Annotated in this window: 51 protein-coding genes and 5 tRNA genes (1 of these 56 running past the window's edge); 14 read left to right on the top strand and 42 right to left on the bottom strand. The window is 40.0% G+C overall.

The genetic code is table 11. The annotated features are described in order from the left end of the window. From galU to J8M01_RS23970, 7 genes are all read right to left on the bottom strand, one after another. Nucleotides 1-624, bottom strand: the 5' portion of a protein-coding gene (gene galU / locus J8M01_RS12325; RefSeq protein ID WP_211058162.1) for a UTP--glucose-1-phosphate uridylyltransferase GalU. 255 nt of this gene lie to the left of the window's left edge; only the first 624 of its 879 coding nucleotides appear in the window; the start codon lies at nucleotides 622-624; the stop codon falls past the left edge of the window. A gap of 8 nt (nucleotides 625-632) precedes the next feature. Beyond that, nucleotides 633-1,466: a thymidylate synthase gene (locus J8M01_RS12320; protein ID WP_211058161.1), complete on the bottom strand. Its 834-nt coding sequence runs from the start codon at nucleotides 1,464-1,466 to the stop codon at nucleotides 633-635. 13 nt (nucleotides 1,467-1,479) lie between these two features. After that, nucleotides 1,480-2,286 (bottom strand): prolipoprotein diacylglyceryl transferase, encoded by an 807-nt coding sequence (gene lgt / locus J8M01_RS12315; RefSeq protein WP_211058160.1) that lies wholly within the window; start codon nucleotides 2,284-2,286, stop codon nucleotides 1,480-1,482. Between the two features lie 9 nt (nucleotides 2,287-2,295). Then, nucleotides 2,296-3,105 carry a sulfite exporter TauE/SafE family protein gene (locus J8M01_RS12310; protein ID WP_211058159.1) on the bottom strand — a complete coding sequence of 270 codons (810 nt, stop codon included), beginning with the start codon at nucleotides 3,103-3,105 and terminating at the stop codon, nucleotides 2,296-2,298. 70 nt (nucleotides 3,106-3,175) lie between these two features. Next, a complete protein-coding gene (gene ptsP, locus J8M01_RS12305) occupies nucleotides 3,176-5,446 on the bottom strand; it encodes a phosphoenolpyruvate--protein phosphotransferase (RefSeq protein ID WP_211047570.1) in 2,271 nt (756 codons plus the stop codon). 13 nt (nucleotides 5,447-5,459) lie between these two features. Further along, complete coding sequence (gene rppH / locus J8M01_RS12300) at nucleotides 5,460-5,984, bottom strand: RNA pyrophosphohydrolase (protein ID WP_192506789.1); 525 nt, start codon at nucleotides 5,982-5,984, stop codon at nucleotides 5,460-5,462. Nucleotides 5,985-6,715: 731 nt separating this feature from the next. Continuing rightward, a complete protein-coding gene (locus J8M01_RS23970; protein ID WP_348772751.1) occupies nucleotides 6,716-7,486 on the bottom strand; it encodes a serine hydrolase domain-containing protein in 771 nt (256 codons plus the stop codon). 407 nt (nucleotides 7,487-7,893) lie between these two features. Between J8M01_RS23970 and mutH the strand changes: the two genes are divergently transcribed. Next, nucleotides 7,894-8,568 carry a DNA mismatch repair endonuclease MutH gene (gene mutH / locus J8M01_RS12290; RefSeq protein ID WP_211058158.1) on the top strand — a complete coding sequence of 225 codons (675 nt, stop codon included), beginning with the start codon at nucleotides 7,894-7,896 and terminating at the stop codon, nucleotides 8,566-8,568. 82 nt (nucleotides 8,569-8,650) lie between these two features. Here mutH and eno read toward each other — a convergent pair whose 3' ends face one another. The 5 genes from eno to rlmD form a co-directional block, all read right to left on the bottom strand. Beyond that, nucleotides 8,651-9,943, bottom strand: a complete 1,293-nt coding sequence (gene eno, locus J8M01_RS12285; protein ID WP_192506786.1) for a phosphopyruvate hydratase — start codon at nucleotides 9,941-9,943, stop codon at nucleotides 8,651-8,653. A 159-nt stretch (nucleotides 9,944-10,102) separates the two neighbouring features. Further along, nucleotides 10,103-11,737: a CTP synthase gene (locus J8M01_RS12280; protein ID WP_211058157.1), complete on the bottom strand. Its 1,635-nt coding sequence runs from the start codon at nucleotides 11,735-11,737 to the stop codon at nucleotides 10,103-10,105. Nucleotides 11,738-11,859: 122 nt separating this feature from the next. Then, nucleotides 11,860-12,657, bottom strand: coding sequence for a nucleoside triphosphate pyrophosphohydrolase (mazG, locus tag J8M01_RS12275; protein WP_211058156.1), 798 nt, complete (start codon nucleotides 12,655-12,657; stop codon nucleotides 11,860-11,862). 11 nt (nucleotides 12,658-12,668) lie between these two features. Continuing rightward, complete coding sequence (relA, locus tag J8M01_RS12270) at nucleotides 12,669-14,825, bottom strand: GTP diphosphokinase (RefSeq protein ID WP_192506783.1); 2,157 nt, start codon at nucleotides 14,823-14,825, stop codon at nucleotides 12,669-12,671. Nucleotides 14,826-14,830: 5 nt separating this feature from the next. Then, nucleotides 14,831-16,144: a 23S rRNA (uracil(1939)-C(5))-methyltransferase RlmD gene (gene rlmD / locus J8M01_RS12265; RefSeq protein WP_211058155.1), complete on the bottom strand. Its 1,314-nt coding sequence runs from the start codon at nucleotides 16,142-16,144 to the stop codon at nucleotides 14,831-14,833. Nucleotides 16,145-16,226: 82 nt separating this feature from the next. On the opposite strand from rlmD, the gene barA reads away from it, so the two are divergent. Together barA and J8M01_RS12255 are read left to right on the top strand one after the other, a co-directional pair. Next, the gene (gene barA / locus J8M01_RS12260) at nucleotides 16,227-19,001 is read left to right on the top strand and encodes a two-component sensor histidine kinase BarA (RefSeq protein ID WP_211058154.1); all 2,775 of its coding nucleotides are present in this window, start codon (nucleotides 16,227-16,229) and stop codon (nucleotides 18,999-19,001) included. Nucleotides 19,002-19,169: 168 nt separating this feature from the next. Next, nucleotides 19,170-20,006: a mechanosensitive ion channel domain-containing protein gene (locus J8M01_RS12255; RefSeq protein WP_211058153.1), complete on the top strand. Its 837-nt coding sequence runs from the start codon at nucleotides 19,170-19,172 to the stop codon at nucleotides 20,004-20,006. A gap of 381 nt (nucleotides 20,007-20,387) precedes the next feature. Here the strand turns inward: J8M01_RS12255 and J8M01_RS12250 are convergent, their stop codons facing one another. The 12 genes from J8M01_RS12250 to J8M01_RS12195 all read right to left on the bottom strand — a co-directional run bounded on the left by J8M01_RS12250 (nucleotide 20,388) and on the right by J8M01_RS12195 (nucleotide 30,427). Then, on the bottom strand, nucleotides 20,388-20,936 hold the full coding sequence (locus J8M01_RS12250; RefSeq protein ID WP_192506779.1) for a YkvA family protein: 549 nt from the start codon (nucleotides 20,934-20,936) through the stop codon (nucleotides 20,388-20,390). 173 nt (nucleotides 20,937-21,109) lie between these two features. After that, nucleotides 21,110-23,020 (bottom strand): SurA N-terminal domain-containing protein, encoded by a 1,911-nt coding sequence (locus J8M01_RS12245; protein WP_211058152.1) that lies wholly within the window; start codon nucleotides 23,018-23,020, stop codon nucleotides 21,110-21,112. Between the two features lie 167 nt (nucleotides 23,021-23,187). Beyond that, the gene (gene hupB / locus J8M01_RS12240; RefSeq protein ID WP_010371157.1) at nucleotides 23,188-23,460 is read right to left on the bottom strand and encodes a nucleoid-associated protein HU-beta; all 273 of its coding nucleotides are present in this window, start codon (nucleotides 23,458-23,460) and stop codon (nucleotides 23,188-23,190) included. Nucleotides 23,461-23,672: 212 nt separating this feature from the next. Next, nucleotides 23,673-26,030 carry an endopeptidase La gene (gene lon, locus J8M01_RS12235; protein WP_192506777.1) on the bottom strand — a complete coding sequence of 786 codons (2,358 nt, stop codon included), beginning with the start codon at nucleotides 26,028-26,030 and terminating at the stop codon, nucleotides 23,673-23,675. 121 nt (nucleotides 26,031-26,151) lie between these two features. Then, nucleotides 26,152-27,441, bottom strand: a complete 1,290-nt coding sequence (clpX, locus tag J8M01_RS12230) for an ATP-dependent protease ATP-binding subunit ClpX (RefSeq protein ID WP_192506776.1) — start codon at nucleotides 27,439-27,441, stop codon at nucleotides 26,152-26,154. Nucleotides 27,442-27,562: 121 nt separating this feature from the next. After that, nucleotides 27,563-28,180, bottom strand: a complete 618-nt coding sequence (gene clpP / locus J8M01_RS12225; RefSeq protein ID WP_192506775.1) for an ATP-dependent Clp endopeptidase proteolytic subunit ClpP — start codon at nucleotides 28,178-28,180, stop codon at nucleotides 27,563-27,565. 152 nt (nucleotides 28,181-28,332) lie between these two features. Continuing rightward, nucleotides 28,333-29,637 carry a trigger factor gene (gene tig / locus J8M01_RS12220; protein WP_192506774.1) on the bottom strand — a complete coding sequence of 435 codons (1,305 nt, stop codon included), beginning with the start codon at nucleotides 29,635-29,637 and terminating at the stop codon, nucleotides 28,333-28,335. 273 nt (nucleotides 29,638-29,910) lie between these two features. Then, nucleotides 29,911-29,987, bottom strand: a tRNA-Pro gene (locus tag J8M01_RS12215). Between the two features lie 30 nt (nucleotides 29,988-30,017). Beyond that, nucleotides 30,018-30,094 (bottom strand) — tRNA-Pro (locus J8M01_RS12210). Between the two features lie 21 nt (nucleotides 30,095-30,115). Then, nucleotides 30,116-30,191, bottom strand: a tRNA-His gene (locus J8M01_RS12205). A gap of 29 nt (nucleotides 30,192-30,220) precedes the next feature. After that, nucleotides 30,221-30,297 (bottom strand) — tRNA-Arg (locus J8M01_RS12200). Nucleotides 30,298-30,350: 53 nt separating this feature from the next. Beyond that, nucleotides 30,351-30,427 (bottom strand) — tRNA-Pro (locus J8M01_RS12195). A gap of 343 nt (nucleotides 30,428-30,770) precedes the next feature. Between J8M01_RS12195 and folD the strand changes: the two genes are divergently transcribed. Next, on the top strand, nucleotides 30,771-31,625 hold the full coding sequence (gene folD / locus J8M01_RS12190) for a bifunctional methylenetetrahydrofolate dehydrogenase/methenyltetrahydrofolate cyclohydrolase FolD (protein ID WP_192506773.1): 855 nt from the start codon (nucleotides 30,771-30,773) through the stop codon (nucleotides 31,623-31,625). Nucleotides 31,626-31,792: 167 nt separating this feature from the next. Here the strand turns inward: folD and J8M01_RS12185 are convergent, their stop codons facing one another. The 3 genes from J8M01_RS12185 to prmB all read right to left on the bottom strand — a co-directional run bounded on the left by J8M01_RS12185 (nucleotide 31,793) and on the right by prmB (nucleotide 34,394). Further along, nucleotides 31,793-32,233, bottom strand: coding sequence for a hypothetical protein (locus tag J8M01_RS12185; protein ID WP_192506772.1), 441 nt, complete (start codon nucleotides 32,231-32,233; stop codon nucleotides 31,793-31,795). A gap of 71 nt (nucleotides 32,234-32,304) precedes the next feature. After that, on the bottom strand, nucleotides 32,305-33,405 hold the full coding sequence (aroC, locus tag J8M01_RS12180; protein ID WP_211058151.1) for a chorismate synthase: 1,101 nt from the start codon (nucleotides 33,403-33,405) through the stop codon (nucleotides 32,305-32,307). Nucleotides 33,406-33,458: 53 nt separating this feature from the next. Then, nucleotides 33,459-34,394: a 50S ribosomal protein L3 N(5)-glutamine methyltransferase gene (gene prmB, locus J8M01_RS12175; RefSeq protein ID WP_192506770.1), complete on the bottom strand. Its 936-nt coding sequence runs from the start codon at nucleotides 34,392-34,394 to the stop codon at nucleotides 33,459-33,461. Nucleotides 34,395-34,488: 94 nt separating this feature from the next. Between prmB and smrB the strand changes: the two genes are divergently transcribed. The 3 genes from smrB to J8M01_RS12160 all read left to right on the top strand — a co-directional run bounded on the left by smrB (nucleotide 34,489) and on the right by J8M01_RS12160 (nucleotide 36,399). After that, nucleotides 34,489-35,040, top strand: coding sequence for an endonuclease SmrB (smrB, locus tag J8M01_RS12170; protein ID WP_211058150.1), 552 nt, complete (start codon nucleotides 34,489-34,491; stop codon nucleotides 35,038-35,040). A gap of 123 nt (nucleotides 35,041-35,163) precedes the next feature. Beyond that, complete coding sequence (locus J8M01_RS12165; RefSeq protein WP_192506768.1) at nucleotides 35,164-35,964, top strand: response regulator; 801 nt, start codon at nucleotides 35,164-35,166, stop codon at nucleotides 35,962-35,964. A gap of 183 nt (nucleotides 35,965-36,147) precedes the next feature. After that, nucleotides 36,148-36,399: a hypothetical protein gene (locus J8M01_RS12160; protein ID WP_192506767.1), complete on the top strand. Its 252-nt coding sequence runs from the start codon at nucleotides 36,148-36,150 to the stop codon at nucleotides 36,397-36,399. 191 nt (nucleotides 36,400-36,590) lie between these two features. Here J8M01_RS12160 and J8M01_RS12155 read toward each other — a convergent pair whose 3' ends face one another. Together J8M01_RS12155 and fadR are read right to left on the bottom strand one after the other, a co-directional pair. After that, complete coding sequence (locus J8M01_RS12155) at nucleotides 36,591-37,196, bottom strand: peroxiredoxin C (RefSeq protein ID WP_010362234.1); 606 nt, start codon at nucleotides 37,194-37,196, stop codon at nucleotides 36,591-36,593. Between the two features lie 267 nt (nucleotides 37,197-37,463). After that, complete coding sequence (gene fadR / locus J8M01_RS12150) at nucleotides 37,464-38,177, bottom strand: fatty acid metabolism transcriptional regulator FadR (RefSeq protein WP_192506766.1); 714 nt, start codon at nucleotides 38,175-38,177, stop codon at nucleotides 37,464-37,466. Nucleotides 38,178-38,357: 180 nt separating this feature from the next. Between fadR and dsbB the strand changes: the two genes are divergently transcribed. After that, nucleotides 38,358-38,879: a disulfide bond formation protein DsbB gene (gene dsbB, locus J8M01_RS12145; protein ID WP_192506765.1), complete on the top strand. Its 522-nt coding sequence runs from the start codon at nucleotides 38,358-38,360 to the stop codon at nucleotides 38,877-38,879. Further along, nucleotides 38,879-39,193, top strand: a complete 315-nt coding sequence (locus J8M01_RS12140; RefSeq protein WP_210996121.1) for a DUF6170 family protein — start codon at nucleotides 38,879-38,881, stop codon at nucleotides 39,191-39,193. Before dsbB ends, J8M01_RS12140 begins: the two co-directional genes overlap by 1 nt. Nucleotides 39,194-39,287: 94 nt before the next feature. Here the strand turns inward: J8M01_RS12140 and J8M01_RS12135 are convergent, their stop codons facing one another. Next, nucleotides 39,288-39,527, bottom strand: a complete 240-nt coding sequence (locus J8M01_RS12135) for a helix-hairpin-helix domain-containing protein (RefSeq protein ID WP_211058149.1) — start codon at nucleotides 39,525-39,527, stop codon at nucleotides 39,288-39,290. 279 nt (nucleotides 39,528-39,806) lie between these two features. Between J8M01_RS12135 and J8M01_RS12130 the strand changes: the two genes are divergently transcribed. After that, the gene (locus tag J8M01_RS12130; RefSeq protein ID WP_211058148.1) at nucleotides 39,807-40,112 is read left to right on the top strand and encodes a YebG family protein; all 306 of its coding nucleotides are present in this window, start codon (nucleotides 39,807-39,809) and stop codon (nucleotides 40,110-40,112) included. Between the two features lie 45 nt (nucleotides 40,113-40,157). Here the strand turns inward: J8M01_RS12130 and J8M01_RS12125 are convergent, their stop codons facing one another. The 4 genes from J8M01_RS12125 to J8M01_RS12110 form a co-directional block, all read right to left on the bottom strand. Then, the gene (locus tag J8M01_RS12125) at nucleotides 40,158-41,348 is read right to left on the bottom strand and encodes an amino acid aminotransferase (RefSeq protein WP_211058147.1); all 1,191 of its coding nucleotides are present in this window, start codon (nucleotides 41,346-41,348) and stop codon (nucleotides 40,158-40,160) included. Nucleotides 41,349-41,477: 129 nt separating this feature from the next. Beyond that, entirely contained in the window at nucleotides 41,478-42,140 is a 663-nt protein-coding gene (locus tag J8M01_RS12120; protein WP_211058146.1) for a GAF domain-containing protein, read from the bottom strand. Between the two features lie 191 nt (nucleotides 42,141-42,331). Then, nucleotides 42,332-43,978, bottom strand: a complete 1,647-nt coding sequence (locus J8M01_RS12115; protein ID WP_211058145.1) for a fused response regulator/phosphatase — start codon at nucleotides 43,976-43,978, stop codon at nucleotides 42,332-42,334. Nucleotides 43,979-44,001: 23 nt separating this feature from the next. Next, nucleotides 44,002-44,307, bottom strand: coding sequence for an STAS domain-containing protein (locus J8M01_RS12110; protein WP_192506758.1), 306 nt, complete (start codon nucleotides 44,305-44,307; stop codon nucleotides 44,002-44,004). A gap of 216 nt (nucleotides 44,308-44,523) precedes the next feature. Between J8M01_RS12110 and J8M01_RS12105 the strand changes: the two genes are divergently transcribed. Continuing rightward, nucleotides 44,524-44,853, top strand: a complete 330-nt coding sequence (locus J8M01_RS12105) for a stress response translation initiation inhibitor YciH (RefSeq protein WP_192506757.1) — start codon at nucleotides 44,524-44,526, stop codon at nucleotides 44,851-44,853. Here the strand turns inward: J8M01_RS12105 and J8M01_RS12100 are convergent. Next, nucleotides 44,850-47,834 (bottom strand): EAL domain-containing protein, encoded by a 2,985-nt coding sequence (locus J8M01_RS12100; RefSeq protein ID WP_211047587.1) that lies wholly within the window; start codon nucleotides 47,832-47,834, stop codon nucleotides 44,850-44,852. The two genes, J8M01_RS12105 and J8M01_RS12100, sit on opposite strands and share 4 nt — an antisense overlap. 346 nt (nucleotides 47,835-48,180) lie before the next feature. Here J8M01_RS12100 and J8M01_RS12095 point away from each other — a divergent pair, with 346 nt between their 5' ends. Further along, nucleotides 48,181-49,335, top strand: a complete 1,155-nt coding sequence (locus J8M01_RS12095; RefSeq protein WP_192506755.1) for a chorismate mutase — start codon at nucleotides 48,181-48,183, stop codon at nucleotides 49,333-49,335. 49 nt (nucleotides 49,336-49,384) lie between these two features. On the opposite strand, the gene tyrA is transcribed toward J8M01_RS12095, so the two are convergent. The 6 genes from tyrA to ffh form a co-directional block, all read right to left on the bottom strand. Beyond that, nucleotides 49,385-50,518, bottom strand: a complete 1,134-nt coding sequence (tyrA, locus tag J8M01_RS12090) for a bifunctional chorismate mutase/prephenate dehydrogenase (protein ID WP_211047589.1) — start codon at nucleotides 50,516-50,518, stop codon at nucleotides 49,385-49,387. Between the two features lie 165 nt (nucleotides 50,519-50,683). Continuing rightward, nucleotides 50,684-51,043 carry a 50S ribosomal protein L19 gene (rplS, locus tag J8M01_RS12085; protein ID WP_010362248.1) on the bottom strand — a complete coding sequence of 120 codons (360 nt, stop codon included), beginning with the start codon at nucleotides 51,041-51,043 and terminating at the stop codon, nucleotides 50,684-50,686. 33 nt (nucleotides 51,044-51,076) lie between these two features. Next, complete coding sequence (gene trmD, locus J8M01_RS12080; RefSeq protein WP_192506753.1) at nucleotides 51,077-51,844, bottom strand: tRNA (guanosine(37)-N1)-methyltransferase TrmD; 768 nt, start codon at nucleotides 51,842-51,844, stop codon at nucleotides 51,077-51,079. Then, nucleotides 51,845-52,378: a ribosome maturation factor RimM gene (rimM, locus tag J8M01_RS12075; RefSeq protein ID WP_192506752.1), complete on the bottom strand. Its 534-nt coding sequence runs from the start codon at nucleotides 52,376-52,378 to the stop codon at nucleotides 51,845-51,847. 17 nt (nucleotides 52,379-52,395) lie between these two features. Further along, nucleotides 52,396-52,644: a 30S ribosomal protein S16 gene (rpsP, locus tag J8M01_RS12070; RefSeq protein ID WP_138589647.1), complete on the bottom strand. Its 249-nt coding sequence runs from the start codon at nucleotides 52,642-52,644 to the stop codon at nucleotides 52,396-52,398. A 246-nt stretch (nucleotides 52,645-52,890) separates the two neighbouring features. Then, nucleotides 52,891-54,270, bottom strand: coding sequence for a signal recognition particle protein (ffh, locus tag J8M01_RS12065; protein ID WP_192506751.1), 1,380 nt, complete (start codon nucleotides 54,268-54,270; stop codon nucleotides 52,891-52,893). A 165-nt stretch (nucleotides 54,271-54,435) separates the two neighbouring features. Between ffh and ccsA the strand changes: the two genes are divergently transcribed. Continuing rightward, nucleotides 54,436-55,242 (top strand): cytochrome c biogenesis protein CcsA, encoded by an 807-nt coding sequence (gene ccsA / locus J8M01_RS12060; protein WP_210996111.1) that lies wholly within the window; start codon nucleotides 54,436-54,438, stop codon nucleotides 55,240-55,242. Between the two features lie 61 nt (nucleotides 55,243-55,303). Beyond that, the gene (locus tag J8M01_RS12055) at nucleotides 55,304-56,578 is read left to right on the top strand and encodes a CNNM domain-containing protein (RefSeq protein WP_192506749.1); all 1,275 of its coding nucleotides are present in this window, start codon (nucleotides 55,304-55,306) and stop codon (nucleotides 56,576-56,578) included. Between the two features lie 67 nt (nucleotides 56,579-56,645). Here the strand turns inward: J8M01_RS12055 and J8M01_RS12050 are convergent, their stop codons facing one another. Next, nucleotides 56,646-57,254, bottom strand: a complete 609-nt coding sequence (locus tag J8M01_RS12050; RefSeq protein WP_192506748.1) for a transglycosylase SLT domain-containing protein — start codon at nucleotides 57,252-57,254, stop codon at nucleotides 56,646-56,648. Nucleotides 57,255-57,671 lie beyond the last annotated feature (417 nt).

Here is a 57,671-nt window from a genome sequence, read left to right as displayed (position 1 = left end):
CACAGCCAAATTTGAAGGAGCATCTTCAATGCTTGGCTTTTCTACTAATAGATTTAAGTCACAACTAGCGCCCGCATCAAGTACAACATCGCCAATATCTGCGATGCCAAACTTATCAACACTCTCATGCGCGACAGGCTCTACCATTATCTGGCTTTTCCCTGTTTCTTTAAATCGACTCAGCATTTCTGCTAAGTTATCCTTCGTTAAATCACTCGACGCATCGTCTATAAGCACATCTGGTAACATCACCACAAAAGGGGAGTCTCCAATAATCGGGGCTGCACAGTTAATGGCGTGACCTAGACCTTTAGCCTCACCTTGTCTTACGTGAATAATTGTTACATCTTTCGGGCATATTAACTGTATTTCGGCGAGCAACTGTCGCTTAACTCGTTTCTCTAATGTTGCTTCAAGTTCAAAACTCGTATCAAAGTGATTCTCAATCGAGTTTTTACTAGAGTGAGTAACAAGTACAATCTCTTTAATGCCAGAGGACACCGCTTCACTAACAACATATTGAATAAGCGGCCTATCAACAATGGGTAGCATTTCTTTTGGGATTGCTTTCGTTGCTGGCAACATGCGAGTACCAAGTCCCGCAACAGGAATAACGGCTTTCATTTTTTCTCCTAAATAGCCACAGGTGCTTTAATATGTGGGTGAGCCTGGTAGTTCTCCAGCTCAAAATCTTCATATTTAAAAGCAAAAATATCTTTTACTTCTGTGTTAATTTTCATTGTGGGTTTTGCATACGGAACTCTAGATAATTGTTCGTCCACTTGCTCCATATGATTAGAGTATAAATGCGCATCACCGAACGTATGAATAAAATCTCCAAGCTGTAAATCGCATACTTGAGCAATCATCATCGTTAATAATGCATAACTTGCAATGTTAAATGGTACACCTAAGAAAATATCGGCACTTCGCTGATAAAGCTGACAAGAAAGCTTCCCATCTAATACATAAAACTGGAATAAAGTATGACACGGAGGGAGTGCTTGCTTTCCCATTTGCGCATTTTCTTTTGGCGAATAATTTGTATCCGGCAATAATGCAGGATTCCAAGCGCTCACTATAAGTCTGCGCGAGTCTGGGTTGTTTTGAATTTGTTCAATAATATCTTGAATTTGATCTACAACTTCACCATTGGGACCACTCCATGAGCGCCACTGCTTACCGTACACAGGCCCTAACTCACCATCATTAGTTGCCCAGCCATCCCAAATACTCACGCCATTCTCTTTTAAATAGGCAATGTTAGTTTCGCCCTTTAAAAACCATAACAATTCGTGAATAATTGAGCGCATATGGCATTTTTTAGTCGTAACTAAAGGGAAACCTTCCTGCAAATTAAAGCGCATTTGGTATCCAAAAACACTAACGGTCCCTGTACCAGTTCGGTCTTCTTTTTTTGTGCCCTGCTCTTTTACATGGCGCATTAACTCTAAATATTGCTTCATAACTTAACTTAATTTAACTATTTGATTGCGACTGTTCTAAAGACTGTCTCTTATACGCCCAAGCCATGAGTACTGCACCGGCAATAACCATTGGCAATGATAAAATCTGCCCTTGTGATATCACACCACCATACAATCCAATATGTGCATCTGGTTCTCTGAAGTATTCAATACAAAACCTAAATATACCGTAGCCTAACAAAAATAAACCAGCAACACTGCCCGCTGGTCTTGGTCGCTTTGCAAACCAAATCAGCATAATAAATAAAACTAACCCTTCAAATAAGGCTTCATATAACTGTGAAGGGTGCCTTGGCAAAGGTCCACCAGTAGGAAATACAAAAGCCCAAGGAACATCTGTAGTTCGCCCCCAGAGCTCGCCATTGATAAAATTACCAACTCGCCCGGCTAATAACCCGACTGGGACCAATGGCACAACAAAATCTCCCACACAGAGAATCGATTTATTAGTACGAATAGCAAAAATAACAATCGCCGCAATAACGCCTAAAGCCCCACCATGAAAAGACATACCACCTTGATCAATTCTTAATAGGTATAGCGGGTTTTCTAAAAAATGGGAGAATTGATAAAATAATACATAGCCAATCCGGCCTCCAAGTATAACCCCCAACATACCATAAAACAGCATGTCACTCACTTGCTCTTTCGTCCATCCTGAGTTTGGCTTCTCTGCTTGCCGATTCGCTAGCCACATAGCAAATGTAAAACCAATTAAGTACATTACGCCATACCAACGTACGCTCAATGGTCCAATTGAAAAAATAATTGGGTCTATTTCAGGAAACTGTAAAGCCATAGCCGTCCTTTAGTTCATTATCATACTTACAGCAATAAAAAGTAATAAAGCTGCAAATATCTTTTTAATCATTGAAGTGGGTAAATACTGCGTTGCTTTAGCACCAATAGGGGCCGTAAACCAAGACGTCAGAACAATACCAAAAAGTGCTGGCAAATATACAAAACCAGCAAAACCTTGTGCCCATGTGTGATGAATGCTACCCGAAGTTACGTACCCCACAGAGCCAAAAAGCGCGATGACAATACCACTTGTAGAAGCACAACCAATCGCTTTTTTCATGTCAACAGCAAAATAAGTCAAAAGTGGAACTAGCAACGCCCCACCTCCAATACCAATCATTGCTGATAGCCCTCCCATCATAGCGGTTAAACCACTTAAAACAAGATGATTTGGTAAAGCCCGTTTTTTTTGCTGAACTTTTGTACTGCTATACAGCATTTTTAATGCTATCAACACCACACTGACAGAGAAAATAACTCGTATCGCTGCTTCTGGCAATAAACCTGCAATAAAACCACTCACTAACGCACCGAATGCAACCCCCCCCATAATCCATGGCGTAATATCCCATGGCACATTTTTTTTCTTATGATGAGCAAGCGCTGATGAAGTAGACGTAAATAAAATTGAAGCCAATGACGTTGCAATTGCCACTACTAAGATGTGAGGTGAATCCACCACTTCAAAGTATAGTAAAATACTGCTTAAAGCAGGTACAATGATAAGCCCTCCACCAATCCCTAATAACCCAGCCAAGAAACCAACACCACAGCCAAGCAAGGCACAACAAACTATCAATAGAAGGGTTTCGGTCATGAATTGTTTCTCTTCTGCTTTTTCGCGGCTATGGTAGCCTATTCTAACTATTGACGCACTAAGGAAAGTGCTATTTTGACTGGTATAACAACTCACTAAAATCATGTTCAATCATAAAACTACGTAAGAGCCTATGCACTTGCTTAACAGAAGATTGCGCCAAGCACTCATTCAAAAGCATTTCCATATCTTCAACCCGTAACCTGCGTAACACCCATTTCACCTTATTGAGTGCCGAAATATTCATACTCAAGCGGCGGTAGCCCATTGCAACCAATAAAATGGCCCCTTCAGGTTCGCCGCCCAGTTCCCCACATAAACTAAATGATAATTCAACCTCTTGGCATGTTATTGCGATATGGTTCAACACTCTCAATACACTTGGGTGATAAGGGTCAAATAACTCTGCAACTTGAGAGTTATTACGATCAACCGCCAATAAGTATTGCGTCAAATCATTGCTTCCAACGGAGCAAAAATCTACTTTATCGGCCCAATCACTTAATAAGTAAACGCTCGAAGGTACTTCCAACATAACCCCTATTTCAGGTTTATCCATTAACAAAAACGGATCAGCCCAATCATCTTGCAATTCAAAATATGCTTGCTCAATCAATTGTAAAGCTTCATCAACTTCTTCTGTACGGCTTACCATCGGCAGCATGATCCGTAAATTGCCGAGACCAACATTCGCTTTGATCATAGCCTTAATTTGATCGAGAAATATTTCAGGATGGTCTAGCGATACCCTGATCCCTCGCCAACCGAGAAACGGGTTTTCTTCTTTAATATCAAAATAATCTAGAACTTTATCACCACCGATATCCAATGTTCTCATCACAACAGGGCCTGGATGATATCGACTAAGTACTTCTCTATACCACTTTTCCTGTTCACTTTGAGTGGGAAACTGACCTTTTTGCATAAACCATGATTCAGTTCGATACAAGCCCACACCATCACAATAGTTGGCACTTACTTGCTCTGTAGATAAATTGAGTCCAGCATTTAACAATAGACTTATTTTCTCACCATCTAGCGTTTCGGGTTCTAATGCGTGCTCCGCTTCGAACTTATCATGCAGTGCACTATCATGATGTCTCAACTGTTCATATTCATGACGCAGGCTATTCGATGGGGAAATATATAACCGCCCAGCATAGGCATCTAAAATTAGATCTTTAGCTTCAAATTGTAATAATGGAATATCTTCGACGCCCCAAATGGCAGGTACACCCATCGCACGAGTTAAAATAGAAGCATGCGAGTTGGCTGCGCCTTGAACACTGACTACGCCCTTGAGCCTTTCTTTTGGGATATCGGCCAACATCATAGGTACTAACGTATGAGTAACCAATATGGTATTTTCAGGATAAACTTTTACAGTCTGCTCAGTCGCCATCAAGTGATGTAAGACTCGAAGCCCAATATCTTTCACGTCAATCGCACGCTCTTTGATATAAGGGTCTTGCATCGCATTAAATTGTGATACTAGCGAGTCTATTACATGCTTTAATGCACTTTTTGCGCACCAACCATCAACTAACTGCTGCTCGACTTGTAAACCTAAACTTTGAGCATCAAGCAACTGCTGATATACCTCAAATACAGCTAATGCTTCTTTTGGAATACTATCACTCAAAGTATTAGCCAATACTTTAAACTCTTGCCTTGTTGCTGTAACAGCTTGTAGAAAAAGCGCTCGCTGCTGCTCTACATTATTTACTTTTTGTGATTCAACACTCGTAAAATCTAGCTTGGGCAGTAAAACAAATGCTTCGCCAATTGCTATTCCAGGCATACTTGGTACGCCTTTTAATACGGATGTTTGATGAGAGAAGGCGTCCTGAGCAAGTGATGATTGAATTTCAGCATGAGCCAATTGAGAAGCCAACTGTGCAGATAAGGTGATTAAAAATGATTCTTCATCATGACTAAATACCCTCGCAATCTTTTGCTGCACCACAATAACACCCAATACTTTACGTTGGTGTACAACTGGTACAGATAAAAATGCATTATAGCCCTCTTCGCAAACTTCAGGGGAGTGCTTAAAGCGTGGATGGGATTGTGCATGTGCAATATTGATCGGCTCTTCACGCTGTGCGACTAGCCCAACAAGCCCTTCAGTAAAACCAATAACAAAATGACCGATGGCATCAGGGTTTAACCCGTCGCTTGCCATCAGTACAAAATTATCTTGACTATAATCAGCAAAATAAATCGAGCAACACTCGGTATTCATAGCGTCTTTAACTAAAGACACAAACTGACTTAATGCATCATTTAAAGTTGGCTGTTGTGCAACCGATTCTACAATACTTCGTAATGTCGCTAACACATGGCCTCACTCTTTATTTTCTATTACGCCACGGCTGGTCACGGTGGCTATGCTCTCTCTTATGAAAAGGCATTGCAAATGGCGCAAACTCCTTCATCACCCTTCTATATACATCTCGTTTAAATGATACAACTTGCCTGACAGGATACCAATAACTAACCCATCGCCAATCATCGAACTCAGGGTGGTGAGTATGAAGTAAGTCGACATCCTCATCTTTACATCGTAATTTTAGCAAAAACCATTTTTGTTTCTGACCTATACAAACTGGGCTTGAGTCCCTACGGATCAAACGCTTTGGCAGTTTATACCGTAACCAATGCTTGGAACTTGCTACAATCTCAACATCTTCCGGTTTCAAACCAACTTCTTCGTTGAGTTCCCGATACATTGTTTGTTCAGGGGTTTCACCTTCATCAACACCACCTTGGGGGAATTGCCAGGAGTGCTGCCCATATCTACGTGCCCAAAACACCTGTCCTTGATTGTTACAGATAACAATTCCGACATTGGCACGAAAACCTTCGGCATCAATCACCTTAGTGCCTCTTTTATAAGTCGATTTTTAATGATTGTTCCACAACTTATGCCACACAGCAAACATTATTCACGCTTTCACTCATGTTATCCACAGCTTGCCAAATTAAAAGAAGGGAAAAGGCTAATATACAAACAAATCCACAATTTACATATAATTACCCCGCCTTTTCCACAGTTTCTGTGGATAATTATGTTTATATAGTTGTATTTATCCAAAATCTAATGCTGCGTGCAATATTAGCACTTGTCACAAAGCCTCTCTTTTCATTTAGTATCAATAACTTAATCAAAAACACTGTATAAATATGCGGTTTTTATTTAAACAAAAAACACTTAGTACAAAAAACAACCGCACATTTTGTGTGATCAGAACAATTTAAAGTGAAGTTGAAAGCAGATTGGGAGAGTTTGAACCTTTATACTGCACACCGGACTCAGCCTTTATGCTTTAATACAACAAGGAAAAGCATAACTTTCCAACTCTAGTTAAAAGTTAGCAAGGCTGCTAACTACTAGGATTAATCTACTCAATAATTATTTTAACTCAGCAGCTTTTGCGTATTTATCAACGATTATGTTGGCAATTTCATTTAACTTACCCTGCGTGTTGTCAGCCGCTATATTTGTGACGAGAAATATACCCCCCCCTGTTCAGGATATAGGGCTAACCAACTAGAAGTCCCTATTGACCCTCCACTGTGATAAAGCATTGGCGAACTTGAATCATATTTATATGTGTTCCAAAAATGCATGCCCATGTGTGTTTGCACTTCCTGCAAGTAGCGTTTGCGATTGGGTGACATCTGCAGAGCTGGAGGTAAGTAAATAATGCATATAGCGTGTTATTGAGTCAGTAGTTGATGTCAAGCCTCCTTCTGAAAAAGAATATGGGCTAAGCAATGGTACGCTCTCACCTTCCCCATCTACCCCTTTGGTGATCTTATTGATTTCGTCGCTGGTAATGCGAAATTTTGTATCTTCCTCACCAGATTTTTCAGTAATAAGCTCTGTAACAAGCATCGAAAATGGCTTGTTATATACATTTTCAAGAATATAATCAATGAGCTCCGTACCAACATTTGAATATTGATATTCACTCCCAGGTCGTGAAGTCAGTTGGTAATGGGCCAGACCTTCAAACAGTTGCGATTTAGAATAATTTAATATCAGCTCAAAAGCTCTGCCACTTTTGAACTCTTCTCGAGTAAAGGCAAAGTCTTGAGGAAGCGCGCTTCTATGTGTTGCTAAATGGCGCAAAGTGATTGGCTGATTTAAATATTGTAGATTTTGATAACTGTCAGGTCCGAAGTACGCTCTAATATCGTCATCTAATTTTACCTTTTTATCCGTTACTGCTTTAGCGAGGAGTAATCCTGTGTATGTTTTAGTGACCGATGCAATTTCAAATATAGTTTCATGGCCGGGTTTCGTTCCATTTGAAAATTGGCCAAAATGGTTTTGGTAATTGTGCTGCCCACTTACTATGGCAATAGAAATCACCTGGGCATTTTCGTCGATTAAAAACTGCGTAAGCGCTTTCTCAACAATTGACTCAAAACCTAATTTACTATCGTTAGTACAAGCAGCTAAAAAAGAAATGAAAGTGGTGTGAGTCTTTTTATTTGATGTATAAACACATTTTTCCTTTATGAATTTAGTACTTTATTTATATTGATGAAATCATTTAATTGTAACAACCTATTTTATCAAGAAGTAAGTTATATTTGCATAAAAACACACCTCGAAATAAGCTGTATAACTGGCTCTTAACGTCATTTTTTACTCTAACAATAAGCCCTTAACCTTGTCTGAATTATTTACATTCAATGGCGTTAACCACTCATGTAATTGAAATATTTAGGTTACAATGTTGGCATAATTACTTTGATCACTAACTAGAGAGTATCGTGCAAAGACCATCCCCACCAGCAACAATAAATGAGCTCATGCAACGTGTAAACGACATAGCAGGGATTACTTTGGGAGAGCTCGCGACTCAGTATCAATTTAAGACACCAGAACATTTACTCAAAGAAAAAGGCTGGCCAGGACAGTTATTAGAATATGTACTTGGCGCAAGTGCTGGCTCAAAACCGGTTCCCGATTTCGAGCTACTGGGGATTGAATTAAAATCTTTGCCTATTGGATACAATGGTAAGCCTCTTGAAACCACCTACATAACAACGGTTCCATTAACTGGACTTACAGGCGCAACATTTCATGATAGCAACGTTAAAAAAAAGTTAGCCCATGTTCTTTGGTTGCCCGTTTTAGCCGAAAGAGCGTTACAGCCGATTGACAGAATAATTGGCTCTGGCTTTTTATGGCAACCCAACACATATCAAATTAACCAATTACAAAGAGATTGGGAAGAGCAAATTGAGTTAATCGCACTCGGGAAAATAGAACAAATATCTGGTCACCTAGGTGAAGTCATGCAGATCAGGCCTAAGGCAGCAAACAGTAAAGCCTTAACTGACGTCATTGGACCGCATGGGAAACTCACCAAAACTTTACCGAGAGGGTTTTATTTAAAAACAAAATTTACTCAACAAATATTAACAGAACACTTTCAAGGGTAATTACATTTCCTTTTAAGCTGTACTTACTGGTATTTGGCTACAAAAAAGCCGCCAATATGGCGGCTTTTTTAAGGCGTATTATTTACTGACCTTTTATCTCACTTCGACCTTTATATGTTGCTTTATCACCTAGTGCTTCTTCAATACGAAGTAGCTGATTATATTTAGCAACACGATCTGAACGACATAGTGAACCCGTTTTAATTTGACCAGCAGCAGTACCAACAGCAAGGTCTGCAATAGTTGCATCTTCTGTTTCACCTGAACGGTGAGAAATCACAGCAGTAAAGCCTGCATCTTGCGCCATTTTTATAGCGTCAAGTGTTTCTGATAATGTACCAATTTGGTTGAACTTGATCAAAATCGAGTTACCAATTTTCTCTTCAATACCGCGTGTTAGAATTTTCGTATTCGTTACGAATAAATCATCACCCACTAATTGTACTTTGTCACCAATTTTATCAGTTAAGATTTTCCAACCCGTCCAATCGCTTTCGTCTAAGCCATCTTCGATAGAAATAATCGGGTAACGTGCCGCTAAATCAGCTAAGAAACCTGCAAAACCTTCTGAGTCGAATACTTTACCTTCACCTTTTAGATCATACTTACCATCAACGTAAAATTCTGATGCAGCACAATCTAATGCCAGTGTTACATCTTTATTCATTTCATAACCAGCTGCATTAACGGCTTCAGTGATCACTTCTAGCGCTTCTTCATTTGACTTCAAGTTTGGCGCAAAACCACCTTCATCACCTACAGCCGTATTTAAGCCACGAGCACTCAAAACTTTTTTAAGGCTATGGAATATCTCAGCACCAATACGCAATGCTTCACGGAAACTAGACGCACCAACAGGCTGCACCATGAACTCTTGAATATCCACATTATTATCAGCGTGCTCACCGCCATTAATGATATTCATCATTGGTACCGGCATTGAATACTGACCAGATGTGCCATTGATATCGGCAATATGTTCATATAATGCAACCCCTTTTTCTTGGGCTGCAGCTTTCGCTGTTGCCAAAGATACGGCTAGGATTGCATTTGCACCAAATTTTTCTTTGTTCTCTGTGCCATCTAAGTCAATCATAATTTGATCAACATCGCGTTGTGCTAAGGCATCTTTACCTTCTAACGCTTGTGCTAAGTCAGTATTGATGAAATTAACGGCCGTTAATACACCCTTACCTAAATAGCGTGACTTATCACCATCTCGTAACTCAAGTGCTTCTCTGGTGCCAGTCGATGCGCCAGATGGTGCACATGCGCGCCCCCATGCACCTGTATCTAGGTGAACATCAGCTTCAACTGTTGGGTTACCGCGTGAGTCCATAACTTCACGGCCAATCACTTTTACGATTTTTGACATCTTGATTCCTCTTATTCCCAAAATGGTGAGTTTATTGTTAAGTGCTTACTATCCTGTTATTACCAAATAAGCATTGCATTAAATACTGGTAGTGATTCACTGCGATACATACTTTTATCACACAATAAAAAAGCCGTGCGATTGCACGGCTTTTCTTAATTATGACTCTGCTTTTTGGAAGCTATGTGCAGCTGCTACAAAGCCTTCAAATAATGGATGTCCATCTCGCGGCGTTGAAGTAAACTCTGGGTGGAACTGTGCGGCTACAAACCAAGGGTGATCTTTATTTTCAATGATCTCCACTAGCTTCTTGTCTTCTGACAAACCAGTAAACTGCAACCCTGCTTGCTCAAGGCGCTCAACATAGTTGTTATTTACTTCATAACGATGACGATGACGCTCAAAGATCTCGTTGCTACCATAAGCTTCGAATACTTTTGAGTTGTCTTTTACATGGCACTTCTGAGAACCAAGACGCATTGTGCCACCCAAATCCGAAGCTTCATCACGGATTTCAACTTTGCCTTCTGCATCTAGCCATTCCGTGATTAACCCCACAACTGGATGCGGTGATTCTGCGTCAAACTCTGTGGAGTTTGCACCTTCAAGACCGGCAACATTTCGTGCATATTCAATCAGCGCAACTTGCATACCCAAACAAATACCTAAGTATGGTACTTTATTTTCACGCGCATATTTGGCAGCAAGTATCTTACCTTCAACACCTCGGCTACCAAAACCGCCCGGTACCAAGATAGCATCAAGATGAGCTAATAATTCAACTCCTTTGCTTTCAACATTTTGTGAATCAACATACTCAATATTCACAGTCACTCGGTTTTTCAAGCCCGCATGTTTTAATGCTTCATTCACGGATTTGTATGCATCAGGTAACTCGATGTACTTACCAACCATACCAATCGTGACTTCGCCTGTCGGATTTGATTCTTGGTACAACACTTGTTCCCACTCAACAAGATCAGCTTCAGGCACATCTAAGTGGAAACGACGACACACTAAGTTGTCTAAATCTTGAGATTTAAGCAACGCAGGGATCTTATAAATGCTATCAACATCTTGCAAAGAAATAACCGCTTTTTCTTCAACGTTCGTAAACAACGCAATCTTCGCTCGTTCATTTGCTGGCAGTTTACAATTTGAACGACAAACCAGAATATCAGGTTGAATCCCGATTGAACGCAATTCTTTTACTGAGTGCTGAGTTGGCTTAGTTTTTACTTCACCCGCCGCACCAAGGAATGGCACTAGGGTTAAGTGCATGAACAATACACTTTCACGGCCAAGTTCTGTACCTAACTGACGAATCGCTTCTAAAAACGGTTGTGACTCTATGTCACCAACCGTACCACCAATCTCAACAATGGCGATCTCATGACCTTCCGCGCCTTCTAATACTCGGCGTTTGATGTCATTGGTAATATGTGGGATCACTTGAATTGTAGCGCCTAAGTAACCGCCTTTACGCTCTTTGCGTAATACATCTTCAAATACACGGCCTTGTGTGAAGTTGTTGCGGCTGGTCATTTTGGTGCGAATAAAGCGCTCGTAATGACCTAAATCTAGGTCTGTTTCAGCACCATCTTCAGTTACGAATACCTCACCATGTTGAATCGGGCTCATTGTGCCTGGGTCAACATTAATATAGGGATCCAGCTTAAGAATAGTTACATTCAAGCCACGTGCTTCTAAAATAGCGGCTAATGAAGCAGCTGCAATACCTTTACCCAAGGAGGAAACAACTCCGCCCGTTACGAAGATAAATTTTGTACTCATGCGAACCCTAGAATATCAGGAAAAATGGAATTTAAATAAGAATCAAGACGGGGCGATAGTGTAGCAAAGTTGCTCGTATCAATCCAGTTAAAATATAAATTGAATCTTAAATAATTATAAAGTCATTGATCACTATGTTGCTTTTTAACATATTCCCACGCGTCATTCATTTCCTGCAAACTTGCTTTTTGCAGATTTACACCTCGCTTGCGCAAAACAGTGTCTACACCGGCAAATCGCGCGACAAACTTATCGCTGGCTTGACGGAGTATTTGCTCTGGGTCGTGCTTCGCATGTCGTGCGACATTAACGGTCGCAAATAACAAATCTCCAATTTCTTCCGCACTATGCGTCGAATGCGGATCATACTCTAACGCTTCACTGACCTCTTCAACTTCTTCGACTACTTTTTCAAGTGCTCCATGATAGTCTGGCCAATCAAAGCCCAATGCTGAAGCTCTCTTTTGTATTTTTTGGGCTCGGGACAATGCAGGCAACATACGAGGTATATCATCCCAGAGTACTTTCGACTTATGAGCATGTTCTGCTCGTTCTTGTAACTTAATGTCTTGCCATTGTTGTTCTAGCTCTGATTCAGACAAAGTGACTTGTTGCTTAAACACATGAGGGTGACGTCGCTCTAACTTTTCATTTAACGTATCCACCACGTCATCAAAATCAAATAAACTTTGTTCCTGTGCTAATTGTGCATAAAAAACTACCTGAAACAACAAGTCACCTAACTCGCCTTTTAATGCAGGCATATTATTTGTTTCTATTGCCCCTGCAACTTCATAAGCTTCCTCAATCGTATGCGGCACAATTGAGTGAAGTGTTTGTGCTTTATCCCAATCACAACCAGTTTTAGGATCACGTAAAGTGGCCATAATTTTTAATAGCGTCGCTACATTTTCGGACATTTTTTCTTTACTCAATGTTGACGCTTAGCGTCAAACACGCCTTCTATTTGATGGAGTTTAGTTAACAGTCTATTCATTGCTGATAAATCAGATACTTCAATTTTCATCTCAAATATCGCCACATCACGTGCATCATCTGTTTGCACGTTCATATTGAGGACATTCACTTTTTCGTTGGCCAGTACTGAGCTGATATCTCGAATTAAGCCCTGTCTATCATTTGCTTCAATTCGAACCGTTATCGTATAAGCCGCTTGTATTTCTGATGACCAACTTACAGCAATCTCACGTTCAGGCTTTTGCTTGCAAATATGCATAAACGAATCACAGTCACTGCGATGTACAGCAATACCTCGACCTTGTGTAATATATCCAACAATGTCGTCTCCAGGCACTGGTTGACAACATTTGGCCACATGACTCATCAAGCTACCGACACCATCCACTACGATGCCATTTTTATCTCCTCGATGTTTACGTGGAGACGAAATTTTTACAGTCGCTTCTTCTTCAGGCTTATCAATAATATAATTAAGAAATTGATTTATGCGTACATCGCCAGCCCCAATAGCAACCATCAAATCGTCAAGCTCTTTGAAATTAAATCGTGAAATTGCGGGCTCTAAGTGCTTATACGTCAAACCCAGCTTATGCAATTGCACATCTAATATCTCTTTTCCTGCTATCAAGTTCTTATCGCGGTCTTGTTGCTTAAACCAGTGATGTATTTTACTGCGAGCTCGAGAAGAATGAATATAACCAAGAGAGGGGTTTAACCAATCTCGACTGGGCGAAGGATTTTTTTGCGTTAATATCTCTATTTGATCGCCAGTTACGAGTTTATGTGTGAAAGGCACTATTTTACCAAAAATCTTTGCGCCAATGCATCGGTGTCCAACATTAGAGTGAATGTAATACGCGAAATCCAGTGGTGTTGCCCCTAAAGGTAAATCAAAAATATCCCCTTTCGGCGTAAAAACGTAAACCCGGTCTTCAACGACTTGATTCTTCAGTTCGTCAGCTAAGTCACTGCCATCAACTACTTCTTCTTGCCACTGAAGTAACTTCCTTAACCAACTTATTTTCTGCTCATAGCCCGAACCTCGGCCTGGCAACGCACCTTCTTTGTACATCCAGTGTGCAGCAACACCTAGCTCGGCATCTTGATGCATCTCTTCTGTGCGAATTTGAATTTCAATGGTTTTACCTTCTGGTCCAAAAACCACCGTATGAATTGATTGGTAGCCATTTTGTTTTGGCGTTGCAACATAATCATCAAACTCTTTCGGTAAATGGCGCCAGTTCGTATGTACAATTCCTAACGCTGCATAACAATCTTGAAGCTCATCAACCACAACGCGCATTGCACGAATATCAAAAAGCTGATCAAATTCGTAGCTTTTCTGAGACATTTTCTTATAAATACTAAAAATATGCTTCGGACGGCCATAAACTTGCGCTTTTACCCCCGCTTCAGCTAACTTGGTTGTTACTGAATGCACCATATTTTCCATATACGCTTCGCGATCTAAGCGCTTATCTGCAAGTTGTTTTGCAATCGATTTGTATGTTTTTGGGTGTAAGTAGCGAAAAGAAAGGTCTTCCAGTTCCCACTTTAACTGTCCAATTCCCAAGCGGTTTGCTAAAGGTGCAAAAATATTAGCTGTCGCTTTGGCTGCAATTACTCGCTCTTCCTCATCTGAATTCTTAACAGCTCGCAAATGACAAATTTGTTCTGCGAGCTTAATGACAACAGCACGCACATCTTCGACCATGGCTAACAACATTCGTCGCACATTATCAATTTGCACATTCCCTTTGCCTTGGTGCGCCAATGTACTGATAGTCGCCATTTGCTCTACACCACTTAGTAACAAAGTTACGTTGTCACCAAATTCTGCTTGCACGTTTTCAAGGTCAATTTGCTTATTTAAAAAGTATGGGGTTAAATAGGCGGTTGCTAATGACTCCGAATCAAAATTCAACTCAGCCAAAATCTCCACCATTTCAATGGCGTTATGTAACCTTGTAGCATCCAGTTCAGCCGGACATAAATCATGTGCTCGCTGCAAATAAGCCAGCTTGTCTGCAGATAAACTGAGTTGCGATAGTCGAGTTGAAAAGTCATCCGACTGCTGCTGTTGATGTGATTGACGGGTGGCAACCATCTGTACTATCTCCTTTGGAATAACGCCATTGTTTCGATATGCCCTGTATGTGGGAACATATTCATCAACCCTACTTTCACAAGTGAAAGCCCACTATCTAGCAATAATTTGCTATCTCTGGCTAATGTTACTGGATCACATGATACATAAAGTACTTTATTGAATTGCGTTAATGGCATTTGCTGCAATATGCCAAATGCTCCCGTACGTGAAGGGTCTAACACCAATACCTTTGCACTTTGGTCAAACCATGGCGCTTGCGCCATATCCTGTGTTAAGTCAAAACAATGGAACTCTGCATTTTCTATATGATTAGTTTGCGCATTTTGTTTAGCCATTGCAACAGATGAGGCTGAGCCTTCAACACCAATGACACTGTTTGCTCGTTTTGCGAGCAATAAAGAGAAATTACCAATACCACAGAATAAATCTAATACCCTATCGCTATAAGATACCTCTAACCACATCAATGCTTGCATCAACATTGCCGTATTTACTTCAGCATTAACCTGTACAAAATTATCCAATGTAAAATTAAAACGCACATCATCTGCAATATAATAGGGCAGTTCGTTAAGCTCTGACACTTTATCACCATTATCCCATACTATTTTCCAGCCCAAAACGTGACTTTTCTCTTCCAGATAATCTTTATCGCGGGCCGTAATACTTTTTGTATGCCTTAGCAGTACGAATTGGCCATTATCGGCATCACATAATTGAACATGACTAACAGAGCAATAACCATCTCGGCTATTTAATAACGCTCTCAAGTCTTCAAAGATATTATCAAAATGGCCGGTTAGAACCTGACAGTTTTTTACCTCAACGATTTTCTTACTCTTAAAACCACGAAAGCCTAATTTCAGAAGCTTATTCCCTTTATCATAGAAACACGCTATACGCGCACTGCGTCTGTAATACTTAGATTTGCTTTCAATAGCGGGTTGCCAACATTCTACATCATATTGTGCAAATTTTTGAAAAAGCTTATCAACCGCCTGTTGTTTATGAAAAAGCTGTGAAGAAAGTACCAAGTGTTGTGTCTGACATCCGCCACATGTGTCATTGTCGCGGCAGAACGGCGTGACACGTTCATTGCTCGGCTCAATTACTTGAAGTGTTTTAGCTTCAATTAATTTAGACTTATCCTGCAAAACTTGCGCTTTTACCCGTTCATTTACCAAGGCTCCCTCGACAAAACACACTTTGCCTTTATGATTAGCAACACCACGACCTTGGTGGTCTAGCGAATGTATTTTTACTTCAATAGCTTGCTTATCTACTGTCCGCTTTTTTGGACGAAAAATCTGTGCCATAACATTGCCCCTTAAACATTGCTTATCAGCGCTGAAATCGATAACCTAAAGTCAAAATAATTACTGTGACTAACTGCCTCAGATGACCAAATTTAGCCTGCGTGATAGCATTCTTATTCTGACTTTAATTCCGACGGTACTGATCGGCTTAATCTTAGGAGGCTATTTTACCGTAAATCGCTATGTTGAGCTTGAACAAATTCTCAATCAACAAGGTAGCAGTATTTCAGAACCTCTCGCGATTGCGACAGAACACAGTATTGTTTCTCAAGATCGCATTAACTTACATCGCGTTTTAAGCACGGCGCATAACAAACATGCGCCTTTAGTTAAAAGTATCTCCGTATTCGATCTGGACAATCAATTGTTGCTGACGAGCAATTTTCATGAAAAATTTAATAAATTGTATTATTTAGGGGACGCAAGTCAGCTACATCAAACGGAAATGATAAAACTCGCTGATACCTTCGTCTTTTACACACCTATAAAACACTATGCCAAGCACACTAATGATTGGAGCGAAGCTCACCCTGACACGCTTGCTATTTTGGCAGTAGAAATAAGTCAAGACCAAGCATTAATCTCTCAGCAACATGCCCTTATTTTAAGCAGTAGCATTATACTCATTGCTATCTTGCTCAGTGCATTACTGTCATTACGGGTCAGCCGAATGTTCACTATGCCACTTTCAAGGTTACTGTTAGCAACGGATAAACTTGTTGAAGGTAAACGTGATATCGGTATACAAGGTCACATGCAAGGTGAATTTGAACTTCTTCGACAAGGCTTGAACACAATAAATAATAAAATGACAGGTCAACGTGACGAAATGCAAAAACACATTGATCAGGCCACCAGTGATTATCGTGAAACATTAGAACAATATGAAACACAAAATATCCAGTTAAACATTGCCAAGAAAGAGGCTCAAGATGCCAACCGCGTAAAATCCGACTTTTTAGCAAAAATGAGCCATGAGTTGCGCACGCCTCTCAACGGTGTCATCGGTTTTACCCGACAGTTATATAAAACCCCCCTTAATAAACACCAAAAAGACTACTTAGATACCATTGAATTATCTGCAAATAGTCTACTGACTATTATCAGTGATATCTTAGACTTCTCAAAACTCGAAGCGGGTGCTATGGATTTGGAAAACATTCAATTTCAGCTACGTGATGCTGTCAATGAAGTGATGACCCTACTTGCGCCGAGTGCACATGATAAACAACTAGAGTTATCTATTTCAATAAATAGACAAGTACCCGATAACTTGGTAGGTGATCCAACTAGATTAAAACAAATCTTAATTAATTTGATCAGTAATGCCATCAAGTTTACCGAGCAAGGTTCCGTGAAGGTCGATATTAGTCATCGGTTACTTAACGAAACGCACGCATCTCTTTTAGTGTCGATCAGTGATACCGGTGTGGGCATTGCGATGGATAAACAAGATGCCTTATTTACTCCATTTGGGCAAGCTGACTCTAGTATCACTCGAAAGTTTGGCGGAACGGGCTTAGGGCTTATCATAACCAAGCACATCGTTGAAGCGATGAAAGGTAGGATCACGCTCAACTCAGCATCTGGAAGCGGCACATGCTTTACATTCAACTCCGTTTTTGAATTACCCAACCGCCTCTATAACGACGATTTACCATGCGGTTCACTCCATAATAAGCGAGTGCTGTACTTTGAACCACAAGAACATACCCATTATTCTGTTGTAGCACAACTTCATGAATGGGAAATGCAAGTTACTGCCTGTCAAACTGAAGATGAATTTTTCGCAGCTCTGACACAGGATTTTAATTTTGATGTTTGTCTCATTGGCAACATGGCAAGCGTTGAGCATATGCAAACCGTAAAGGGCTATATTAGTAAAGCCCGAGAATCTGCCGATTACCTATACCTCATGCTCAATACCATATCGCATAATATGCGTGAATCCCTTATCGGCAGTGGCGCCGATGCTTGCTTGAGTAAACCACTCAATCACAGAAAACTATGCGAAGTTCTCGCAGCCCCCTATCGCCTTGATCACCCTAGTATTGGGATTGAAGAAAACCGAGAGCAAATACTGCCCTTGAAAGCGCTTATCGCGGATGATAATGATGCCAACTTAAAGCTGCTTTCTACCTTACTCTCTGAGCAAATTGAAGCCATCGATACGGCGCACAATGGCTCCCAAGCTGTTAGCCTATGTAAAATGCATAAATACGATTTAGTTTTTATGGATATACAAATGCCGATAATGGACGGTATCACCGCGTGTAAAACGATTAAGGAAGCATCACTCAATGAAGAAACCCCCATTATTGCAGTAACTGCCCATGCCCTCTCAGGTGAAAAAAACCAACTATTAAAAGACGGATTCAGTGGCTATCTGACCAAACCTATTGATGAAGATATGCTTAAACAAACCATTTGTGACTATGGCCAAACGACACCATCGTCAGTACCCAGAAACAAGTCTCAACTCACAGTAAGTCGCCCTCCTTTTATCAGTGAATTGCTGGATTGGCCGTTAGCATTACAACATGCGGGAGGAAAACCAGATTTGGCAATTGAAATGTTAAATATGCTACTAAACAGTATTACTGAAACAAAAACAAATATTCACCAAGCACAAGAGCAAAACGATAGTGAACAGCTATTAAGTGTGATTCATAAATTCCACGGAGCATGCTGTTATACCGGTGTGCCTAAACTTAAAAAATTAGCAGAAGCTTTAGAAACAGGTTTGAAAAAGCAAGTAGCAGTTAGTGACATTGAGCCTGAGCTTTTTGAACTTTTAGATGAATTGGATAACTTAGAACGCGACTCACAAATTGCCACCAATACCTCCGACATGTAACGCGCACTAACTTTACATTATTTAAGTCTATAGTGCTGATAAGAAACTTATCAGCACTCAGTGTCTGCTCCTCTTCAAAGCATTCTTCCATAACAACAACGAACAAAAATTAATAACTCAGCTACAATTATTAGTGCTTTCTAACTATAAACACAAAGAGAAACCTATATGATGGACTTTTCCCAAATAGATGTCGAACACCTTCTAAACACCGTTATTGAAATGGCAATTTTATATGCCCCAAAAATCGTGTTAGCAATATTAACACTCATTATCGGCCTCTGGGTCATCTCGCTGATTGGCAAGGGCGTTGACTTCTTGCTACAAAAGAAAGAATTTAACGTGTCTTTACGTAAATGGTTATGCAGTATGGCTACAGTACTCTTAAAAGCCTGCTTGTTCATTTCTGTTATCTCTATGATCGGCGTACAAACAACCTCTTTCATTGCTATTTTAGGTGCTGCGGGGTTAGCAATAGGCTTAGCCTTACAAGGTAGTCTGTCTAATTTTGCAGGAGGTGTGCTCATTCTAATTTTTAAGCCTTTTCAAGTCGGTGACTATATTGTGGCTCAAGGGGAAGAAGGCGTTGTTGAAGCTATCGATGTATTTTGTACATTTTTAACCACATTGGATAACCGTCGTGTAATTTTGCCTAACGGACCTTTAGCAAGTGAGAAAATTAAAAACATCACCCATGAGTCAATTAGACGTGTTGACCTCAGTGTTGGCATAAGTTACTCAGCATCGGTTGATGATGCAGAGAAAGCTCTCACAAATATGGCGTTAGAAAATAATTCAGTACTCAAAACCCCAGAGCCTTTTGTCGGTGTCACAGGGTATGGAGACAGTTCTATTGATTTAACCCTAAGAGTATGGTGTAAAACAGAGGACTATTGGGATGTATATTTTGATATTAATCGAGCGATAAAACCAGCATTAGATCAAGCTGACATTGCTATTCCATTTCCACAAAGAGATGTGCATATTATTGATAAGTCATCTTAGAAAGCGACCATTGTTTGTAGCCGTTGGTGCTCACTAGCGGCTTTGCAAGCTATATTTGAAACCGACTTAAACCCAAAAAACGCTTGTCTTCTTAAGTCAATTACTTCGAATACTCTCCACTGATGTGTCATACAAGGTTGGTTTTTCACCTCACTCATCAATATTTGACCCTTTTAATATGAAATCCGTATCCTAATAAACAAGAAACTTACTGAGTAATATATATGAAGAAGGTAATTTGAGCGCACACAACACTGCAAAGACTACTTGCATAGGGTTAGCTAAGCCAATCTCGGGAGCGACTGTTAGCAGTGATCTAAGTCCCACGATAAATAAATGTAGCCTGGTCGTTAGAACTCGACCAAACTACATGTGATAAACTTACATAATGCGAGATAATAATCGCGGCTTTGCAGATTTCCGGTTTCGTCGCATCGTCGCACGCAGTTGCGAGCGAGTACCTTCAAGCCAGCTTTCTCTATCTACTTTTGCTTCGTCGCCTCGACGCGCTTCTTCCGTTGCCCTAAAGCTACAAAATTCTCTGTAAGCTCTGAGATCCAGCGATAAATCTTGTAACACTAATTCAATCATTATTGCGTCATCAATATAACCCAAACCTGGAATGTGATCTGGCACTACGTCTTCAGGTTCACTGAAATATGCCAAAGATAGAATAATGGCTTTCTTCTCTTCTTCTGGTACTTGCCATTCAACGTCTTGCACTGCATCAATCAACAACGCAAGTGATGTCATTCGAGTTCGAACAAACTCTGGTAACTCAGCTTGCTCCATTTCTAATATGAGTTTTCGGGCTTTACTAATTATTTCTTCTTCATTGGTATGATTGCTCTTAGCAATAACATTTTGCATCATTGTTTTAAAATGCGCTAAGTCTGCATCTGATAGTTCGAAATTAATTTCTATTGGCATAATATTCCCCAGAGTCCTTTATCTTCTATAATATTTAACAACATATGTCGTTACTTAAACTATGCCATTAAACAATACAATATGAAATCATAGCAAAGCATTATCTCCTACTAGTAGTCATAAAAAAGGGCATCAAATCGATGCCCTTTTTAAAATAGTTGACCCTAGCCCAGTTAATTTTGCTCTGATACCTGAATTTGTGGACGTGTCACATCCGCTTTAGCTTCAAGTGCGTTAACAAACGCTAAGTAATTTTTGTTAATCTGAGTATTTGTGATGCTTTGCTTCTGTTGTTCATCAATTTCCACTGAAAGCTCAACCTCGTTAACCTTTTTCAATTGTACTAAAGCCGCATCTCCATTATTCAAGGCAACAACAGCCATTTCAAACTTTTCATCCGCCGGATGAGGAAGTTTAAATACCTCTGTCACAATGGCGGGTGCAACCGAGTAAGTTTGACGTGCTAAGGCAGCTTCTGAGTTCAATTCAACGCCTTCTTCCGTAGCAATATCAGATAATAGCTTACCGCCTTGCAATGCACTGAATAAAGTTTTAGCTCGCTCATTGATCAGCTCTGATGCTTTTTCGTTAACAAGCGTTGTTTCGATTTCCGCTTTAACCCCATCAAACGGTTTTGTTGCAGCAGCGGCATAATCTAACACTCGAACAACAATAATATGCTCTGCACCAATTTCCAAGACTTCCGAGTTCACTCGATCTTCTAGTAGCTCTGGAGTAAATAGCGTACGTGTTACTGCTGGCGTATTTAATGGTGCTGGTAGTACTGAGCGATTAATCAACGCCGTTGATTTAAGCTCAACACCCGCAGCCAACGCCGCATCTTCAAGTGAGTCAGACATTTCAAACGCCAACTCAGCAATTTCAGTTTGCTTTTGATAAAATGCATCAACTTTTGCGTTCTTTTCTAACTCAGCTCGTAAGTCTGCCTTAACCTCATCGAACGGTTGAATTTCTTCACGCTCAATATCCGTCAATTGAATAATATGATAACCAAATTCTGATGTTACAACTTCTGAGATATCACCAACATTTTCTAGTGCAAATGCTGCAGTTTCAAACTCAGGATCCATCATATCACGTTCGATCCAATCTAAATCACCGCCTAACTCTGCGCTGACAATGTCATCTGACTGCGTACTTGCTAATTCAGAAAACTCTGTGCCTGAGCGTAACTGTGACAACAAGTCTTGTGCTTTAGTATTGGCCGTCGCATCATCTTCACTATTATCGATTAATATATGTGAAACACGACGTTTTTCAGGCTCTAAGTATTGTGTTTTACTTTCTTCATAATACGCAAGCACATCTGCATCAGTAATGGCCGTTTCAGGCTCAACATTATCGGCCTTAAGCTCTAAATATTGTACTGAAACTTGTTCTGCTGATTGATATTTATCTTGATTTAACTCGTAGTAATTCGATACTGCATCTTCATCAATTGATACTTGGTCTTTAACTTTGTCTTTACTTAAGACAATATAATCAAGTGCGCGCGTTTGTTGCTGCAGAGCAACCGTGCTTTTTAGCTCATTTGATAAAACAAACTCAGTACCTGCAACTGCCGAAACCAATTGAGAGCGAGTCATTTCTTCACGTAAATATTCACGAAAAGTATCTGGTTGGAAGTTCATTTGACGTATTACTTGTAAATAGCGCTCATTACTAAACTCACCACCCAATTGGAAGTAAGGCATTTCAACAATGGCTTGCTTCACTTGTTCATCACTCACTCGTAGGCCAAGCTCAATGGCGAGTTGATTTTGTAATTCTTGTTGAACCAGTCTATCAACTACCCCTTTACGAATTTGTGCCATATAAGTCGGATCTGACGAAATTTGTGCAAAGTATTCTCCAAACTGCTGCTCTAATCGAGCCCGTTCATTTTGGTATGCCCTTGCAAAATCTGTTTGACTAATTTTTATTCCATTGACTTCTGCAACAGGTTGCTCTGTGGTTTGACCTAGGTAACCACCGATCCCTGCTAGAGCAAAAGACAAGATTACTGCACCAAGAATAATTTTGGCTACTGGGCCTTGAGAGCCCTCTCTGATCTTTTCAAGCATTTGTTCTTTCTCTTATCTAAGCCAAAGCACATACGCGCTTTAGAAGTTTCTTGCTAATGTAAAAAAAGCGTATCTTATCAGATACGCTTTTTTTCTTGAAGCAACACACGGCTTTGAAATGCAAATAGTGTGAAACAGTGTAAAACCGCGCTAAAAATCCAAGTGGATTAGTTTACTGCATCTTTTAACGCTTTACCCGCTTTGAAAGAAGGGATATTAGCCGCTGCAATTTGAATCGTCTCACCAGTTTGCGGATTACGACCAGAGCGTGCTGCGCGTTCACGCACCGAAAAAGTACCAAAACCAACCAGTGCTACAGAATCACCATCTTTTAACGCACCAGTTACAGATTCAATGAACGAATCTAGCGCACGACCTGCGGCCGCTTTAGAAATATCAGCATCAGCTGCGATTTGATCGATTAATTGAGATTTATTCACAATATCATCCTCTTACATTGTTATTATCAAAAGCGAGAGCTTGTTTTGATAACTACCACTTTTATTATTCATACTAGAGACATCACAGCGACTCTCTAATGCGTAATCTTGCTCAAGCCTAGGCTACATAAGGGCTAGGCTTGAACCAGTGCCTAAGTTAACATACCTTTTAGATTTGAAAACCCTTTTGCAGCACTTTTTTCGATTTTTTCTTATTTTTTTGAGTTTTCAACAGAAAAACTCTCAACAGGGTTAGCTAACGCAAGTGACAATACATCATCAATCCAAGTTACTGGGTGGATTTCTAAGCCTTCTCTCACATTCTCTGGAATTTCTTTTAAGTCACGCTCATTAATCTTTGGAATAATAACCGTCTTAATTCCCCCTCGATGTGCTGCAAGTAACTTCTCTTTCAAGCCTCCGATCGGCAGTACTTCTCCACGTAAGGTAATTTCACCGGTCATGGCCACATCTGAACGCACAGGGTTACCCGTCAAGCTAGAGACCAAAGAAGTTACCATTGCAATACCTGCACTTGGCCCATCTTTTGGTGTGGCGCCTTCAGGTACGTGCACATGTACATCGCGTTTTTCATGAAAATCTGCATTTATCCGTAACTTGTCAGCTCTATTACGTACAACCGTCATCGCTGCCTGAATAGACTCTTGCATCACATCACCCAAAGAGCCAGTAAATGTCAATTTACCTTTACCTGGAACTGCCGCACATTCTATTGTAAGTAAATCACCACCTACCTCAGTCCATGCTAAACCTGTTACCTGACCGATACGATCACCATCTTCAGCTTTGCCATAATCAAAACGTTGTACGCCTAGAAATGACTCTAAGTTATCTTGGTTGATGATTACTTTTTGCGTGTCTTTATTAAGTAAAATCTCTTTCACGGCTTTGCGGCACAGTTTAGAGATTTCACGCTCCAGATTACGTACACCTGCTTCACGAGTGTAATAGCGGATAATTCCAATAATAGCACTATCTTCTATTTCAACTTCGTTCGCTTTTAAACCGTTACGTTTAACTTGCTTTGGAATTAAATGCTGAATAGAGATATTCAGTTTTTCATCTTCTGTATACCCCGATAGCCTTATTACTTCCATTCGGTCTAATAATGGCCCTGGAATGTTAAAACTGTTTGACGTAGCGACAAACATAACATCAGATAAATCGTAATCGACTTCTAAGTAGTGATCAGCAAAATTACTATTTTGTTCAGGGTCTAAAACTTCTAACAATGCAGATGCCGGATCTCCACGCATATCTGATGACATTTTATCAATCTCATCAAGTAAAAACAGCGGATTCTTAACCCCTACTTTGCTCATGCTTTGAATCAGCTTACCTGGCATAGAACCAATATATGTTCTTCTATGGCCTCGAATTTCAGCTTCATCTCTAACACCACCCAGAGCCATTCTCACATACTTACGTCCCGTAGAACGCGCAATAGACTGCCCTAAACTGGTTTTACCGACGCCTGGAGGACCAACCAAACACAATATTGGACCTTTAAGTTTATTAATTCGCTGCTGAACGGCAAGATACTCAATAATACGTTCTTTGACTTTTTCTAAGCCATAATGGTCAGCATCCAGTATTTTCTGCGCACCCGCTAAATCTTTTTTCACTTTGGAACGCTTTTTCCACGGCACATTGATCATCGTATCAATATATGAGCGTACTACCGTTGCTTCAGCCGACATTGGCGACATCATTTTCAACTTATTAAGTTCAGATGTGGCTTTTTCTTCTGCTTCAGCTGGCATTTGCGCTTCACTGATACGTTTTTTCAGTGCTTCAAATTCATCAGGTACATCATCCAGTTCGCCCAGCTCTTTTTGAATGGCTTTCATTTGCTCGTTCAAATAGTACTCGCGTTGTGACTTTTCCATTTGCTTTTTGACACGAGAGCGAATTTTCTTTTCAACTTGCAATAAATCTATTTCGCCTTCCATCAAAGCCATTAAATACTCTAATCGCCCAGTGACACTGTCCAACTCCAATACTTTTTGTTTTTCAGGCACCTTAATTGGCATGTGCGCAGCCATTGTATCCGCTAAGCGAGCAGCTTCGTCAATACCTGATACAGATGTCAGTACTTCGGGTGGTATTTTTTTATTGAGTTTTACATACCCTTCAAATTGACTCACTGCGCTGCGAATAAAGATATCTTGTTCTTGTTCATCTATATCTTGAGACTCAACAAACTGTGCTTCAGCCAGAAAATATTCATCAGAAATTATAAACTTATCAATCTTCGCGCGCTGTGTACCTTCAACAAGTACTTTTACGGTACCATCCGGTAACTTAAGTAGTTGCAGTACGGTGGCAATCGTACCTACATCATAAATTTCGTCTGTACTTGGATCATCAACAGACGCATCTTTTTGCGCGACTAAAAATATTTGTTTATCATTTTCCATTGCCGCTTCTAAGCATTTTATCGACTTTTCTCGGCCAACAAACAATGGGATCACCATATGTGGATATACAACGACATCTCGTAGCGCCAACACAGGGATTTCGACTCGATCCGTTCTCTCAAGCGTCATTTGATTCTCTTCGCAATTCGTTATTTTAATAATATAGATAGCTATATGGGGATAGTTACCATAAAGTTCAATATGTTGATAAAAAAAGGAGCCTATGGCTCCTTTTTATTCAACTGTGGTATTACTCTGAGACAGCTTTGTCTTGACCACTATTTTCGTAAATCAAAATTGGATCCGATTCACCCTTTATCACTGTTTCATCAACAACAACTTTGCTCACATTATCAACTGAAGGCAATTCATACATTGTATTTAGCAATACACCTTCAACAATAGATCGTAACCCACGTGCTCCAGTCTTACGTTCCATCGCTTTATGTGCAATAGCTTTTAACGCATCTTCTCGGAACTCTAACTCAACATCTTCCATTTGGAACAGCGTAGCAAACTGCTTAGTCAATGCATTTTTAGGTTCATTTAATATTTGAATTAAAGCATCTTCATCAAGTTCTGTCAGAGTGGCAACAACAGGTAGACGACCTATAAATTCAGGGATCAGGCCATACTTGACTAAATCTTCCGGCTCAACATCTTTAAATGTCTCACTCAGAGAGCGTGAAGAGTCTGCTGACTTAACTTCAGCACCAAAACCAATACCTGCATTTTTATGGCTGCGTTGTTCAATCACTTTATCCAAGCCAGCAAAAGCACCACCACAAATAAATAGAATTTTAGAAGTATCAACTTGCAAAAATTCTTGCTGAGGGTGCTTTCGACCACCTTGCGGCGGAACAGAAGCGACAGTCCCTTCTATTAGTTTAAGCAATGCTTGCTGAACACCTTCGCCAGAAACATCTCTGGTAATAGATGGGTTATCTGATTTTCTCGATATTTTATCAATTTCATCAATATAGACAATGCCGCGCTGCGCTTTTTCTACATCATAATCACACTTCTGTAAAAGCTTCTGAATGATGTTTTCAACATCTTCACCAACATAGCCCGCTTCGGTCAATGTTGTTGCATCAGCCATTGTGAATGGCACGTCAAGCAATCGAGCGAGTGTTTCAGCTAGTAACGTCTTACCACTTCCCGTTGGACCTATTAAAAGAATATTACTTTTACTCAGCTCAACATCTGATTTATTGTTAAGCCCCTGGTTCTTTAACCTCTTGTAATGGTTATATACAGCAACAGACAATACTTTTTTAGCATGCTCTTGCCCAATAACATAATCATCCAAATGATTTCGGATCTCTTTGGGAACTGGTAATTTGTCTGCTGCGTCATGTTTAGGCGCAATATCTTTTATTTCTTCGCGAATAATGTCGTTACACAGATCAACGCATTCGTCACAAATATAAACAGAAGGCCCCGCAATTAACTTACGAACTTCATGTTGGCTCTTACCGCAAAATGAGCAATATAAGAGTTTGTTACTTTTGTCGCCGTCTGTTGGAGTGTCGGACATTCAGCTACCTCATTTTCTCTTCGTTATCCTATTAGATAACCATCTACAATGACTTCACTATACCAAATATTTTCCAACTTGGCATAGTTAGGCGTGCGATAACATCGCACTCCCTACTTCTTTATTTAATTTCTCGGCGAGTATGGACTGCATCTATAAGCCCATAATCTAACGCTTCATGCGCACTCATAAAGTTATCACGATCTGTATCACCCGCTAATACTTCATAAGGTTGGCCTGTATGCTCCGCCATTAATCTGTTTAATTTTTCTTTAATAGACAGAATTTCTTTAGCATGAATTTCAAAATCAGACGCTTGACCTTGAAAGCCTCCTAATGGTTGGTGGATCATAACGCGAGAATTAGGCAAGCAGTAACGTTTACCTTTGGCACCACCAGACAGTAAAAATGCCCCCATACTCGCAGCTTGACCAACACAGACAGTGCTTACGTCAGGCTTGATAAAATTCATCGTGTCATAAATTGACATACCTGCGGTCACTGAACCGCCTGGTGAATTAATATACAGGAAAATATCTTTGTCTGGACTTTCTGATTCCAAGAATAATAGCTGAGCCACAATCAAATTAGCCATTTGATCTTCGACTTGTCCTGTCAGGAAAATAATCCGTTCTTTTAACAATCGCGAAAAAATATCAAAAGAGCGCTCACCTTTAGCTGTTTGCTCAACAACCATTGGTACTAATGCACTGAAAGGATCGATCATACCGTCGTTCATATTTTTCATTCCTTATGCGCAGCGATAATTTGGATAGTGCTGCGAATTAGTTAATCTTGGTAGCCTAAAACGAAAAAGGCTCGGACATACTGCAATCTTGCAGAACGTCACGAGCCATTAAATCGTTAGCTTAGCGTTAAGTCAATGACTTATTACGCACCTTGCTGAGGATTCATGATGTCATCAAACGCTTTTTCAACGTCAGTAACAGAAGCAGCAGCTAAAATAGACTCAACTGCTTGCTCTTCCATTGCTACGTTACGCATTTGCTGCATCATTTGATCGTTACCTTTATAATAGGCAACAACTTCTGTTGGATCTTCATATGCAGAAGCAACCGTTGCAATTAACTCTTCAACTTTTGCATCATCTACTTGGATCTCATTTGCTTTAATAACTTCACCTAGTAGTAGGCCAGTTTTAACGCGTGTTACAGCTTGCTCGTGGAACAATTCTGCAGGTAACTCAGGCATGTTTTGTGCGTTACCACCAAAACGTTGTGCCGCTTGCTGACGCAGTGCATCAATTTCTTGATCAACAAGTGCTTTAGGAACGTCTGTTTCGTTATGCTCAAGTAACCCTTTGATCGCTTGATCTTTCACATTTGCTTTTACAGCTTGAGAAAGTTCACGAGACATGTTTTTCTTAACTTCTTCTTTAAGTGCATCAACACCCCCTTCAGCAACACCAAACTTCACTGAAAATTCATCATTAAGCTCAGGAAGCTCTTGAACTTCAACTTTCTTAATAGTGATAGTGAACTGTGCAGGCTTACCTTTCAGGTTTTCTGCATGGTACTCTTCAGGGAACGTTACATCAGCGATAACTTCTTCACCGGCTTTTTTACCAATGATGTTGTCTTCGAAACCAGGGATCATACGACCTTGTCCTAGTTCTAGTGGGAAATCATCTGCTTTTCCACCTTCAAACACTTCACCATCTACAGTGCCAACAAAATCAACCGTTACACGGTCATTCTCACCCGCAGCAGCATCACTTTCAGCCCAATCTGCGTGTTGCTTACGAAGCGTTTCTAGCATATTAGCTAAATCTGCATCAGTAACATCAACAACTGGCTTTTCTACAGTAATTTTATCTAAGTCTTTAATTGCTACTTCTGGGTATACTTCAAAAGTTGCATCAAACTCTAAATCTTTACCTGCTTCTAACGCTTTAGGTGCAAATGTTGGTGCACCTGCAGGATTGATTTTTTCAGCTACGATAGCATCGATATAATTACGTTGCATGATATCACCAGCTACTTCTTGACGCACAGCGGCACCAAAACGTTTAGTGATCACTGACACTGGCACTTTACCAGGACGGAAACCGTCGATACGCTGAGTTTTTGACAGTTGTTGTAAGCGTTTTTTAACTTCAGTCTCAACGTTCTCTGCAGGAACGGTGATAGTCAGACGGCGCTCAAGGCCTTGAGTCGTCTCAACAGAAACTTGCATGATTTACCTCAATCTTCAATTTTGGGCGACAACGCGCCTTCCTTACAAACAAGTAATGCACCATGTCAAATTTGAGCTCTTTACGAAACTTCACTAAAGAACTAATTACATGGGCTATTCTTGCTGCCTGCCCTTACTGGGCGCTATGTTTAATAATAGACGCGGCATTATAACCTATAAAACTTGATAGTCGAGTAATGAAAAGAAATTAATAGGGAATAAAGATTCAAGTGGTTAAAATATGATTAATTATGGAATTCATAGTAGGGGAGATGGTCGGCGATGCAGGATTTGAACCTGCGACCCCTTGGACCCAAACCAAGTGCGCTACCAAACTGCGCTAATCGCCGAAAAAATATATTATAGATAATCTAGAAAAGTGGTCGGCGATGCAGGATTTGAACCTGCGACCCCTTGGACCCAAACCAAGTGCGCTACCAAACTGCGCTAATCGCCGACTTAATATTTTTAATGTAGATGGGGCGACTGATGGGGCTCGAACCCACGACAACCGGAATCACAATCCAGGGCTCTACCAACTGAGCTACAGCCGCCACTACATAGAGTCTTACAAATTTTAAAATGGCGCACCCGGAAGGATTCGAACCTTCGACCAACGCCTTAGAAGGGCGTTGCTCTATCCAGCTGAGCTACGGGCGCATCGTCAGAACTTCGTTCTTCCTTACTTTAACTTCATAAAAATGAAAGTAAAGTGGTCGGCGATGCAGGATTTGAACCTGCGACCCCTTGGACCCAAACCAAGTGCGCTACCAAACTGCGCTAATCGCCGTTACCATTTTTGTTGTTTCGGAGTCTCCTCGTTGACAACGGGGTGCATAATAGTGATTTGACCGTGGTAGGTCAAACACTTTTTAAAAAAAACATTCCAACTGCTTACTTTTACCTCAAAAAGTATATTTTTTAGATCAGTTTGCTGAAATTTATACAGTTTTCGTGCTATTAGCTTTAACTACGGCATATTTAACTCGCTTTGTTTTGATTGTTCCTTGGCCCAGTCATGGTTTTTGTGAGAAAATAGCGCCAACGCTTCACTAATATGTAGTGGCAATTATAGAGCAACCCCTTTACGCTCTTTTATCGTTCAAGTTTTTAACTCCTAATAAAGGTCAACCATGACGGCAAACATCATTGATGGTAAGGCTATAGCCAAACAAGTTCGTAGCACCGTAGCGAAACGTGTAGAACAGAGAATAGAGCAAGGCCTTCGGGCACCTGGACTTGCTGTTGTTCTAGTAGGACAAGATCCAGCGAGTCAAGTGTATGTTGGCTCTAAACGTAAAGCCTGTGACGAAGTCGGCTTTGTGTCTAAGTCTTTCGATCTCCCTGGCGATACCAGCGAAGCACAACTATTAGAGCTTGTCGATTCATTGAACAATGACCCCGAAGTAGATGGGATATTAGTTCAACTTCCTTTACCAGAAAATCTAGATGCCGAAAAAGTTCTAGAACGTATTCACCCCCATAAAGATGTTGATGGATTCCATCCATATAATATAGGCCGATTAGCACAGCGTATGCCAGCTCTACGCCCTTGCACACCAAAAGGTATTATTACATTACTTGAATCTACAGGTGTTCATTATAGGGGAATGCATGCCGTTGTAGTTGGCGCATCAAACATTGTAGGCCGGCCAATGTCATTGGAGTTGTTATTGGCAGGTTGCACTACCACCGTTTGTCATAAATTTACGCAAGATTTAGAAGCTCACGTGCGTCGTGCAGACTTACTTGTCGTTGCTGTAGGTAAACCTGAATTTATTCCTGGGGATTGGATTAAAGAAGGGGCAATGGTTATTGATGTAGGTATCAACCGATTAGAATCGGGTAAACTCGTTGGCGATGTGCAGTATGACATTGCAGAACAACAAGCTAGCTTTATTACACCAGTTCCAGGTGGCGTTGGACCCATGACGGTTGCAAGTTTGATTGAGAATACACTTGAAGCATGTGAAAAGTACCATAGCTAGCACTGCTTAATATGCCTCGTACATATTTGATAAAGCCGCAATAAAACAGCGGCTTTTTTTATTATAGAAGGCGTATCCAGAGGTTACTCTATTTGCATAATTATTAACGTAGTTAAAGTACTATTAAGCCACGTAGCAAGAACGGTATTTTAATAGAGTTAATATAATTAGCGCGCAGAGTCATTATCTTTTTTCTTTGAGTGCTGCTGTTTTGACTCTAAACCACCTTCTTCCTTAGCCCCTTTTTGATATTCCTGTGCAATCTCTTTTTCAATCAATTCTCTTTGTTGTTGGTACTCTTTCTGTGAAATACTTCCGCTGGCAAGCAACTTATCAAGTTCATCAAGTTTTGAACGCAACTCATCAATCTTTTCTTTACTCACGCCCATACGCCCTAATAATAGCGCCTCTTTCATCTGTCCTAAAAATGATTCATCTTTTGTGTATACAGATACATTTTTATTTTGAAATGACTTCGTGGTTTCTGAAGGCGTATAAGATGCCATCTCTTTGGCAAACTCTTGCCGCTCCTGTTCATGCATTTTTTCGCGCTGTGGGGCTGGTTTAACTTGGAAGCTTGATTCTGTGGTACTTCTGAATAATAACATGCTGATCTCCTTATTTACCTATAAAGAAACCAGCAAGTAACACGCCACAATCACACTGGCGCTATAAGTTCTCAGTCTACTTGGCCTTTAATTGGACCATGGACCAAATTAACACTCGGATTTTGTCCTCGCTGACGTAATAGGTGATCCATTAAAGTAATGGCCATCATTGCTTCAGCAATGGGTATAGCCCGAATGCCAACGCAAGGATCATGTCTACCTTTAGTAATGATTTCGACAGCTTCGTTAGATGTATTAATACTTTGACCAGGTATCGTAATACTAGACGTAGGCTTTAAAGCAATTGACGCGACAATATCTTGCCCAGTGGAAATACCGGCAAGCACACCTCCAGCATGATTACTTGCAAAACCATCAGGGGTTAGTTCATCACGGTGCTCAGAGCCTTTTTGGGTAATGCAATCAAAACCATCACCAATCTCAACACCTTTAACAGCATTAATACTCATCAATGAGTGCGCCAACTCAGCATCTAATCTGTCAAAAACAGGCTCGCCTAACCCAACAGGCACATTTTTAGCAACCACAGTTACTTTCGCACCTATCGAGTCCCCTTGTTTTTTAAGGTCACGCATATATTCATCCAATGCGTCTAGTTTACTTGGGTCAGGAAAGAAAAATGGGTTTTGTTCCACTTGTGACCAATCAAACTGCTCAGCACTGATAGGCCCTAATTGAGATAAACACGCATTAATTTCGATGCCATGAACCTGCTTTAAATACTTTTTAGCAATGCCGCCAGCAGCTACCCTAATCGCAGTTTCCCTTGCGGAGGAACGACCACCACCTCTATAATCACGATGACCATACTTATGCCAATATGTGTAATCACCATGACCAGGTCGAAATGTTTCAGCAATTTTGCCATAATCTTTCGAACGCTGATCAGTATTTTCAATTAACAAACCAATACTGGTCCCTGTTGTTTTTCCTTCGAAAACGCCAGACAAAATCTTTATTTCATCCCCTTCCCTACGTTGTGTTGTGTAGCGGCTTTGCCCTGGTTTACGCCTATCTAAATCAAGTTGCATGTCCGCTTCACAAAGCTCTAGCCCCGCGGGAACACCATCCACGACACCACCCAAAGCAAGGCCATGGCTTTCGCCAAACGTACTCACTTTGAATAATTGTCCTATACTATTACCTGCCATTACCCTTCCTCATTCCAATGACAACGACGAGTGCTTGTAACTCAATACGCACACTAGTTATTAAAGTACTCGACTAACTGCTGTTTCGAGATCATAAATACTCCAAGGCCACCGCGCTCAAATTCGAGCCATGTAAATGGCGCTTCAGGGTATAAAGCATCCATATGTACCATAGAATTACCCACCTCGACAAATAATAAGCCATCATCTGTTAAGTGTTCTGCGGCTTCCAATAATATGGTGCGAGTTACATCTAAGCCATCGTCACCAGAAGACAGGCCCAGCTCTGGTTCATGATGAAACTCATCTGGTAAATCTTCCATATCTTCTGCATCGACATAGGGCGGATTAGCCACAATTAAGTCATACTTTTGATTTGGTACGCCGCTAAATACATCAGACTGAATACCATAAACTCTGTCATGGAGCATATGTTCACAAATATTAATATCTGCAACCTCTAGTGCATCATAAGATATATCGACTGCATCCACTTGCGCATTCTCAAATTTATTCGCCAATGCTATGGCGATACATGCTGACCCAGTGCACATATCCAAAATCCGTGTCACTGGCTGCGACTCGGGTAACCAAGGTGCAAAACGCGCGTCAATCAATTCTGCAAATGGTGAGCGTGGAATAAGTACTCGCTCATCAACATAAAAGGGTAAGCCCGCAAACCAAGCTTGGTTTGTCAAATATGGAACAGGAGTGCGATCATCTATACGCGCAAATATATAGCTCATTAAACGTACTTTTTCAGTTCGCGTTAATTTAGCTTGCATTAGCTCTGTTGGCGCATCTAAAGGAAGGTTTAAGATTGGTAATACTAGGCTAACAGCCTCATCCCAAGCATTGTCAGTACCATGGCCAAAGAATAAGCCATGGCTTACAAATTGGCTCGTCGTCCAGCGTAACCAATCTTGAATTGTCAACAATTCATTATATGCTTCTTCAGCAATCTTTTCAGTGATCTGCAACTCACTCATAACCATATCTCAATATAACTGTATTTTATACGCGCTATTGTAACGGTTTTTCAGCTAGGTTTTTACGCTTTTTTTATTTAGAATGCGCTAAAAGATGATGTTAGATGTAAATCCCATGACTGATGAAGATGATTTTAGTTTGTTCCGAAACTCAATTACCGGTGCGCGAGAGTTTAAACAAGATACGGTGCGCTTTAAAAAAACCGTGAAGCCGCAAACTGGTGAGTTGCTTAGCGAGCAAACTAAACAACACCAATCTGAATTTTACTTTTCAGATGAATATATTCCAGATATAGATACTCATGGTACGGTTAACTACGTTCGACCTGGTGCAGATAAGTATTTAGCTAAGCAATTGCGCCGAGGTGACTTCGCGCCTGAACTGATGCTTGACTTGCACGGTTTAAATAAAGATCGTGCCAAAGATGAGCTAGCTGCGTTAATTCATGCTTGCAAAAAACAACATTATTACTGTGCTTGCATCGTCCACGGTATTGGTGAACGAGTATTAAAACATAAAGTCCCGCAATACCTTGTGCAACACCCTGATGTACTTGCAATACATCAAGCGCCTTTAGAGTATGGTGGTAAAGGTGCCGTGCTTATTCTGGTCGACTTACCGCAATCTGATGAGTTTCGGCGTTAGAAATAAAGAATTATCTGTAAAATGACTGTAAATTTTCTAGCTGGGGTATTACTAATACGTTATATTGTATTCTTATTGATGTAGTACTTACTTAGAATGAAGTAAGCGATATATAGGGTCACAATGAACGAATTACTCAGTGCTGATTTAGCCATTTTACTTATAGAACCTTCGGCCACACAAAGAAAAATCATTGCAAAAGAACTGCAAGAAGAAGGTATCTCAAATATTGATTTCGCCGACTCACTGGCTAGTGCCAAAGAAATGCTGACAACGAGTATTCCTGACCTTGTCATATCTAGTATGTACTTTAGTGATGGTACAGCACAAGAATTACAAGCGTATATCAATACAGAGCTCAGCGAACACGGTATACCATTTATGTTAGTTTCAAGTGAGACGCGTAAAGCTGAACTTGAGGTATTCAAGCAATCAGGTGTCATTGCCATTTTACCCAAACCATTTAACAAAGTGCACTTAGGCCGCGCTATTAACGCTACGTTAGACATTTTAGCGCCACAAGAACTTGAGCTTGACTTATACGATGTACATGATTTGCGTATTTTAATTGTTGATGACTCAAGACTTGCGCGTAATCATATTCGCAGAGTCTTAACTAATCTTGGTGCACAGCGATTCTGGGAAGCCGAAGATGGCGCACATGCATTAGAAGTGCTGCAGTCAAACATGTTTGACTTAATTGTCACTGATTACAATATGCCGTCTGTAAATGGCCAAGAGTTAACTGAAACTATCCGAAACAGTGATGAACACGCGCATATCCCTGTTTTAATGGTGACCTCCGAGGCTAATGATACGCACTTAGCGAACATTGCACAGTCTGGTGTCAACGCCCTGTGCGACAAACCATTTGAACCTGACACAGTGAAAAAACTAATTTATCAGCTACTTGATCAAGATTAACCAATATATCGTTAATTTAACCATTTGGCTGGTTTTTTTCATCAACCAGTCAATCTAACTCTTTATTGAAAAAACAAAAAACACTTAATAATCAATAAAATAAAAATAAAAATCAGTATGGCACAACCTTTGTAATAGTTACTACGTCTAACTAATTAATGATACATACAAAGGAACAAGGCTATGAATACTTTCACTAAACTAACTGCTGCTGCACTACTTCTTAGTACGAGTATATCTGCTCAAGCTAACTCAATTACACTCGATTTATACAGCGAAGTTTCGGAGCAAATCACCAGTATTATTTCAACTCAAATAGAAGAAGCGAAATCTGCTACTTTACGCTCTGTGACAGACGCATTAAACTCTGAATTAAAAAAGCAAAACAACAACTTAAATACAGCACCAATTAACAAGGAAGAAGACAATGACTAATCAAGTACTTTTTGTCAGCTTACTTGCATTACCAGTTGTGAGCTTATTTTTAGGATATTTAGGGTTTGAATTATTAAAACTTATAAACCAGCGATTGTCTGCAGTAATATAAAAATGAGTCAATGTATATAAGGTACGGGTATGTTATATAAAAAAACCCGCCAAGCGGCGGGTTATCAAACTAGAGCAAATTATAGCGCGCTTTCGTTTTCAGATAGGAACTTAGCAACACCTTCTGGACTCGCATCCATACCAGCTTTACCTTCAGTCCAACCAGCTGGACATACTTCACCGTGCTCACTATGGAATGCTAATGCATCAACCATACGCAGCATTTCATCAATATTACGACCTAGTGGAAGGTCATTAACGACTTGGTGACGTACGCTACCTGTTTCATCGATAAGGAATGAACCACGAAATGCTACACCCGCTTCTGGGTGCTCAACATCATACGCTTGACAAATTTCATGTTTAACATCTGCAACTAGTGCATATTTAACTGGACCAATACCACCTTCGTTTACTGGTGTATTACGCCATGCATTGTGTGAAAACTGTGAATCAATAGAAACACCAATTACTTCAACACCACGTTTTTGGAACTCTTCAAAACGCTTATCAAATGCAATTAGCTCTGAAGGGCATACGAAAGTGAAATCTAGTGGGTAAAAGAAAATAACCGCTTTTTTACCTTTAATAGTCTCATGCAAATTATAGCTATCTACAATCTCACCGTTACCTAATACTGCTGCTGCTGTAAAGTCTGGTGCCTGACGGCCTACTAATACACCCATTGTATTCTCCAAATAGTTAGGTTTATATTCAATCTCATCGTACAACTTAGCACGACATCATTAATACTTAATGACTTCTATATTGAGGCTACAAAAAATAATACAACCCCAATAAAAAATTTGCATAAGTGTATGCGTCTGAGGAAGAAATTGATAATCGATTTTAACGATGAGAGTAATCTGTTTTTTGGATGGTATAGTTAGGCGAAAACGTTTGGTAATTGAGTACAAAAAAGCCTCGCTATGCGAGGCTTTTCTAATTGACTTTTAGTCCATAATATTCGCTGGCATTTCGCCTCGCAGTTGCGACCATATTTCACCACTTTGGTGACCATACTTACGCATCAATGATATCGCACCGTCATGATCTTTATGCTGTGCCAAAACAGTTAAATCTTTATAAAACTGCCTTGCTAATTCACGTGTACGTGGATCTGAAAAGTAATGCCCACCAATTTTTGAGTATAAGCCTTTAAACCCATTAAGAACTAACACGTAAATTCGATTATTTCCTGCAGCAGCCAACTGATGATGGACACGATAATCATATTCAGCAAATGCATCTGCTGTATCTTCTAATTCATCACTTTTTGATAAAATCTCAACAACTTGCTCTGGATTCACTTTTATTGCAGCTCGAGTGTAGATCGCGCTAATATTTGTACGAGCTGATAACAGTTGATCAGTTAGTTCAGGCATTTTATCTTCATCAAGTCGCGCTAACGTCTCAAGAATATTCAAACCTGAAGTTTCCCAGAAATTATTTACTCGAGTAGGCTTGCCATGCTGAATAGTTAACCAACCGTCTCGAGCCAAACGCTGGAGTACCTCACGCAACGTGGTTCTAGTAACACCAATTAACTCTGATAATTCACGCTCAGCAGGCAAGATAGAACCCGGTGGAAATTCACCGTTCCAAATTGATTCGACAATATATTCCTCAGCAAATCCTGCTGGGCTTTTGGCTTTGAAAATTCTCATCTAACACCACTTCGTTAAATATGCGACTGCATCATTTCATTAAGCCACTGATTGTACCAGATGATTGACAACTAACAAGCAAAGATCTCTATACCAGCCTATTGATATGCGTTTTATCTAACAATAGTTGCAGTACACTCCTGTGATGGCACATAATACGCAAAAATAATAGGAATGATTATGAATTGGATATCTTCACTGTCTCACTCTCGACCCGCATGGGTACTGCTGGCTGTCAGTGCATTTGTATTTGAAGCCGTCGCGTTATTTTTTCAATATCAGATGGAACTAGCCCCCTGTATTATGTGTATCTACCAGCGTACAGCAATGCTTGGATTATTATTTGCTGGGTTGGTTGGCGCAATAAATCCAAGTAATACAATTTTTAAGATTGTCGGGTTTTCAGGTTGGGGCCTGGCCAGTATTTGGGGCTGGCTAATTGCAAGAGAACACACCAATATGCAAACAACCACTGACCCATTCGCATTTACATGTGACATTGTGCCAAACTTTCCAGAGTTTTTACCATTACATGAATGGCTTCCTTCATTTTTTGCTGCAACCGGTGATTGCGGCAATATTGATTGGCAATTTATGAATATGAGCATGCCTAATTGGATGGAAGTAATTTTTGCGTTTTATAGTGTTTGCTTTATCACGGCCTTTGCTGCATATTTATTTTGTTCAAAAAGGCAATCATAATGTTCGTTTGGAAACTCAGTCAAATAGTAAGTTTAGCAACTTTCAAAACTCGAGAAAGACAACAAATATTAGCATTAGCTATCGATGCGCTACCCCCAATGCAAAAAGTGCTACTTCGCATCGCCAAACTCTGTGTGCTAGTGCCTTTCTTTGTTAGTTTCGCATATATTGAGGGTTGGAAATTGATCCCTCTTTTGCTCATTGCAGGCCTATTATACCCACTCCTAACCTCACCTATTGAAATATGCTTTGCCAAACCTCACCTCGTGCACGCTATTCGTAATTTCCAAGAAAATAAGACAACACAAGCCTAACTGGCTTGTGTTGCTACCCTCTGCTAAAAACTCACCTTCCCTTCAAGTTTCAACAATATGCCTTGGCCAATCCCTTTAACTTCCCCCAATGATGCTAAATCAGGAAATTACCATGCTGACTGCGATAGTTAATGATTGCTTGCGCTTTTTTTTCACCAATCCCTGGTAATACTGCGAGCTCCTGCCAATGTGCAAAATTAATATTAACTAATTCAAACTTGTTGTGACTTGTTGACCGTGTCTCTTCTAATGGCAGTGGCTGCTCATTTTCAACGGCGTGATTGAAAGTACTGAATAATATTGATGTGACTAACAAGATATTTCTTATATGCATATTTCCCTCCTGGAAATGGTCATACTATATTACTGAGAACAATGTTCTCACATGTAAACATCCTAAAATCTATTAGGCACTTTAAATAAAGTTCTCAGACTAATCTTTGTCAAATATAAATCGTACTAAAAATAACTAACCACCTGTTTATAAACTATTTTTATAATTGAGTACTTTAATTTTTCAACATATTATTCGATTAAGAACTATGATAATCTTCTTGCAAGTTACAATTCAAACGATTACTGTATAAAAAAACAGTATTACGCAGGAGTGATCATGGCTGTTGTTATTAAGTATGTTGTAGAAAGAAACGGAGTCGAGCGCATGACCTTTACCAGTAAAAAAGAGGCTGATGCATACGATAAAATGCTAGATGTTGCTGAATCCCTTGAGCAGATGTTAGCGAAAGTAGACGTCCCTCTCAGTGAGCAACAAGTTGAGTCGTTAGCGCTAGAAATCGCGAAGCGAAAAGATGAATTTCTATCTGTGCTAAAAGGTGTGAAGCCTGAGACACCAAAAAAAGCCAAAAAGCCAGAGACAGATGCGGATAATGAAAAAGTAGCAAATATTAATCAAGCATAAAAAAAACCGCTCATAGAGCGGTTTTTTTTATGCTTGATATCAAAATCACTTTAGCACATCAGCAATCGCGTTCGAGAAATAATCTATATTTGTCTGGCTTACACCAGCAACATTAACTCGACTCGAGCCCACAATGTAAATCGCATATTCTTTTTGCAAACGATCAATTTGCTCTTTATTAATACCCAAAAATGAAAACATACCATTTTGTTGATCTATGAATGAGAAATCTTGCGCAACGCCTTTCTCGGCTAAGCTACTTTTTATTAAAGTTCGTAAACCATTAATACGACTACGCATTTCATCTAGTTCATCATGCCAAAGTTGTGTCAGTTCAGAGCTACTCAAAATTGTATTAACAATATCTGCACCGTGTGCTGGTGGCATTGAATAAATACTTCGAACCACACTCAATAGTACCGAGTTTGATACATCTGCGGTTGTACTATCATTTGAAATAAGTGAACATGCGCCAATACGCTCTCGATACAAACCAAAGTTCTTTGAACATGAAGAACAAATCAACATTTCTTCAACTGTATCAGCCAACAAACGTAAGCCTTTTGCGTCTTCATCTAAGCTGCTACCAAAGCCTTGATAAGCAATATCAACTAAAGGTGTAAAGCCAACATCTTTTGCAAGTTCTGCAACGACTTTCCACTGTGCTTCATTTAAATCCATGCCACTTGGGTTATGACAACATGCATGTAATAAAACGACATCACCTTTAGGTACCTGCTTCAGTGTATTGATCATCTCATCAAACAGTAAACCCTTATTTTCATAATCATAATAAGGGTATTCTTTCACCGTTAACCCAGCAGCTTCAAACAAGCTGATGTGATTGGCCCATGTTGGTGTCGTTACCCATACGGTTGCATTGGTATTACAACGTTTAATAAACTCCGCTGCTACGCGCAGTGCTCCCGTTCCGCCTGGAGTTTGTGCTGTGCGTACTCTATTAGCAAGCAAAGCGCGGTGTTCACCAAGCAATAGTGATTCCATTTTTTGGCAAAAATCTAAATTTCCAGCAAGTCCAATATATGATTTTGTTGTTTCGTTTTCTAATCGAAATGCTTCTGCTTTTTTTACCGCTTTTAATACAGGAGTATTACCTTGCTCGTCTTTATATACACCTACACCCAAGTCAATTTTATTTGGGTTTGTATCTTGCTTGTATGCAGCCATAAGACCAAGGATCGGATCTGTCGGTAATGGTTTCAATGTTGAGAACATGGGTTATCTCTTTTATTAGTGTAATATCAGCATATAGCTAATTGGCGTAATAGCTTATATGCACTGAATAAACGGGGATTAAAACTGTGTTTATAGTAACATAAATTAGCTATAACACGAGTCTTCACATCACGGTAAATATTGAGGAATTCTAATGCAAACAGCGATTAGTAAAGCTAAAATTTCTGCTGTAAAAAAATCATTCCGAAATGCTTCAGCATCAATGATCCCAATGCATTGCATTTTCTCATTAAAAAGTGGTAAACAACTTTCTGATTGTACTTTTGGATCGCATGTATAATATTCTCCACCACTTGCAATATAGTCCTGAACGTTATTAATCACCCGACCATGGCCAGACATAGCAACTTGGACATTATTACTCGTTTGAGAAAATAACGTATTTATTGGAAATAAAGGTCTACTTGGCGCACCAATATATGCCAATTTTAGGAGTTGAAGTCCCTCCCCTGTCTTCGTATTTTGATAAACCCCGAACCAATCTACATGTGTTCTTTGCTTGATAAATTGAACAATTGTCTGTAATTGGCTTAAACTCAGACTATTTTTCTCTGAGTATTCTATGTATTGACTAAGTTCAAAAGGTTCATCTTGTAAATGTCCAAACAGACTACATGCTCCCCCTTCTCCTAATTCGGGGATCCTGAATGACCAAATTGCGCCGTGTGTATTATCCGACTCAGCAAGATAGTTATCCAGTTCTACTAATGCTTGCTCCACTTGCAGTACATCCACATTTAAATTTGCGCGATCAAGGTATTTAGAAATCATTTAGCCATCCATACATCTAAAGGTATAAATGGAGATTATCATGAAACGACACATTTGCAAATAATTGCTGTACCAAGTTACGTAATTAGCGTACTAAAAATATTGGGGACGTTTAAAAGTAACTCACTCAGCGAATATTAAAAAGAGGTCAAATTAAGGGGAAAATAGTTATTCCTCTAAGCAGGTATGATTTATTGCAATGAATACACCATTTCAACCTCATTTCCAGCGTGGTTATACCTTACGCTTTGTGCTATTTCATTCAATAAGCTCAGCCCTCGGCCATGCTCTCTATGTAACTCTGTATCATTACTTTCTTGATTGCGAAAACCATTACCAGAATCACATATAGAAAAGAATAAGCTGAGGGAGTCAGGACAATAACGGGCTGAAATTATAATTAATGCATCCGTAAGACAAACTAGTGCTTGCTCACGTAATTGATAAAATTCGAAAAAACCTTCATCTTGATTTTTAATCTCTGAATCTAAACCCAATACGCCATGATCTAATGAATTGTTATAAGCTTCAGAAAGTAATAAAAAAATGTTTGACCTATGCTCATTAATTCCTTCAAGCTGACTTAAAACATCAACCAACTCTAGAATAGGATCACTGTCCTTCATTTGACCCGCATTTAAACTCATCGAAATACTAAAAGGCAACTTAGAGTAAGTCGTTGACTCAGTACGAAGTGCTTCACTTGCAATACAGTTAATGATCGCAATACTCAAATCATCTTGTTGTTCACCGTGTTCAGAAAATGTATGTACTTTCTCGATAATATCCGCAGTTGTTACCATAGGTATGCTTAATAGCGCACTTTTTAGTAACTCTTCTCCAAACATATCGCCTTGCTTACTTTCTGTTTCAATGATCCCATCTGTAGCCATAACCAGTCGCTGATTTGGCTTAACTTCTAAGTGAATTAAGTGTCTCTCAAACTCCTCTTCATCCAAAATACCCAACGCCATATGTTGCGCTTCTAGAGTTCGAATTACTACCCCTTCTTGATCAATCAAATATAAGTCAGGTAACCCCCCAATCCAAGCTGAAATACTCTTACCTGATTCACTCAGTTCAACAATTGCTGCGGCACAAAACATATGGCCAGGTAACAGTGTATACAAGACATTGTTCAGCTCAAATGCAATATCATTTACAGCCATGCCTTTATTCACCATGGTGTAAAAAACACGAGAGGCGGGTAATGCACCAACAGCGGCCGCAAGTCCATGCCCAGTAAAATCACCTAATAAGCAATAAAACCCACCCATTGGGCTGCGTGCCATCAAAAACATATCCCCGTTAAACATTGAAGCCGGTGAGAGGTGATAATCACAATGATGGGGAAATTTTACTTGTTGAGACAACGCATTACTAAAGATGTGTTCTACAATCTCATGCTCACGTTCGGTTTGATTATAATGATACTCAAGCTGTTTCTTTTGCAAGTGGGCTTCTTGGCTCAATTTACGAGTTCTAGCATGTGCCTTAATTTTTGCCGACAGTATAATTCGGTCAAATGGTTTATGAATAAAGTCATCGCCACCCACAGCCAAACATTTTTCAAAGCTCGCATGGTCTTCAAGCGCAGTAATAAAAATCACTGGTAAATAAACATCACCCGCCAATTGTTTTATTTTTGGAGCCGCTTCAAAGCCATCCATAACCGGCATCATTACATCCAACAGCACGATATCTATGTCCGTACTTTGTAATACTTCTAGTGCCTGACATCCATCATTCGCTACTTCTACATGATAGCTTTGTTGCTCAAGCATCGCTTTAAGCAAAGTACAATTAAGCGGCTGGTCATCAACAACGAGAATTCGCACAGACTTAAGCCTTACATTATGAATTAATCAATATCAAACTTCTTATCAAACCGAGATATTTGTAATATTTTTTTAAGCTGGGGTCTACAATTACTTATGTGAATACTGCCTATGGAATCCCCCAATGTTTTTTTCATATTAAGTAACATACCTAACGCAGAACTATCCATATAATCGGTTTCACGCAGGTCTATAACTACTTTTTCTGTTTGTTCGCCCACTTCAGCATAGGCCTGTCGAAATGACTGAACTAAATTAAAATCGAACTTTCCCCTGATCTGGATGGTCAATGTTTTTCCATCCGATGAAGCATTCTTGCTCAAACTCATCTTAAGCTCCTAATATGGTTTGAATTTGTTATCCGTGCACTGATTTAAATATAACGCTTATACATTTTTTCGCCAAAAATAAACGTCATCAAATGTAATTTATTTTTTTTATTTGCGTTTCTCTTACTCCTAAGCATAAAAATAAGCTTGGTATCAGCAAATAATATATCTAAAATGCAAAGATAGGCATAACATACAATAGGGTTTAGGTAAAAAATGTCAGAAAATCGCTTAGTATATTCAACCGACATTGGTCGAATTAAAGTAGATGAGCCTCAAGTTGATTCACCAGCAAAAATATTTAAAGATGGTGCTATACGAATTGAACGGCAGACCAAAGGCCGTAAAGGTAAAGGCGTCATGCTGGTTGTTGGTGTTGACCCTCAAGTCCATGATTTAAAGAAATTGGCTAAGACCTTAAAAAGCAAAATGGGACAAGGTGGTGCGCTAAAAGAAAACATCATTGAAGTCCAAGGCGATGACAGGAACAAACTCAAACTTATTCTTGAGTCTCTTAAGTTTAAAGTAAAAATAGCCGGTGGTTAAATACCGGCTTTATCTTGTAGTTGAGATCTAAATATCTCTATTTCATGTTCTGGTAAAGGAGGACTGTAATAATATCCCTGAACAATAAAACAATTATTACGTTTTAAAAACGCAACTTGCTCTTTAGTCTCTACCCCTTCAGCGACAACCTGCAACTTAAGTTTTTGCGCCATCGCAATAATAGCCGCCGTAATTTCCATGTCATTAGAGTCATCCGGAATATCTTTAACAAACGATCTATCCACCTTTAAGCTATCGACAGGGAATCGCTTCAAATAACTCAGAGAAGAGTAGCCTGTTCCAAAATCATCAATTGACAACCCAATACCCAGATCTTTCATCTGATGTAACTGTGCAATTGCCGCTTCTACATCTCCCATTAACATACTTTCTGTTAATTCCACATGTAATAGGCTTGGTGGCATTTGTGTTCGTTCTAAAACATCGGAGATTTCTGCTATTAAGTGCGCATCTTTAAATTGCCTTGCTGAGAGGTTGATTGACATATTTCCCGAGCGCCCTTGACGCTGCAATCGCATTGAGAACATACAGGCTTCTTCCAATACCCATGCACCCAACTCCACAATAAGCCCTGTAGCTTCAGCAATTGGAATAAATTTCGTCGGGGGGATCATGCCTTTATCAGGATGTTTCCAACGGATCAACGCTTCATAACCAACAATTTTCAGAGTCTTGCAATCAACTTGAGGCTGATAATATAGTGAAAACTGTTTTGATTTAATAGCTTGCCTAAGTTCATTTTCAATATACAGTCGTTCATTCGCAGCAGCGTCCAGTTCCTGAGAATAAAAGTGGAAGGTATTTCGTCCTTTGGCTTTTGCTTCATACATCGCTAAATCAGCATGCTTAAGCAATTGCTCCTCTTCTTGACTGTCAAAAGGCGCCATTGTTATGCCAATACTGGCACTAACAATCACTTCATTATTACCGAGTTTAATTGGCTGATTTAAAGTACGCTGAATAATATGTGCCACTTCCATTGCATTTTCACGTTTCTCGATACCACTTAGTAGCACAGCAAACTCATCGCCACCGAGTCGTGCAATAGTATCTTCTGATCTTAACCGTAGTTTTAACCGTTCAGCAACTTCAACCAATAACCGATCACCGGCATCATGACCTAACGTATCGTTAATTCGCTTAAACTCATCAAGGTCAAAATAAAACAAAGCAAATGCATAGTGACCGCGCTCAGCCAGTGCCATTGATTTTCGGAGCTGCATTCTAAAGAAGGTTCTATTGGCAAGCCCTGTCAATGTATCAAAGTATGCGAGCTCTTCCATTTTTCTCTGACTTTCTTTTACAAAAGAAATATCTTGCGCAGATGCCACATAACTAGAGATTTGCCCTCCATCTTCTCTGATTGGAGAAATACTTAGACTCACCCAAATAGGCTTAGGTCCAGCCCCTTCAAGCATGGTATCACCACGCCAGTAATTACGACTGCGCAGGTCAATATCGATATCATCAACCAATATTGCCATATCTTTTGAGATTATATTCAGTAATGACTTTCCTAAAAAGTGACCTTCTTCAAAGCCTGTCATTTCCAACATCTTAGGATTTACATATTCCACTTGAAAATGTTCATTCGTAATAACCACAGCAGTACCAGAAAATGAAACCGCCTTTGACAATCTATTTGCGGCTTTTTCTGCTATTTCTTTTTCCGTAATACGTTGATTCAAGCCGCTAACTAATTTTTTTATCTCTGTGCTCATATCGTTAAAAGACGCATTTAACTGACCAATCTCATCTTTACTACTGGGCATTGACGGCATATCCCATTGGCCTCGACCAAAGCCCACAACCGCATTAACTAACACATTGATGCGACCCAATACTAATTGATATAACACTTGATGCAGCAACAGTGCGACAAATAATGCATACAGCAAAAATAAGCCAAAAAATTTAACTTTCAATTCTTCCAGCGCCGATAACGCTGAATCCCTTTTCTTATATACGCCTATATACCAATCCAGTTGCTTTAATTGTTTAATATTAATAATATGATCTTCATTCTCATGAATAAATTCATCTTGAAACTCAGGCAGCTTAACCAACAAAGCTGACTCAATCACATTGCTTAACGCTGGAATTGACAATGCGTCTTCATTTGTCAATTTAGCGCCTTGGTTTTGTTTGCCAAAGTTTGGCGCCGCAATAATCTTGCCTTGTTGGTCAAATATTATAAATCCTTGCCTCGTATCTGGGGCTGGTAAATGCGACAACAGTGTATCTAACTCAAGATCTGTTCCTGTAAAACCTAAATAGCGATCATTGTGATAAAGAGGGACCAGAATACTGATAACCCATTTATTCCAAACATCGTCAAAATGAACCCGAGACCAAATCGCTTCCCTCGTAGGGTTTAACTCTTCTCTCAACAGAGGCAATGTATGCGTGCTAAATAACGCTTGTTTTGGTTTGCTATTTAATAAAATATTGGGAGGCGCTATACGGACAAAATTTCGCTGTGTTACTAAATAAAAATTGAAAAAATCTTGTAATAATGGTGGTGCAATGATGTTCCACAATGATTCTGACTGGGAAAACAAGGACTTGTCTTTTGTGCTTAACTCACTTGACGATAAATACGCCGCAGATAACCCATTTTTTGCAGTGCTTCTAAATGCACCATCAAGATCAACGACATTCAACTTTGCCGGTGTTAATGTTAAATTTTCCCCGGTGAATAGCTGCTTGGCCACAACTGCATTTGCTTGTTCCGCCAAACTGGTTTTTAATTCAAGATACTGGCTAAATTGAGTAACCGCCTGACCACTAACTCGCTTTAACTCTGCGTATTCTTCATAAATTAGCTGTCTCTCTTCTGATTTCAGCATGAGTGCCGCTGCGAAGATCCCCGCAACCAAACACACCGCCGAAATCAACATCGACAGTTTAACACTTAAGGAGTTGGCTCCAAACCTCGAAGGGGGTCTACGATTGACCACGGTTAAACCCTTATCATAATTGTAATTTTTCTATAAAGATTCGAATTAATATAACAGATCCTTGTTGCTTAAGTCACGCGCGTATCACCCCCCCACTGAAACAATTATGTGTCATAAATCTAATTACACAAAATAATAACTTGTCGAACTAATTTAAAGTGTGGTAATAATGTATGTAATTTAAGTTATTCGATTGTTCGAAAAAAACTATGAAAATCATAATTACGCACATTACATATTTCTTTTTTAGCTTCTTTAGGTGAAGAGGCTGAACTGTTTGTGAGTAAATCAAATAGCTAAGCCTCCCAACTGGGAGGTTTTTTTTTGCCATTGGGAATGAGGACCTATGACTGAAAACACATTAAATGCACTTCGTCACGACATCAATGAAATAGATGCGGACTTAATGGTGCTGCTAGCAAAACGCCGTCGTATTAGCCACAGTGTATTAGAATACAAAATTGCGAACAGCAAACCTATTCGAGATGAGGAACGAGAGCAAGCACTGTTAGAAAAACTAATTAGCTATGGTAAATCACTGGGATTAGACGCCTTTTATGTCAACAGTGTTTTTCAAACCATCCTTGAAGACTCTGTTTTAAACCAGCAGGCTTTATTGCAAAAAAGCCTAAACCCACAAGTGCTTGGCGATACACACCGAGTCGCATATTTAGGCGGCCAAGGGTCTTATAGTCAATTAGCCTGTCACAAATACTTTAGCCGTCGGCCCGGTAAAATTGTAGAAATGGGTTGCTCTACGTTCGATAAAATAACGGAGCAAGTTGAACAAGGTAAAGCTGACTATGGCTTACTTCCAATTGAAAATACCAGTTCAGGGAGTATAAATGAAGTTTTCGATTTACTTCAACATGCGCAAGTCTCCATTGTTGGGGAAGTTACGCAAACCGTTGAACACTGCTTGTTAAGTAACCCTGGAACAGAGTTAAAAGATATTACTAAAATCTTTGCACATCACCAGCCATTTGCACAATGCAGCCGCTTCCTGCAAGGTTTAGGTGAGCTACAACAAGAAACTTGTGACTCAACTTCCAGTGCAATACAATGCGCGTTAGAAACACCAAACAGTGCAGCAATTGCCTCAGCTCAAGCCGGTAAAAATGTTGGCCTCGAAGTTGTAAAAACGGCCTTAGCCAATCAGGCTGAAAACCACAGTCGTTTCATTGTTGTAGCTCGTCAATCGCTGCAAGTTTCAACACAGCTCCCAACAAAAATCAGCTTAATAATGGCGACAAAACAGCAAGTTGGTTCATTAGCTGACGCATTAATGATTTTTAAACTTCATAATATTAATATGGTCAAACTAGAATCAAGGCCGGTTCCTGGTAATCCGTGGGAAGAAGTCTTTTATGTGGACTTACTTGCAAATACTGCAGAGCCTAAAGTGCAAAAAGCACTAGAACAACTCAAAGAGTGTACTCAATTTATTCGTATTTTAGGGTGCTATCAAAGTGAATCTTTACAGGCTGTAGACGTCCTTTAATTTTATCGGTTAAAAATAGCGGACAATCCGCTATTTTTAACTCGATTTGTCAATCTAATACTTTTGAATCGTTGGCTTTATTTAATAGGCCACGACTTTGCGATAAAAACTGAGTTACACAACTGGAAAAGTACTGTTTGGCGTCAGCAAATGCATCTATCAGCGCCGCTTTATCGCCTTTTTTCAACATATCCAACGTTCCGGCAAAAGTGTCTTGATAACTCGCTAATAGCCCTTCTACATCGTTGTATTGGGCGAGCATAATATCTGAGTAAAGCTCAGGAGATTGAGCGAATAACCGCCCAACCATCATGAGTTCAAGTTGATATATTGGGGAAGAACAGCTTCTTAGCTCTTCCAAAGTATGACACTGTTTTGCTAAAAACCGACCATAAACAAACGTTGTTAAGTGACGCATAACTTGGATTATTTGCATCGCTTGATCATGTTTCTTTGCATCAATATTGACCAACTGACAACCCCAAACACCCAACTGCTTTAAAAACCCAGCATAAGCCTCTGACGCTCGGCCATCACATACAACAACGGTCTGTTTTACCCAATGAGAAATATCAGGGCCAAACATTGGATGCAGCCCAACAACGGGACCCTTATGTTTGTTCATCAAACACTTCAACGGGCCTTGTTTAATAGACGTTATATCAGCTAATACGCAATCATCTGCCAATGGGGGTAATCCGGCAACAACTTCTTCAAGCGCGTTAATCGGGACACTAATTAATACCAGTTTAGCCCCTTCAAGCACTTCTGATATGTTGTCTTGCTGAGGTCTATCGAGAATGCGGACCTCATAGCCAGAACGGCGAAACTGTTTCGCAAATAGTTGCCCCATAGCCCCTTCACCACCGACAATAACAATGGGTGATAGGTCAGGTGCAGCACATGCGAGCTTACTTTGTTGATTCTCATACGCTTCGCGCATCATTCGCCTGAGTATATCTTCGATTAAGTCAGGATTAACACCACTTTCTTGTGCTTGCTGTCGCCTTGCAGAGATCAATTCTGCTTCTCGTTCTGGTGCATGTAAAGGTGCACCTGTCTGTTGTTTAACAATGCCTACCTGCTCTGTCAATGCGCGACGCTTCGCTAATAATGCCACTAATTCAGTATCACAGGCATCAATGCCTTCTCTCAATGTATGTAAATCAATTCCATTATCCATAAGTGTAAACTTAAAATTACAGTGTAAAATATATAATACAGCCAGTCTATCAGGAACAAAGTCTTGAGAAAAGACATAAAATAAGCAGTCATAAAAATATAACGCACAAAACAAAACAGGCCACTCAAAGAGTGGCCTGTTTTTTCAGCGTGATAAACGCCCGTATTAATTAAGTTTTTCTTTAATACGTGCTGATTTACCTGAACGCTCACGTAGGTAGTAAAGCTTAGCACGACGAACTGCACCGCGACGCTTAACTGTAACGCTATCGATAAGAGGGCTGTGCGTTTGGAATACACGCTCAACACCTTCACCGTTCGAGATCTTACGAACAGTGAAAGCTGAATGTAGACCGCGATTACGCTTAGCGATTACAACACCTTCAAAAGCCTGTAGACGCTCTTTGTTACCTTCTTTTACACGTACCTGTACAACTACTGTATCACCAGCACCGAATACTGGTACGTCTTTTTTAAGCTGCTCTTCTTCAAGCGCTTTAATAATATTTTGGTTTACTTTTGCCATTATATTTCTCACATTCCTAGGTGTAACTGTCTTCTAGCCACAAGCTTCTTGGTACTCATGCTGAAATTCAGCGAGTAGTGCCGCTTGCTCCTCAGTCAGAGCTAGGTTACGCAACAAGTCTGGACGTCGTAGCCAGGTTCTTCCTAATGACTGCTTTAAGCGCCATTTCGCAATTGCCTGGTGGTTTCCACTGAGTAATACAGCAGGCACCTGTTTGTCGTCCAATGTTTCTGGCCGAGTATAATGAGGGCAATCTAACAAGCCATCCGAAAAGGAGTCTTGCTCAGCTGACTGGTTGTGCCCTAATACACCAGGCACTAATCGCGCGACTGCGTCAATAAGTGTCATGGCGGGTAGTTCACCACCGCTGAGAATAAAATCACCAATAGACCATTCTTCATCTACAAGAGATTCAATGATCCGTTCATCTATACCTTCATACCGACCAGCTACTAAAATCAATTTTTCAGATGCCGCTAACTGAGCAGCACCTTGTTGATCTAGTTTTCGCCCTTGAGGGGACATATAAATTACTTTAGCGCCTTCTCCAGCCGCAGATTTTGCAGCTAAAATAGCCTGTTGCAATGGTTGAACCATCATCAACATACCAGGGCCGCCACCATAAGGTCTATCATCTACGGTTCTATGCTTATCTATTGCATAATCTCGTGGATTCCAACAGTTAAAATCGATTAAACCGTTTTTAACTGCACGTCCTGTAACGCCTTGTTGGGTTATCGCATCAAACATTTCTGGAAAAAGTGAAATCACTCCTACCCATAGTGGATTTTGCTGACTCATTTAAAAGCCTGGATCCCAATCAACAGTAATTTTTTTCTCTTCATGTTTGACTTCTTTAATAACTGAATCAGTTAGAAAAGGAATTAAACGCTCCGATTGACCAAATGCATCTTTTTTGTTTGCTTTCACAACCAAAACGTCATTTGAGCCTGTCTCCATCAAGTCATCAACCGTGCCTAAATCATAACCTTTATCCGTTACAACCGACATGCCAATGAGATCTCGCCAATAAAACTCCCCAGAAGGAAGTTCCGGCAATTGCGCTGAATCAACTGAAATTTCAGCATTGGTATACGCCATTGCTTCGTCTCGGTCGTTTACTTGCGCAAACTTGGCGATAAAGCCCTTGTTGTGACGACGCCAGTCGCTCACTTCAAGGGTTTGCCATTTACCTTGTTGCCCTATTAACCATGGGCTGAAATCGAAGATCCCTTGGGGATCATCAGTAAATGAATGTACCTTAAGCCAGCCCTTAATTCCGTAAGGAGCACCAAGCTTACCTACTACAATAATCGTGGTGTTTTCTTGACTCATGGTTACACTTACGCCTATTAAGCCGCTTTACGAGCGTCTTTAACTAACTTAGCTACGCGATCTGTTAGAGATGCGCCCTGACCAACCCAGTGTTCAACACGGGCTAAGTCTAAACGAACTTTCTCTTCTTGACCTTGAGCAATAGGGTTAAAGAAACCTACTTTCTCGATGAAACGACCGTCACGCGAGAAACGGCTATCCGCAACCACAATTTGATAGAAAGGACGCTTTTTAGCGCCACCACGTTGCAAACGAATAGTTACCATACCGTCCTCTGAATAGATTGACTGTTTTCATTAATAAGATTTACTTCCCACAATAGGAAGCTGGGGAATTGTACGAGTTTTTAGCCACAATGCAAGTAAGAAGTGCGGATAAATGACACTTAGGTAGATTAAATGCTGATCTGGAGGGTGAAAAACAACCATAACATGGTGCTGCTTTTGTAATCAATAAAAAAAGAGGCTGTTGCCTCTTTTTTATTTTCATCAAAGAAATAGCGATATTTTGCTCTAGAACTTAGGACCACCACCGCCCATCATTCCAGGCGGCATCATCCCTTTCATGTTGCGCATCATTTTCATCATGCCACCTTTACCCTTCATTTTTTTCATCATTTTTTGCATTTGGGTAAACTGCTTAAGCAATTTATTGATGTCTTGCACTTGCGTGCCTGAACCTGCTGCTATACGTTTTTTGCGCGAACCTTTAATAATATCTGGACGAGCTCGCTCTTTAGGCGTCATAGAGCTAATAATTGCCTCCATTTGTAAGAACGTTTTGTCCCCTACCTGCCCTTTAACAGCATCTGGTAAATTATTCATACCAGGCAGTTTCTCTAACATCGACATCATGCCGCCCATGTTTTTCATTTGCTTTAGCTGTTCAGCAAAATCTTCCAGTGTAAAGCCATCGCCTTTAAATACTTTCTCAGCCACTTTTGCAGCTTTATCTTTATCGACTTTCATCTCGACTTCTTCGATAAGTGATAAAACATCACCCATCCCCAAAATACGAGATGCAATACGGTCAGGGTGGAACGGCTCTAGTGCATCCGTTTTCTCCCCTACACCCATAAACTTAATAGGTTTACCCGTAATATGACGGATAGATAATGCAGCACCACCTCGGGCATCACCGTCGGTTTTTGTCAGAATAACACCTGTAAGCGGTAATGCCTCACCAAAAGCTTTCGCAGTATTTGCCGCATCTTGACCTGTCATCGCATCGACAACAAATAAAGTTTCTACTGGTGTAATTGCATTATGAAGGTCTTTAATTTCATCCATCATGTCGGTATCAACATGCAAACGACCTGCTGTATCAACTAACACAACATCTATAAACTTCTTCTTCGCATGGCTTATCGCATTGTTTGCAATATCTACTGGCTTTTGCGAAATATCACTGGGGAAAAACTCAACATCCACTTCAGTTGCCAGTGTCTCTAGCTGTTTTATCGCGGCAGGGCGATATACATCCGCACTCACCACTAATACTGATTTCTTTTTACGTTCTTTTAAGAATTTAGCAAGTTTAGCAACACTGGTTGTTTTACCCGCACCTTGCAAACCAGCCATCATTACCACAGCTGGAGGCTGAGCCGCTAAATTAAGCTCTTCATTTGCTTCACCCATCGCGCTTTCAAGCTCTTCACGCACAATTTTGATAAAGACTTGGCCTGGGCTTAAGCTTTTTGTGACCTCAACGCCCACCGCTCGTTCTTTTACTTGTTTAACAAACTCTCTAACAACGGGCAGAGCAACATCGGCTTCAAGCAATGCCATACGCACTTCTCGTAGCGTATCTTTTATATTTTCTTCAGTAAGGCGGCCTCTGCCACTGATATTTTTTAACGTTTTACCTAAGCGTTCTTGGAGGTTTTCAAACATGTATAGGTTCCAATATATCGTAATTGCTGTGCATTATACTGATATGCACTTAACTAATACAGTATTCAAGTGCAGACAAAGATTCTTTTTAGAAACTCTATGCAAGCGGCTAGGCTTAAAATACAATAGCCTATCAAAGGAAATTAATTATTAGGCCTTAATCATATGTTGATTGTTAGCTTGTCTCTTATTGCCAGCGTTTTTTATGTGCTTGCCACCGGGCATGTACTATCTCGCCTCTTTCATAAAGAAGGGCCTAGCCATAAATTGACAATCATACTCAGTACGCTCGCGATACTGACACATATGCTTGTTTTAGTGAATTCTGTGTTTACCATTGAAGGGCAAGATTTAAGCACCGTCAACGTCGCATTACTGACATGCTGGGTCATTGTTGTTAGTGTTACCACTGTGTCGCTTAAGTTCCCGGCAACTTTGTTACTGCCTGTTGTCTATGGGTTTGCTGCGCTACTATTAACAGCGAGTTTGTTTATACCTCATCATATTGTTATGCAATCAATTAATGTCGATATTGGACTTGTCACACATATCTCTTTATCGTTATTAGCGTATTGTGTGCTTATTATTGCTACTTTATACGCCATTCAGTTCTTCTTTATTGATAAACGTTTAAAACAAAAAGACTTAGCTATCATGCATAGTCACCTACCGCCTCTTATGCAGGTTGAACGTCAATTATATCAATTACTTACAGTTGGTACTGCACTGCTTACTTTGGCTTTATTGTCTGGTTTTATATTTCTTGAAGGGATGTTTGCAAAGGAATTTATACATAAAACTGTATTGTCACTGCTCTCATGGGCGATATTTACAGCCGTTACAATTGGTCATCACTATTTGGGTTGGCGCGGGAAACCCATCGTGTTCACTATTATCAGCGCTTCAGGGCTGGTTACTCTTGCCTATTTCGGCAGCAGATTCATTCAAGAAGTGATACTTGGTAAGTTTTAACTTGACTAACAATCCAAGCTAACGCTTAATACGCTTTCGTAAGAAAAAAAGGACTCCTCTGTTGGACGACATATCTACAAGCACCCTATTTATAATATTGGGTTTGCTTATTTTGATCTCGGGCTACTTTTCAAGCTCTGAAACAGGGATCATGTCAATTAACCGTATTCGGTTACGCCATCTCGAAAAACAAAATCACAAAGCAGCGAAACGTGTTAGTAAGTTACTACGTCGACCTGATAGGCTCATCGGCCTGATCCTTATCGGTAATAACCTCGTTAATATTGCGGCTGCGCAAGTTGCCACAATCATCGGCATTCGTCTGTATGGTGATATGGGTATAGCCATTGCCACATTTGTATTAACACTCGTGGTGCTCATTTTCGCTGAAGTAACCCCAAAAACATTGGCCGCACTTTACCCAGAAAAGGTCGCTTTTCCCAGTTCAATAATTCTTAAGGGTTTACTTAAAGTTCTTTTCCCTTTTGTTATAGCGGTAAATTGGATAACCAATGGGATGTTACGTATTTTTGGCATCTCAAATCAACAAATAGAAGAACATAGCCTAAGTAAAGAAGAGCTTAAAACTGTGGTGAATGAGTCAAGTGCGTTGCTGCCTTCAAATCACCAAAATATGCTCACATCCATTCTTGATTTAGAGCAAGTTACCGTTGAAGATATAATGATCCCGCGTAATGAAATTAACGCAATAGACATAAATGATGATTGGAAAGACATCTCTAAGCAACTCACCAATGCACAACACACTCGTGTATTGCTTTATCGTGACCAAATCGACGATGCTGTTGGCTTTATTCACTCCAGAGATGCGCTGAGGCTGCTTACTAAAGAGCAATTCGATAAGCCTTCATTGTTGCGTGCCGTTAGAGAAATTTACTATATTCCTGAGAATACCTCATTAAATACGCAGTTACTGAAATTTCAACAAAGCAAAGAGCGAATTGGCTTAGTTGTTGATGAGTATGGTGATATTCAAGGGTTGGTTACACTCGAAGATATTCTTGAAGAAGTTGTAGGTGACTTTACAACCACGCAAACACGTGCGACAAGTGACGAAGTAGATGTACAAAGCGACGGCTCAGTACTGGTTGATGGTGCCGCTAATATTCGTGATATCAATAAAGAAATGACTTGGGAGTTGCCAACTGAAGGGCCAAAAACACTCAGCGGCTTAATTGTAGAGTATTTAGAAGATATTCCGCAAACACAGCTCGGAATGCGTATTGCAGGCTACCCAATTGAAATTATTGAAATTAAAGAAAACATGATTAAGCAAGTCAAAGTATTTCCACAACAACGAACAGCAACAAAATAAGCATACTAGAAATAAAGCACCAAACCATCAATTTGGTGCTTTAACATTACGTTTTTATAAGCTGTTTTTAAAAGAATAAACGTTCAAACCAGTTTTTATCTAAATCTGCTTCACAGCGTTTCAGTTGTGCGCCATAGCGACTCGCACGGTGTTTTACTTTATTCGCCACTGCCATCAACCATTTTTTCTTACGATAAGTACCGCGCTTGTAGCCGCCCCAACCATCGTGATAATTTAAATATTGTGCGTAAGCATCCCACTTAGAAATACCATTTACCTTATGGGTTTTATAAACAAACCATGCCATAAAATCAATGGCATCTTCGAAATCATCTCGGTCTGCACCTGAATTACCTGACTCACGAATATAATCTGCCCAGGTCATTGTTTTCGCTTGCGAGTAACCATATGCAGAGCTCGCCCTGCCTGTTGGAATGATCCATAGAAAGTACTCCATTGGCGGAGCCGCATCATGTTTAAATGAGCTTTCCTGATACATCATTGCCATCAACACATGCTTTGGGGCACCCCACTTTTCTTGTGCGTCTCTGGCATCATAATACCAATCTTCTTTTTCCTGAAAAATTTTACATAAATCATCAGGTTGCTTTGGTGGTGCCGTTGCGCACCCACCCAATATAAACAGCAAAGGTATAAATAATCGTTTTTTTGTCATCTTTTTTTAAACCTATTGAACTTTTGCAATTCTGGTGAGTCATAACTTATGAATGCAGTTATTTAGCATTGTTTCATCCCTGAATTTCAATTTACGCAGCTTCTTAGCTGCGTTTTTTTTGCCCCTACGTTTTTCTCCACCTTACTTCCATTATTAAACTCAGCATCATTTATCTACATAAAATACACTACATCAAACACAATCAATACCCTTTTCTCTAGTCAATAGTTCTGAGTCTATAAATTGATTGTACCTGAAAAAGCAGGCAAAATACGCTTGAAAAATACATCGTATTACATTAGTAGAATAAAGATGAAAAAAGCATAATCTTATTTTCATTAGGTATCACCTCGCGTAATACACTCGCCGTTGGCACCAGCACCATATCAATTACTGATGCGCCTTTTAGTGCTATTG

The organism is Pseudoalteromonas sp. MMG005, from assembly GCF_018101015.1.
Classification (GTDB): domain Bacteria; phylum Pseudomonadota; class Gammaproteobacteria; order Enterobacterales; family Alteromonadaceae; genus Pseudoalteromonas; species Pseudoalteromonas aurantia.
Note: the sequence above shows the minus strand (reverse complement) of the source record. Positions and strands in the feature narration are given on the sequence as shown.

What these genes read in the sequence shown, in the direction of transcription:
- J8M01_RS12280 (WP_211058157.1), bottom strand. Translation starts at nt 11,737, where the DNA reads ATGAGTACAAAATTTATCTTCGTAACGGGCGGAGTTGTTTCCTCCTTG.
- tig (WP_192506774.1), bottom strand. Translation starts at nt 29,637, where the DNA reads ATGCAAGTTTCTGTTGAGACGACTCAAGGCCTTGAGCGCCGTCTGACT.
- J8M01_RS12050 (WP_192506748.1), bottom strand. Translation starts at nt 57,254, where the DNA reads ATGACAAAAAAACGATTATTTATACCTTTGCTGTTTATATTGGGTGGG.
- prmB (WP_192506770.1), bottom strand. Translation starts at nt 34,394, where the DNA reads ATGAGTGAGTTGCAGATCACTGAAAAGATTGCTGAAGAAGCATATAAT.
- lon (WP_192506777.1), bottom strand. Translation starts at nt 26,030, where the DNA reads ATGACGCTTGAGAGAACGGATCGAGTCGAAATCCCTGTGTTGGCGCTA.
- J8M01_RS12140 (WP_210996121.1), top strand. Translation starts at nt 38,879, where the DNA reads ATGTTCGTTTGGAAACTCAGTCAAATAGTAAGTTTAGCAACTTTCAAA.
- J8M01_RS12105 (WP_192506757.1), top strand. Translation starts at nt 44,524, where the DNA reads ATGTCAGAAAATCGCTTAGTATATTCAACCGACATTGGTCGAATTAAA.
- clpP (WP_192506775.1), bottom strand. Translation starts at nt 28,180, where the DNA reads ATGAACGACGGTATGATCGATCCTTTCAGTGCATTAGTACCAATGGTT.
- rimM (WP_192506752.1), bottom strand. Translation starts at nt 52,378, where the DNA reads ATGAGTCAAGAAAACACCACGATTATTGTAGTAGGTAAGCTTGGTGCT.
- J8M01_RS12320 (WP_211058161.1), bottom strand. Translation starts at nt 1,466, where the DNA reads ATGAAGCAATATTTAGAGTTAATGCGCCATGTAAAAGAGCAGGGCACA.
- J8M01_RS12110 (WP_192506758.1), bottom strand. Translation starts at nt 44,307, where the DNA reads ATGAGTTTGAGCAAGAATGCTTCATCGGATGGAAAAACATTGACCATC.
- J8M01_RS12255 (WP_211058153.1), top strand. Translation starts at nt 19,170, where the DNA reads ATGATGGACTTTTCCCAAATAGATGTCGAACACCTTCTAAACACCGTT.
- J8M01_RS12160 (WP_192506767.1), top strand. Translation starts at nt 36,148, where the DNA reads ATGAATACTTTCACTAAACTAACTGCTGCTGCACTACTTCTTAGTACG.
- J8M01_RS12135 (WP_211058149.1), bottom strand. Translation starts at nt 39,527, where the DNA reads ATGCATATAAGAAATATCTTGTTAGTCACATCAATATTATTCAGTACT.
- eno (WP_192506786.1), bottom strand. Translation starts at nt 9,943, where the DNA reads ATGTCAAAAATCGTAAAAGTGATTGGCCGTGAAGTTATGGACTCACGC.
- dsbB (WP_192506765.1), top strand. Translation starts at nt 38,358, where the DNA reads ATGAATTGGATATCTTCACTGTCTCACTCTCGACCCGCATGGGTACTG.
- ccsA (WP_210996111.1), top strand. Translation starts at nt 54,436, where the DNA reads ATGTTGATTGTTAGCTTGTCTCTTATTGCCAGCGTTTTTTATGTGCTT.
- mazG (WP_211058156.1), bottom strand. Translation starts at nt 12,657, where the DNA reads ATGTCCGAAAATGTAGCGACGCTATTAAAAATTATGGCCACTTTACGT.
- J8M01_RS12095 (WP_192506755.1), top strand. Translation starts at nt 48,181, where the DNA reads ATGACTGAAAACACATTAAATGCACTTCGTCACGACATCAATGAAATA.
- J8M01_RS12310 (WP_211058159.1), bottom strand. Translation starts at nt 3,105, where the DNA reads ATGACCGAAACCCTTCTATTGATAGTTTGTTGTGCCTTGCTTGGCTGT.
- ffh (WP_192506751.1), bottom strand. Translation starts at nt 54,270, where the DNA reads ATGTTTGAAAACCTCCAAGAACGCTTAGGTAAAACGTTAAAAAATATC.
- fadR (WP_192506766.1), bottom strand. Translation starts at nt 38,177, where the DNA reads ATGAGAATTTTCAAAGCCAAAAGCCCAGCAGGATTTGCTGAGGAATAT.
- tyrA (WP_211047589.1), bottom strand. Translation starts at nt 50,518, where the DNA reads ATGGATAATGGAATTGATTTACATACATTGAGAGAAGGCATTGATGCC.
- J8M01_RS12245 (WP_211058152.1), bottom strand. Translation starts at nt 23,020, where the DNA reads ATGCTTGAAAAGATCAGAGAGGGCTCTCAAGGCCCAGTAGCCAAAATT.
- rplS (WP_010362248.1), bottom strand. Translation starts at nt 51,043, where the DNA reads ATGGCAAAAGTAAACCAAAATATTATTAAAGCGCTTGAAGAAGAGCAG.
- relA (WP_192506783.1), bottom strand. Translation starts at nt 14,825, where the DNA reads ATGGTTGCCACCCGTCAATCACATCAACAGCAGCAGTCGGATGACTTT.
- folD (WP_192506773.1), top strand. Translation starts at nt 30,771, where the DNA reads ATGACGGCAAACATCATTGATGGTAAGGCTATAGCCAAACAAGTTCGT.
- J8M01_RS12130 (WP_211058148.1), top strand. Translation starts at nt 39,807, where the DNA reads ATGGCTGTTGTTATTAAGTATGTTGTAGAAAGAAACGGAGTCGAGCGC.
- clpX (WP_192506776.1), bottom strand. Translation starts at nt 27,441, where the DNA reads ATGTCCGACACTCCAACAGACGGCGACAAAAGTAACAAACTCTTATAT.
- lgt (WP_211058160.1), bottom strand. Translation starts at nt 2,286, where the DNA reads ATGGCTTTACAGTTTCCTGAAATAGACCCAATTATTTTTTCAATTGGA.
- barA (WP_211058154.1), top strand. Translation starts at nt 16,227, where the DNA reads ATGACCAAATTTAGCCTGCGTGATAGCATTCTTATTCTGACTTTAATT.
- J8M01_RS12185 (WP_192506772.1), bottom strand. Translation starts at nt 32,233, where the DNA reads ATGTTATTATTCAGAAGTACCACAGAATCAAGCTTCCAAGTTAAACCA.
- J8M01_RS12250 (WP_192506779.1), bottom strand. Translation starts at nt 20,936, where the DNA reads ATGCCAATAGAAATTAATTTCGAACTATCAGATGCAGACTTAGCGCAT.
- trmD (WP_192506753.1), bottom strand. Translation starts at nt 51,844, where the DNA reads ATGAGTCAGCAAAATCCACTATGGGTAGGAGTGATTTCACTTTTTCCA.
- smrB (WP_211058150.1), top strand. Translation starts at nt 34,489, where the DNA reads ATGATGTTAGATGTAAATCCCATGACTGATGAAGATGATTTTAGTTTG.
- J8M01_RS12120 (WP_211058146.1), bottom strand. Translation starts at nt 42,140, where the DNA reads ATGATTTCTAAATACCTTGATCGCGCAAATTTAAATGTGGATGTACTG.
- rlmD (WP_211058155.1), bottom strand. Translation starts at nt 16,144, where the DNA reads ATGGCACAGATTTTTCGTCCAAAAAAGCGGACAGTAGATAAGCAAGCT.
- rpsP (WP_138589647.1), bottom strand. Translation starts at nt 52,644, where the DNA reads ATGGTAACTATTCGTTTGCAACGTGGTGGCGCTAAAAAGCGTCCTTTC.
- J8M01_RS12125 (WP_211058147.1), bottom strand. Translation starts at nt 41,348, where the DNA reads ATGTTCTCAACATTGAAACCATTACCGACAGATCCGATCCTTGGTCTT.
- J8M01_RS12155 (WP_010362234.1), bottom strand. Translation starts at nt 37,196, where the DNA reads ATGGGTGTATTAGTAGGCCGTCAGGCACCAGACTTTACAGCAGCAGCA.
- J8M01_RS12165 (WP_192506768.1), top strand. Translation starts at nt 35,164, where the DNA reads ATGAACGAATTACTCAGTGCTGATTTAGCCATTTTACTTATAGAACCT.
- aroC (WP_211058151.1), bottom strand. Translation starts at nt 33,405, where the DNA reads ATGGCAGGTAATAGTATAGGACAATTATTCAAAGTGAGTACGTTTGGC.